We start from the raw sequence: 55,859 nt of genomic DNA on the forward strand, positions 1-55,859 counted from the left end.
TATCATATCGTTTTACCATCCTGGACACTCCTAAAGATTATTATATTTAGTATAAAAATCCCCATTTGGTATGTCCAATTATTAGACTAACATCATTATCCACTCATTACACCTACAAAATCCATGAGTAATCAAGCTAATTTTAGTTTATCGAAAGGTAAATATCGAGCAAAATTAGGTGGTACTTTTATTACAACAAATGGTGTTTATGCGCCAACAGTTTACAAAACTAGTGTTTTTGAGATAAAATGATAGTTTAAAAAGGATAAGGAGATTTTGTATGCAATGGTTACATGAAGTACCAGATATCATTCATGAAAAAAATGACGATTCTTTCGGGCTTGATTTTACGATGAGTGAACTCACTATATGTAATGAACCAAAAGAAACAATTGTAACTCATTTTTACTTAAGTATGTTTAAACATCAAAATGACGGGTTGTTAATGTTACCAATTTCTGATGAACATATGTTAGAACAGGTAAAAACGGAAATAGCCCCTTTTTTTGAGAAAGTGAATCTTTTTTCTAATAAAGGTAAGGTAAAAGAAATTCATTTACAATATCCAAAAAAATATATATGTAAGACTTCATCGGACGCCATTAATGAAATTTTCGAATCTAATAAGCAGGTTACATTCCCTTTGAAGCAGCCCAAAATTTACTTGCTTAACAAAGAGTTTTTTAGTTGTAAGAATGATAATGACTCACAATTGAATTATTTACTCGCTTTTTTAAAAAATATGTACGTTAATCAAGATCTAACATTCATGCCAAATGGGTGGGTACTATCTGAAGGTTTAAAAGACTTACAGATTTTAAACTTTCTAGTTTGCCATTCTAATCACGTTTATTTCCATGTAGATAATGAAAATAGGGGAGTAGCCGTGATACAGGTACAATTTTAATTAGAAAAGTAAATCGTTGTTCGAATGATTGGTTGTTTTTGCAACTAAAGGGAACTTACATATATCCCAAATTGAATAGACATCTCGTTAGATGAGATGTCTTTTTTGTTATCTATAAGGACTGTCTCCTATTTTTAATATTAGTATTAATCTAAAATTTATTTCGAAAAACATGGAACGACTTTTGGTTTTTTACCCATGTTTTTATGATTTTTGGTAGACTATAGTATAGGAGGTATTTATATTTTTGTACGTATTGTTGGAATGGTAATGCTCGCTTCCCGTTTTGTTTTTGAATCACCTTTTTGTATGACTCCTTGTTTTTTCGTATTACTATTGATTTATTTGACTATTTCTATGCTCTGATTCAGTAACGAACAAAGACTAAGGAGGATTAACGTGGCAATAAATATGGACTATCTTCATTCGAAGAAACGAAATGCTCAAAAGATTACAATGCTAACGTGTTATGATTATCCCACTGCTGTATTGCAAGATAAAGCAGGATTGGATGTAATTTTTGTTGGAGACTCTTTGGGAACAAACGAATTAGGGTATGAACGTGAAATTTCTGTTACACTTGACGAAATAGTACACCATTTGAAAGCAGTTCGACGTGGAGTTAAGGAAGCGTATTTGCTTGCAGATATGCCTTACAAGACATACGAAAACCTAGATATGGCATTGGCCACAGCTAAAGAATTAATTTTCAACGGAGCAGATGGTGTCAAGTTAGAGGGAATGGAAGAAGAGGTTGTTTCACATTTGCACAAAAATGGTATTGAGGTTTGTGGTCATCTCGGTTATAATCCTCAGCTACATGAAAAGGCAGCTGTACAGGGAAAAACATTTGATACCGCCAAAACTCTGTTGGGAAAAATGATTACAGAGAACCTTAATATTCCCACGATTGGAATTGGTGCAGGTAGATTTACGGATGGACAGGTGCTTATAGTTCAAGATATGTTGGGTATCAACCCATTCGACCTTCGTCACTCGAAGAACTTTGCTAATATTGGTCAGCAAATGCTTGAAGCATTTCAAATGTATGCAAATGAAGTCGAAAATGGTAAGTTCCCTCAAATATCAAATGTTCGTAACATGAAAGAAGAGGAACGAGAAAAATTAGTGAGTTGGAACTCAATAAATCAGGATGTATAGACACATTGAAATAGAAATTTTAATTTTTAACGTCTAAAACCTCTGAAAGCAGGGGAACAATTTATGTATAGGGACATCAAGTCAATACATTTTACAATCTTTATTTTCGTCTGGAAGCTAAGTTTAAAAAAAAAATTGAATATCCAAATTCTGCTCGTCTCTGAATTTTTAAATTGAGCTATTATGAGATTGATTCAATTAATTAAGTTTTTAAAAAATGATGTTTCAAAAAAATTAGAGAACCAAATCGTTCCTTGGCGAGAACACATAGAAATGATTAAATAAATCGCAAATAAAATTTTGACCTATTATAGGAAAGAATTAGACTCAAGTAATCGATTTCTAAAATGATTAAGTCTCTTTTCAGCGACTTCATATGTAACATTAAAGTTTTCTTTAATTAATGGAATGCTCTCTGAAATATTGGTTATTTCATATTTTTGTAGCATAAATGTAGGTACACAAAAATGTAATGCAAAGTTATGGGCTTTCCATTCTTGGTATTTCAGAAATTCAATAAGAAGATTATTCAGACTTAGTATTTGGTTTCCATGTTGCAATAAAATATGACAAAGTTCGTGCGCAAAATCTTCCCATTGTTGTTCAGGAGATAAACGAGAGTCGATAATAATCTCACCTTCATAAGCCCTGCTTGTAATAGGTTGAAAATGAACAGTGACTTTCAAGCGATCAGCTATAATTAACATGTCCAATTGTTGAGGATGATAGATTTTTATATGAGAATGAATCTCTTTGATAGCGTCTTCAAGTAGAGTCGTATTATAAATCATAATTATCCTCCTTTGAGAACGTCTGTTCTTTCGGATGGTGTAAAAAAAGCTCTAATAGCAGAGCTTATTTTTTTACCTTTGGGATTTTTAAAAGATGAGGTAAAATGATCAGAAAGTAAACTCCTTTTCCAATCTGTTTTACCAAAAGAATTAACGCTTGATCATTGATCTAACCCTTTGCATTTGGATTATTGTATAGAATAAAAATTTGTTGTATAGATTAAATGATAAAATGAGGGTAAGTGTAGATAATTATGGAATACATACCTTTAAAAATGTCATTTTGAATTTCTATTCATCATAAAAATAATAGCATATAATAAATTATGAATGGGCTGCTTGTATAGGGGATAATAACCGATAATCTATAGATGGTGTATTAGGTTGGTTTATTGATTTTTTATGGAAATTTAAAGTTTTAATAAAATAATCAATAGTAAAAAAGTTTTCTTTCCCAATAACATTAATTCGTAAAAACTATTGTCTTGCATTTGGATTTTCGTACTGCTATGATAAAAGGGAACATGTTAATATATGCGGCAATCATTTTGGCAGGATTTTATCTGATATGGCAGGAAAAAGCGGGACATGACAGAATATGGGTAATTTACCCAATATCGCATAAACCCTGATAAAACGTCACTTCAGAGCATGTAAAGTAACAAGAAGTAATTACAAAATTAAATAGTAACGATGATATTCCTTTGGGGCAGGGTGAAAATCCCGACCGGCGGTGATAAAGCAAATGCTTTTTAGTCCGTGACCCGGATCATTTGTGAGAATGTGAAGGTGGATTTGGTGAGAATCCAAAGCCGACAGTGACAGTCTGGATGGGAAAAGGAATTGGTGGAGTAGTGTCTTTTTTGTGCAGAAAAGGTTTATTTGTGTATGCTTAAGCCAATCTGTTTATTTAGCTGTACAAAAATGTATTATATACACTACTGGACCAAGCTTTTTTGATCAATACGCGCCCTAGGTATAATCACCTAGGGCGTTTTTGCATGGACACCGTGATAGAAAAAGGGGAGCAGCAATGAAAACAAAACAAGAGTGGATGGATTTAGCACTAAATTTAGCAGAAGCGACCGTTGGACAGACCAGTCCTAATCCATCAGTAGGGGCCGTAGTAGTCAAAAATGGCGAATTGCTTGGCGTTGGCACACATCTTAAGGCAGGGCAAGACCATGCAGAAGTACATGCGATTAATCAAGCTGGTACCCAAGCAAAGGGAGCTGATATCTATGTCACGCTTGAACCCTGTGCCCACTATGGCAAGACACCGCCTTGTGCAGAACTGATTATTCAGCAGCAACTCAACAAGGTGTATATCGCCTGTCTTGATCCCAATCCGAAGGTAGCAGGTAAAGGTGTAGCCATGTTAAGGGCTGCTGGTATAGATGTAGAGGTAGGGCTGCAAGAGACACGTGCCCTCAAAATCAATCAGCATTTCTTTCATTACCAGTACAAAAAGCGTCCATTTGTTACTTTAAAAGCTGCTACTACCTTAGATGGAAAAACAGCCACATCCACCGGTGACAGCAAATGGATTACATCCAAACAGGCAAGAGAGGATGTTCATAAACAGCGGCACCAGCATGATGCGATTTTAGTCGGCCGGCAAACCGTTGTTCAGGATAATCCAAGTTTGACGACAAGATTAGCAGATGGCGGAAAAAATCCAATCCGAATTATTTTGGACAGTCGTCTATCTCTAACAGGTGAGCTCGCTATTTTTGACCAACAGGCAGAGACATGGATGATTTGCAGTCAACAAGCCAATGCTGAAGCTTTTCGTCAGCAGCACCCGCACATAAAAGTCATCCAGCTGCCAACCGAGCAAATCGATATCGCTGATGTGCTGCAGATCCTGGCGGAGGAAGGGGTTCAGTCACTCTATGTCGAAGGCGGGGCGAGCGTCCATCATAGTTTTCTAACACAGAGATTGTTTGATGAATGGCATTGGTATATCGCTCCTAAATTGCTGGGAGGACAAGATGCTCAATCGGTTATCAGTGGTTCTTCGCCAGAATGGATGCAAGAGGCAGTTATGCTTACCTTTTCCCAAATCGAAACAATTGGCCCTGATGTGAAGATTATCGCAACACCAAAGGAGGAAAACTAATGTTTACTGGTATTGTCGAAGAAAAGGGACGACTACAGACGATCCATCAACAGCGTCAGTCCTTACAATTAACGATACAAGCAAAAAAAGTCACCGAAGATATGCACATCGGCGATAGTATTGCTGTAAATGGTGTCTGCCTGACGGTGACTGATTTTGCCGAGGACTGGTTTCAGGTGGATGTGATTCCCGAAACCTTTCGCGCTTCTTCTTTATCTAGATTGTCAAGGCAAGCTGAGGTCAATTTAGAGAGAGCTATGTCGGCTAATGGTCGCTTTGGCGGTCATTTTGTTTCCGGTCATGTCGATACAGTAGGGCAGATTCAACGCGTTTGGCAAGAAGGGATTGCAAAGTATTATCAAATCGCGCTTTCCGATACACATTATCTTGTCGAAAAAGGCTCGATCACGGTGGATGGCACGTCCTTAACGGTATTCGGGTTGACTGAAGACAGTGTGACGATTTCATTAATCCCTGAGACACAGGCAGCCACGATTTTGGGGGAGAAGCAGCAAGGTGATATCGTCAATATTGAGTTTGATATGATGGTGAAATATATTGAGCGTATGATGACACAGCAGCCTGCCGCGGGTTTAACCGAAGAAAAATTAAGACAGTATGGATTTTAAGGAGGTGCACAGATGAAACATTCTATTGAGACAGCTATCCAGGCCTTGCAAAAGGGAAATATCATTATTGTGGTGGACGATCAAGATCGTGAGAACGAAGGGGATTTTATCGCCTTAGCTGATTATACAACAGCCGAAACCATTAATTTTATGGCAAAAGAAGGACGCGGATTAATCTGTGTACCGATGGCTAAGCAATATGCCGACCGTTTTCAATTAAGGGAAATGGTTCAACGTAATACGGATGAATATGGCACCAATTTTACTGTAAGTATTGATCATATCGATACACATACCGGAATCAGCGCTCCAGAACGGGCGCTAACAGTAAAAAAACTGACAGATGAGACAGCACAAGCCGCAGACTTTAAGCGGCCTGGCCATATTTTTCCTTTGATCGCCAAAGAGGCAGGTGTATTGGAACGAGCAGGCCATACAGAAGCTGCAGTTGATCTTGCTCGTTTGGCAGGCGCTAAGCCGATAAGTGTGATTTGTGAAATTATGAAAGAAGACGGTACGATGGCTCGTCGGTCGGATTTAGAAAAAATAGCAAAACAGCACAATATGCCGATGATTACGATTCAAGAGCTAATTCAGTATCGCAAGCGTTATGATCAATTGATTGTAAAAGAGACAGACATTCAGCTGCCTACCGCTTATGGAGATTTCCGTTTAGCAGCTTATACCGAAAAATATACAGGGCAGGAACATATCGCCTTATATACAGGAGAGATTTCTGAGGATGAGCCAACCTTGGTGCGTGTCCATTCCGAATGCTTAACTGGTGATGTGTTTGGTTCTGAGCGTTGTGATTGTGGCCCGCAATTGGAAAAGGCACTTGAACAGATTCAGGCAGCTGGAAAAGGGGTACTTGTCTATATGCGTCAAGAGGGGCGTGGCATTGGCCTGATTAATAAAATGAAGGCATATAAGCTGCAGGAGCAAGGGTTTGACACAGTAGAGGCGAATCATCAGCTTGGTTTTCCAGCTGATTTGCGTGATTATGCAATCAGTGTGCAGATTTTGCGTGATCTAGGTGTCGGCAAATTACATTTACTAACCAATAACCCGCGCAAACTCTCCAGTATGGAAGCCTATGGTCTTGAATTGGTCGGCAGAAAGGCAATTGAAATCACCGCTAATAAAAATAATCAAAGATATCTAGCCACCAAGGTGGAAAAATTAGATCATTTATTACATGTAAAACATGGAGGAGGAATAGAAGATGGGACAAACATTTGAAGGGAATTTAGTCGGAACAGGTTTAAAGGTAGGTATAGTAGTAGGCAGGTTTAATGAATTTATTACCGGAAAACTGCTGAGCGGGGCAGAGGATGCCTTGCGTCGTCATGGCGTAGCAGAGGCAGATGTGGATGTAGCTTGGGTGCCAGGTGCTTTTGAGATTCCATTAGTGGCAAAAAAACTGGCCGAGGCTGGCAAGTATGATGCCGTTATTACCTTAGGTACAGTAATTCGTGGATCTACGCCACATTTTGATTATGTTAGTAATGAAGTTTCCAAAGGAGTGGCAGGTGTCTCCATGGAGGCGGGAATCCCGGTTATTTTTGGTGTGTTAACGACAGATACCATTGAGCAAGCTATTGAGCGAGCTGGAACGAAAGCAGGTAATAAAGGAGCCGAAGCAGCAACAGCCGCTATTGAAATGGCCAATCTTTTGAAAGATATAAAGTAAAATAGAGAAATAACCTTTAGTTTAAGCGTTTTTTAAGCAATTATAAACCTATTCAGCCTCAGCGGAGATTTTCTCATGTTGAGGCTGAGTTGTTTTACCCAAGTAATGTTTGGATATCTTTTTCTATGTCACTCGGATCAGTTTTAGGAGCATAACGTTTGATAACATTGCCTTCTTGATCTATCAGAAATTTAGTGAAGTTCCATTTAATTTGATCGGAAATCACTCCGGGAGCTTCTTTGGTTAAATATTTGAAAAGCGGATGAGTATGTTTGCCGCGTACATCGATCTTGGCAAACATCGGAAAGTTTACCCCATAATTTAAACGACAGTATTCTGCAGCTTGTTCACTGGAGTTTGGTTCTTGATTCATAAACTGATTACAAGGAAAACCAAGGATTTCTAACCCCTTGTCATGATACGTATCGTACAGTTTCTGCAATCCGTCAAATTGAGGGGTGAAGCCACATTTACTAGCTGTATTGACAATGAGGACGGCTTTGGATTTGAAATCAGCCAGCTGTTTTTCTTCTCCAGTGGCAGTTTGGATCCCAATATCATAAATAGACATAATCATCTCCTCCTTGACTTTAGCATAGCATAAATGGTTATAAAAAACACAAAGAGAAAAAAATCCCTTTGTGTTTAGCTTAAGCTTCTTGCGTTACACCGTCTTCTTCGGCAATGCGATCTAATCTTGCTTGGATCTCTTCCTCCGATAAGTTGTGTTCCGCTACATATAAATTACGAGGATGAACACGACATTCGTGTGAACAGCCGCGCATATATTTATGTTCATTTTCTTCAGAGCATAGGATTTGTCGGTTACATTCTGGATTCGCACAATTGGCATAACGTTCACAAGGCTCGCCATCGAAATAATCGCGACCAACAATGACATGCTCTTTGCGATTCACCGGTACAGAAATACGTTCGTCAAATACGTAAAGCTGTCCATCCCAAAGTTCTCCTTGTACCTCTGAATCTTTTCCGTAAGTTACAATCCCACCGTGTAATTGAGCGATATCATCAAAACCTTTCTTTTTCATCCAGCCAGAGAATTTCTCACAACGGATACCGCCTGTACAATACATCAATACACGCTTGCCTTCCAACTCTTCACGATGTTCTTCAATCCATTCTGGTAAATCACGGAATGTTTCAATATCTGGATTAATGGCACCACGGAAATGACCTAATTCATATTCATAATCATTCCGTGTATCCAAGATAATCGTGTCTTCTTTTTGCATTTCTTCATAGAAGGCCTTTGGATCTAGATATTCCGCATTTTCTTCACGAGGGTCCACATACTCATCACCAAGGCGTAAGGTTACCAGCTCTGGGCGATGACGACAGTGCATCTTCTTAAAAGCATGCTGATCCGCTTCATCCACCTTAAACATCATGTCCGCAAATCTCGGATCATTATGCATGGCTTCCATATATTTGTTGGTTTGTTCTACTGTCCCAGATACGGTACCATTAATACCTTCTTCCGCAACAAGGATACGGCCTTTTAATTCCAAGTCTTTACAAAACTTTAAGTGTTCCTGTGCAAAAGTTTCTGGTTCATCAATCGTTACAAATTTGTAATACAATAATACTTGATACTTTTCCATTCGGTTTTTACCACCTATCAATTCATATTTGCAAGATATAAATGTTTTTAGGTTGGTTGGTTACTTTATAATCTTGCAAGACATTATTTTATCACGGTTTAAAGACATTTTCCAGTCTTTCCTCATTCTTTAAAAATAGGATATGTCCACATTTTGTCCACATAATTTTTATAAGGAGGTTTGTTCCAAAACTTTTGTCATCAATTGACTAAATTTTTCTGCTGTTTTTTTCTTTTGGCCTCTTGTAGTATGAGCGTATATTTTCTGAAGGGTGTCTAAATTATCGTGACCTAATCTCTCGGCTATATCTCTTAGTTCAACTCCTGCTTCAATGTAAAGGGAAGCGTGCGTATGTCTCAGAGAGTGTGGAGACAATGTCTTTGTCAATTCCATTTTTTTAGTGATTTTTAGCATGTGCTGGTAAATATAATTAGGGTGAAGTGGATAACCAGGATACATATTGGTGTTAATAAACACAAAATTAAAATTCGTATAATTTTTTCCGTTTGCTAGAATGTATTCATTCTGCCATGCTTTTAGTTTCCTTAAAACATTAACCAGAAAATCATCAATATCAATGATGCGTTTAGATGATTTTGTTTTTGGTGGGATTATATCAAATTCATCAATCTTACCTTTTTTATTATAGTAGGTTTTAGTGATTGATATAGTCTTTTCGATAAAATTGATATCATCCCATTTCAACACACACAACTCACCACGCCTAAGTCCGGAATAAGCTAAGGTTGAAAAAATAGGGAAATCCTGTGGGAATTTTTGTTTTTTAGAAATATTTAAAAATATCACTAATTCTTCTTTTTCGAGAAAATTCCCTTCTTCAAAGATATCCTCTTCATCTAATATTTGCTTTTTCCTCAAAAATCTAAAGTCAATATTTTCAGTTGGATCTACGGTGATAAGATTATCATCTTTTGCTGATTTAAATATTATTCTAGCTGTAGAGTGAATAGACTTTATTGTATTTGGTGCATAACCTTTATCATGAAGACTATAAAGCATATTTGCGTATCTATCTTTGTCGATATCCTGTATTGGGTACAAGTTCAAATACATCCTTATATGCTTTAATGCTGTATTTCGTGAGTCTATAGTAGGTGGTTTAACAAGCCTTTTATATTTTCTCATCCAGTGTTTTTCATAATCTCTGAAAACAATCCTAGGATCTAGTTTGGAAAATCCATGAAAAGTATTGCTTTCTAGTTCTGCGGCAGCTTCCTTAGCATCTTTTTTTGTCTTGAATCCACTCTTTGTTTTTTGTTTTCTTTTTCCTGTTTGAGGATCAATACCTAATTCTATTGTATATTGCCAAGTCTTTCCTCGCTTTTTAAATGATGCGATTTTAATCACCCCATGTCTATGCCGATAAGTTTATCTGACTACTTCAGCACTTGCATATTGTTTTCTAATTCCTTTTGAAACAATTACCTGTTATTTGCATTTCATTTTGTATCTACTTGATAGATGCCTGAATTAACCTCTTCTTCTAGTTTTGCGGCAGCCATTTTTGCTTCTTTTTTTGTGTTAAAACCTGAGCTTGTTTTTCGCCACCTCATACATGTATCTGCATGAATCCCTAAATTTACAGTATAAGACCACTTCTTACCGATCTTCCTTATATAAGCCATAAATATCACCTCATCTCTATGATAAAAATTGATTGTGTATTTTTGCGGTAATTGTTATATACAATTCTTTATATAAAGCGCTAAGTCGTAATGTTAGTGATCATATATAGCTTGTCTACAGTAGATAAATTTTTCTTATTTATACATCCGTTCCTCCTCTTTGCTTTTCATACTTTCAATGATATTGGTGACTTCATCATCCTTTAAGCCACGCAATTTTAATCGTGTAATAAAATCTTTAAAATCAGGTTGTTCCCAAAAAGGTAGGTCATCATATAAATCAATGGATCTGGGAGATTCCCTTACAGTCTCAGAGGTACTATAATGCTTTTCAATCTCTCTTTGAAATAGGGCACCTGTTATTTGATTTTCATAATGAGCAAGCCTTGTTCTAGCAAAATCTTCAGTCACTTTGAATGTATTAGCAATAAAGGATATAGCCTCATCACGGCATTTAGGCAATTCTAATTTTTGAATCATAAAAGTTGGGACCGCATAATGTAATGCAAAATTCCTCGCTTTAAACTCTTGAAGTTCAACAAATGCTTTTGGCAGACCTTCTTGATCTCCATAATGCTGCAGCACATGGCTGAGTTCATGAAAAAATTGTTGTCGTTGTTCTAAGTAGGAGAGACGTGAATCAATAGTAATAACTTTAATGCCATAATAAATACCTGAGGCAGATGGTTTTCGCTGGTATCTTAACAAAATGTCATACTTAACAGCTATTTCTTCCACTTTAAGTAGTTTTAAAGGAGTATTGATGTTTAGTCTTAGTAGCTCCTGTTCAATGGTTTTTTCTAGAGGTGTTTTCAAATACATAGGGGGTCAGCTCCTTTTGGGAATGTATGTTCTGTTCTGGTGTAAAAAAATTATAGCCCAAAATAGGCTATAAGATTCCCGTATTTGGTTTTATAAAATTGGGAATTTCCAGTTATATATATTATAGAACATTAGTTCTTTTTTGCAAGAGGAAATCCAAATTTTAATGTAAAAGATGGAATGATTGAGTGAAATATCTAAATAATATATAATTTATTCAAAGTTTATTATTGCTTTTAAAATTCCCTTTTCTATAATGGAGGTAAGCTAATAATGGAAAATCCTAATCAACTTAATGAAACTATTTTTCAGCATATAGAACCCTCTGATGAAGACGTTGACAAACTCCTAAACGAATACCAGTCTTTTTCAAGAGATCAAAAGAAAGAGTTCATTAATCGGTTTTTCAATGAAAAAGTTTATTCTGTTGATATTATTGATAAACATGGAACTTTGCTTTTTTTCTTAAGGGAGAAGGAACTAAGATAGGGCAATTCTGGCGACATCGCCTATTTTGAATAGTGCTGTCACTTGTTTTACGTCCTGTTATTTCATTAGGTTTTTGTTAACTGTAAAAAATTTATGAAGCACCAAGACTTTTTCTGAATCTTTGTTTATCAGAGAAAGGAATTACCTCAATTTTATATTCAGATAATGCATCTAAATATTCCCTTGAAAGCTTTTTATTATTTTCATCATTAACTACAATTGCCATTTGTAAAGAACCGTCAAAACGTTCTTCTCTATATTGAATAGTATCTAACCAGCTAAGTAACGCATTTTCCATTGTACTTTTAGAAAATGAATTATAAAACCTAGATAACTTTTTCACTCTATTTTCAGTAGTAAACAAGGCATCAAAATTAAATGGAAGTTTAGATTGGCCTATAATTTGTAAGTTAGGGAAATAATCGTAGTCATCTTTATTTTCCTTTAAATAATTAAAAACATCTTCGGAAAAGATGGATTTCACATTAGGTTTATTTAAATACATTAAATCAGTTATCTTTGAAATAGATTGAATAACTTCATGGATGCTTTGACCTATATTTTTCATTGAAGATATTTTATATATTTCATTTGTGCTATTATCTAAACTTACAGATTCATATGATAGGATAGAATTCAACAAATTATTCCGTTTAGACTTTTTCGTAATATTTAACCCATGTGATTCGAGATTCCACACTACGTATGCATCGTCACTTATTCTAATCTTATCACCTTCCGGTTTAAGGATTAAGTTAATGTTGTCCCCAAAAGAATCTACAGAAGGAGTACTGAGTTCAATCACGTCTTTATGCAGGGTGAATTGATTATTTTGTTTAAACCAATTGAAGTATTCTTTTGAAATCTGCTCAACATTCATTATTAAATCCCTCCTTTTCCAGTGATATTAAAATAATTCCATTTGAACATCAGTAGAACTTATAGTTAGTTTATCGTTTTTCACAGTATTTGTATACTCCAAAAACGTATTTAGCATATTGTGGAATGATGGATGTAATACAAGTGTATCATAGGGTAAATTATAGGCTTTGTAATGAGTTTGTCCATCATTTTTTTGTTCATACTCTTCAGTTGAAAATATATTTACTCTGTTCCCATATATCCTTTCACCATCAGCATTTTTGTGAAAGGTGTTATCGTTACATATGTTTAATCTGATCAAGGTATGATAGGTCTTGCAATCCATTAAATGTATAGAATACTTACCTGGAATATTACGAGAAATAAGGTAATGGATATCTAGTTCATGATTGCCAAACCCTTTCAAGTTTATAGTCCCTTTAAATGACTGATTCAGATCTATCACATGTCTTTTAACAATATGTTTTAGTGCTTTAATCAGCTCTTGTGCTTTCTCATCTGATAATAATAACCCCACTTTATATTACCTCCTAACTCCCAACCTAAAAACTTAAATAACCTTTTAGATCATTCAAATTTTTTGCAAGAAGAATTTTTAAAATTTGTATAAAAGGTGTGTAAGTCTATTACTTGATCATGGTTAAATTGAGATTTCTTCTTTAAGACTTGACTTAGTTTGCTTATTTCTAATTTTTTCACTTTTTCTCCATTCCTCAGCCTCGGCTAATTTTGTGAATTCTACAACTTTATCATGTTTAGCCTTAACAATTTCACTGATTTCGTCTAAAGAAACTTTGAAAAACTCTTTTCGCATATTAACTAGATTCAATCGTCTGTTATCAAATTCTCTATGTAGGGCTGCTTCAAGAGCAGGTGCATCATCTGAGAAAATCATTGCATGTACATCGTATCGGAATGGAACAGAAGCGTCACCTAATTCTTTAACTCGATCATCTGGTTCTAACCGCCTTGTCATACCAATTTTATAAACATTTTCCCCGAATGATCCTATATTTGATATGATATAGACATATCCAGCTTTTGCATTTTGTTCTCTGTAATCTACCTGATCTTGTTCCTTTTTAAGTTCAGCCATTCGTGAATTGATTTCATTGATTTTTACTACAATGTCGGTCTTTAATTCCTCGCTAGCATTTTCTAGCTGTTCTTGGTACTTCAACAAGGCTTGCTTATGATGTTTTTCGTCTTTCTCTAATTTTTTTCGTTGCTTTTCAATTTCTTGTTGCACTCTTTTTTCTTCTCGAATCTGCTCTCTTAACTGCCGTTGTTCTTCTTTTTCTTCTTCCTTCTTTTGTGCATACTCAAAGGCTAAATAAAGTTCATCTAGTTTTAATGCTAGATATTCTTTCTTAATTTCAATTCGATTATTTTTATTGGTTTTGTTCAGCTGATCGAAAGATTTCTTAATTCGTTTCTCCATTGAGTTAATGTTATTGAATTTTACATTAGAAATGGCTGCGTCACATTCATTATTAAAAGATCTAAGAGTCAATTTAATATTATTATTGTTCATTACTTTTCCTTTTTGTTTACTACCATCAAGTTGCCACTCATCATAATGATTGGTAGCTATCTTATTTTTCACCATCTCCTTTTGGGTGGCTCTTATTTCGTTTAATTTTGCTTTGAATTGATCAGAATTTTCTAAGGCATACTTAGGGTCGTAGAATCCAAAAGATTGATATAATAACTCGTCATCTAAGGTGATAATTTCATCTGATTTAAGTTTAATGTCTTCTTCTAAAAGTTTAACTTTACTCTCTAGCCTTTGTATATTCTTATTTAATTTAGCAATATCTTTATCTGCTTGCAGTCGTTCACCCTCAATTTCCTTCTTAGAATCTCTGATTTCTTTAATGAGACGAATTTGTTTTTTATTAATCTCTTGTCTGGCTTCCCTCTTATACTTGTTAATGTCATCTTCTGATTTGCTTTTAATCTTCTCTATCTCTTTTTCAATTTCTTGTTTGCGTTGTTGTATATCAATAATTTGATCGAATCCTTGCTCTTGCCATTCTTTTTTTATTTTTTTATCAGCCTTGATTCTTAAAATTAGTAAAATGAGTCCAATAATAAAAGGAATAATTAATATAGAGAAAATAAACCATAGTGAAATAAACCATGTTGATAAGTACCATTTAATCTTCATAAAAATACCACCTTTGCAAAATTAATTCATGTCTTCAGTCCATTCGTAAGCTCCTATATGTAACCCACCAGAAATAAGTAAAAATAAAATACCTAATACAATTGCCCCGATAATCCCTCCAAACATCCCACCAAGAATCCCGCCAAGAATAGTTGCTAATATTGTTAAGAGCACTAACAATATTTTTTTGGTCTTTTTAAAAAATAAAAGTGCTGTCAGAATAATGAATGCAGCTACACCAATTATCCAATTGAAGGTAAACCCACCAATCATAAAAGAAATGACTATGAGTTCAAAAAATAACCAAGTAGAGGCATTTTCATTGAACCCAGCTTGTGTATTTCCTTTTCTTACAGATTTATAATCCATCTCTTTCATTCCCTTCCAAATAATTAATTATATAATCTTGAATCAAATTACCTATTCAAATAGTAAAAAAATTTGAGGTGAATAGCAACCTCAAAAAATCAATCCTTTTGCTGCTTTTTCTGCCACAAGAAGAATTCAACTTCTTTTTTCAGGCTATCTTTCAATTCTTTGATTTCTTCCTCACTTAATGAGTCTAGGTCGTAACCGAAGAAACCCTCTAATTCAGGTTCTTCTGTGGTACTTTGATTATTACCTTTCGGATCAACAGTTCTTCCTAATAAATAATCTGTTGACACTTCAAAGAAATCAGCTAGTAAACTAATTGTTTCTGGATCAGGTTTTCGATCACCGGATTCATAACGAGATAACTGTACATTAGAAATACCGACAGCATCAGCAACTCGTTTTTGGGAATAATTATTTTTTTCTCGCAGAGATTTAATACGTTGTCCTAATTTATTCATTCGAAGTCATCCTTAAATTAATATATTATAAGTATTTTATCATTTACCAATATGGTAATAAATATTATTGCCAAAAAGGTAATTTTATTGTTGACTTTACCTTTTTGGCAATATATAATTAAGTTACCGATATGGCAAAGGTGGTGAGAATATGCAGAATCAGATTGTAAAAAAAGTTGATCTTGATAAGATTGAAAATTTAAGGAAAAAAGCAAATTATTCATTAGGTGACATGTCCAAACTTTTAGGGTACGAAAGTGTAAATGGCTACTATTACTTAGAAAAAGGGAGAAGTAACTTTTCTGCTGAGACTTTAGCCAAAGTAGCAAGCATATTTGATTTAACAGTAGATGAACTTTTTTTTGAAATTGAAATTGCCAAAACGGCAAATTAAAACAAAGCAATCTAGGAGGTGTGCCGATGTTCTTTGATGATTGGCCAGATTGGCTGCTTTGGACATTCGCCATTGTTTGTTTCAGCATAGGGATATTTCTTCAATTTTATTGGAACTCTAGTTTCTTTAATTAGCAATTTTTAAACAAAGCAATCTAGGAGGTGGAACAGTGACTCATGATAAAGAATCTTTAATTTCACTTTTTCTGTCTAAAGAAAAAGTATTGGAAGGTGGGGGCACCATAAACGTAACAATTGAGTTAGAAAAGATGACCCCACAAAATCAAAACAACATAAGACAAGAAGCGATCAAAACTTTAAATAAAGTTGCGGATGAGATTTCACTTACCAGTTAACCAATTTATTAATGAATGTGCTATAGGTTCAGATAACCAAGAATGTTTACTTAAGGAATTAGAGAAACGTGATAATGTCCCTTTTTGAACAGGTATATTATTTTCGGTGATTGCTTTTAGCATATCAATCAGTTCATTTAATTCTTCTTTATCTTCATTTGCATTTTGATTGATCAATTCCTTTAGATAATCAAGAGTGTATGAATTTTCAATAGTTGCAGAATGTTGAGTTCCAATTATAGAACCTTCAGCTTTTTCTATGTTAAAAACAACATTCGCAGAATTACTTTTTGCTTGTTCAAACTCAGCTTTAGTTTGAACAAAAACGTTCTGATACTGGGCTTTTCCTTTTATGAAAACTGTATCAATATCAAAAACACAGAATTCATCTTGGCTATCAGTAATTTTTAGCCAATCTCCTACTTTGATTGGTTCATCTAAAAATATTTGGAAAACGGTTTTGTTATTCTTTTTGTTTTTCAATCCGTCAATTTTTTTAATGAATTTATTATCACGTATAATATCTAATTTTTGTCCGTGTCTTGTCATGAAACTAGCTAATGGATTTCTCATATCATCACCTCCTTCCTAGTCCCAGTTTACTAGAAAAGGATGGAAATAAAAAAACAAAGGAGTGAAACAAATGAATCAACTAACAAAAATGTTTGAAGGTCACCAATTAAGAATCATTGAGCAGAATAGTGAACCATGGTTTGTTGCCAAGGATGTTTGTTCCATCTTAGAAATTAAAAATAGTCGTGACGCAGTCTCAAGATTAGATAATGATGAAAAAGCTGGTGTCGTTTTAACCGACGGTAGCCAGAATAGGCGGTATCAAGCCGTTAATGAATTTGGTCTTTATAACTTGGTTCTTGGCAGCCGAAAGTCAGAAGCTAAGAAATTCAAACGATGGGTTACACATGAAGTTATCCCATCGATTAGAAAAACCGGTGCTTACCATCAACCAAAAATTTTAACCGCAAAAGAACAACTAAAAGCTTCTATGCAACTCTCGCTCGAACATGATGAAAAGTTAGAAAAGCACAATGAAAGACTAACTTACCTTGAAGATCATATGCGAATTGACGGGCTTCAAGAAAAGAAACTTAAAAGCAAGGCCAAAACAAAAGCTATGGAATCATTAGGTGGTAGTAAATCCAATGCTTATCAAAGTATTAGTCGTAAAGTGTTCAGTTCTATATGGAGAGATTTCAACGAACATTTTGAGCTACCAAGATACAGTGAACTTCCACGTAAGCAGTTTGAAGATGGGATGAAATTTCTTAACATGTGGCAACCATCCACTAGCTTAAGAATTGAAATTCAAGAAATTAACCGTCAACTGCAAGAAATTCTTTAAAAATAAGTCAATAGAAGGAGGTGATTTCATTGTTCGAAACGACTTTAAAGCCACAACCTGATTTCGAAGCAAAGATGTACGACATTATGTATCAAGTTGCAGAGAAAGCCCAACAGGATAGAGATCAGTTAAATGAATTGCCTTATTTACTAAGTAAGACTCAACTAGCTAAACATGTTTTTAATGTCAGTCCACAGACATTAGACACCCACATTATCAAACGTGGTGATTTCCCTAAACTGAGAGTTGGAGAACGTGTTCTTTATCCCAAAGATGAATCAATTAAATGGATTAATGAACATCTTGAGTTTGTAGATACTTTAGCCCCTGATAGACATATAGGCATTGTGTAATCTATAAAACTATTTTACTACCAGTTTATGTATTCAAAATATACAAATAAATACAAAAAGGTTAGGGATTTTATGAAAGCAGGAAGGCCTCTAAGGGGTGTAAGGAAGAGGAAGGAGTTGAGTCAAGAAAATGTGGCTCACGACCTATATATAAGCAAGCAATTAGTTTCTCATATGGAAAATGATCGCAGAACTTTGAGTGAGGAACTGGCAAAGAAAAGTGTCTCCTATTTTGGAGAAGCTAGATATGGATATGAAATCGCTCATGAAATAGCAGCTGATTTTATTCCTCCACTTGCTACAGCGAATAAAGGGATTGAGTGGCACAGACTGGCGCTTGAAGAAACCTTTAAGGTGCAAGCTTCGGAGGCTATAGAAATCCTCGATAAAATTAGCTTGGCTAAACATCCTAGTTTTATCGATGAGGAAGAAAAACGATCAATTGAATTAGCTGTCAAAGAACTGTTGGATGTTCAACTGATACTTTCTTCATTTCTATCCAAGTTAGAGCATGCCTATCCAATCTCAGTTAAAGATTGTATGAGAAAACGGCTGCCCAATTGGAAGGTTATGGGGTGGATTGAATGAAAGCAGTAGACATAGCACATGGATTAACGTTTGTCGCTGCAGTTTTATTTATATATTTCAGCTTATTAAATATTTAATGGAGGTATCGATGAAGATGACATTCGAAGAAATGCTTAATTGGACCAAACGCTTTAAGGAAATTATGGCTTGTAATGATATAGCAATCAAGAAGGCCAGATTAAAAGTTATGCAAGTGGATCTTGAGAATACCTACAACATCCCCATGACGAATGGATTGCAATTTCGCAAAGATCAACCACAACTAATGGCATTATATATCACCGTAGTCGAGGCAGTAGAGGAGGGGAATTATGTCGAAAAATTATCGTGATTACACAATAGGCGAGTTGTTGGATTTGGGTTTCAATGTCAATGTTTATGACCATAACATTCGTTCGAAAGATGGAGCGAAAAAGCACATTAAGATGTTCGAAGGGGTAAGTGAACCAGTATTCGAAAAGCTTGAGAATACAGATACTGATGTTGTAGAAGCGAAAGATGGACGAAAATTCGAAGTAGCTTATTTTGTCAAGAAGGAGGGATAGAATATGCCTTGGTTGTTTACCGCAAGTAAGTTGATAAAAGCAAAGGAACTCCGTGAGCATATAAGAGAAGCAAAGAAAACACCTGAACTATTGCTTGCTATGGAATTGGAAATCAAGAAGGAAATGGTAAGACATAAAAAGCAGCAAGCTAGGACGGCCATCCTGCTTACTGCACTTAATAAATAAGATTAAGCCAATTATAGCACACAGCTATAGTTGGCACAATGGAGGGTTTATTCATGAAAACAATTGAAATCAAAGAATTGTATTTGCGGAATTTTAAAGGGATCAAAGATCTAGTAATTAATTTTGCTGGCAATACGGATATATTCGGTGCAAACGGCATCGGAAAGACAACGGTTATTGATGGATTTATGTGGGTTCTTTTTGATAAAGACAGTCAGAACCAGAAGAAGTTTGATATTAAGCCCCAAGATGAAAAAGGTGAGTCCTTGCATGGGTTAGAACATGAGGTGAAAGTGACCTTGATTGTAGATGGTATGGAGAAGGAATTGCGAAAGGTCTATAAAGAAAAATGGACCAAAAAACGTGGGCAACACACAGCTGAGTTTACTGGCCATACAACCGATCACTTTATTGATTCTGTACCAGTAAGCAAAAAAGAATATGAGGCAGATGTAGCAGACATTATCGATGAAGATATTTTTAAATTATTGACTATCCCAACATATTTTAACGAACAACTGCACTGGAAAGATCGTCGAGAAACCTTGCTTGAGATAGCTGGTGATGTAGATGATCAAGATGTCATTCAATCCAATAGGAAATTGGAAAAATTAGCTGAATTATTAAATGGAAAATCAATAGATGATGTGCGCAGAATCATTGCTGAAAAGCGAAAAGAAATCAATGCAGAATTAGAGCGTATTCCTGTACGTATCGATGAAGCCACAAAAAACATGCCAGATGTAAGTGGATTGAGTGAGTCAGAAGTCAATAGTCAGCTTGATGAAATAAATAGCCAAATCGAAACTACAAACGAACAAATAAGCGATATTAAAAATGGGAGTGTTAGCAGCCATTTAAAAGCAAAAATAAGTGATATTGATTTAAAACTCTCCCAAGTTAAAAATCAACACGAGCAGGATAATCAGCAGGTAATTTATCGCTTGCAAGCTAAGCTGCAGGAAGAACAGGCTAATGCACAAATCATCAAGTCAAAAATGGACAATTTAAACGATCGCCAAACATCAAATAAGGTACGTGAGAAGGAACTTAATGCAAATATTTTAAGATTGAGAAATGAATGGAATGAACTTAATGCTGAGGTGTTTGAGCATAATGCAGAGTGTGTTTGCCCTGCCTGTGGTCAAAATTTGCCAGAAGATCAGGTTAATGAGGCAAGAGAAAAAGCTAAGCAGCAATTTAATATTAAAAAATCAGAAATGTTAGAGCTCGTCAAAAATAAAGGGGTTAGCGCAAAAGAAAAACTTGTTGCTGTATATCAGGAAAATGAATCAATCCAAATGAAAATACAAAGCTTGATTGAACAGGAAAAGAAAATAGCTGACTCGCTTACTAAGGTAGAAGAGGATTTGAAAGAGGCAAAGGAGAGTGCAACACCTTTAGAAGATAACAATCAATATCAAGAGTTAATGACACAAAAAAAGGACCTGAAACAAGCTATCGAGGACGCACAAGAAAACGTGTCAGAAGCTATTGATAAAGTGTTAAAAGACAAAAGTCTACTCCAAGCAAAACAAATCGAATTACAAGAAACGCTTGCTGATTTCAAGCAAGTTGAATATGCATTAAATCGTATAAAAGAACTTGAGGAACAACAAGTAGAATTAGCTGCAGAGTTCGAACGGCAAGAAGAGAAACTATATCTATCTGAGGAATTCATTCGCACGAAAGTAAACATGTTGGAGGATAAGATCAGTAGCAAATTCCAATATGCCAGATTCAAATTGTTCAACAAAAACATCAACGGCGGTTTAGAGGAAACTTGCGAAACCATGTATAAAGGTGTGGCCTATAACAGCAATTTAAACAATGCTGCTAAGGTCAATGTAGGTTTGGATATCATCAATACACTATCAAGTCATTATGGGGTGCGTGTACCAATTTTCTTTGATAATGCGGAGTCGGTAACTGATTTGATAGATAGTGAGTCTCAGATTATTAGATTAGTAGTTTCAAAATCAGACAAGGATTTACGTGTAGAAACTAATGAAAAGGTTGGTGTGGCGCAATGATTTTAAGCGGGGTTTTTGACAATCAGAATGGGTACGCTGAAGTTGAAAAGGATTTGAAAGAACGATTTAGCGTGGAATATCTAAGTGAATTAGGGCAATTAAAAGTTTTTGATGATTTTGAAGTTAAACCTGGTTACGCCCATTGTATGTACCACGGGAAATTAAAGGAAGGCGTGGTACTTACTGAATTAGAAATCGCAATGATTTGCGATAGCGGCTATTCCTTTTTTGGAGGACACAGCAATCTTTATGGTGATGGTCGTTTCGAAGTAAAGATTTGGACAGATTAATTTTATAGGAGAGTGAAATTTCATGTCAAATAACATTCAACAGTCAAATCAACTGGCTAAGAAGGAAAAAACACAATCAGAACGCTTTATGGAAAAGGTAGTCAAAGAATTCGGTAGTGGGGTTGGCAAACCAGCCCTTACCGATTTTCAAAAGAGGTTAGCGCAAAACTACTTTATATCACTGGATGCCGTTTTAAAAACTTCGGAAGAACGACGTATGAAAAAATCCGAAAAATATCGCGATCCCTTACCGGTTTCTTGGAACAACATTAACATGAATAAGTTGGCTACAGATGTTGTGACCATGGCAAGAATCGGGTATGATCCTGCCCAGCCGAATCATATCAATATGATTCCTTTTAAGAATAATCGTACTAATCAATATGATATTGGATTTGTGGAGGGATACAGAGGACTGGAATTAAAGGCTCAAAAGTATGGTTTACATGTACCAGATAGTGTAATTGTTGAACTAGTTTATTCAAATGACCATTTTAAGCCCTTGAAAAAAAACAGTCATAATCCTACAGAAGGCTATGAATTCAGTGTGGAAAATCCATTTGACAGAGGTGAATTACAAGGTGGTTTTTACTATCACGTTTTCAAAGATAACCCAGATAAAAACAAGTTAGTAGTTATGTCTATCCAAGAAATTGAAAAGAGAAAACCAAGCCATGCCAGTGTTGAATTTTGGGGTGGTGAAAAACCTAAATGGCAGAACGGTCAAAAGGTAGGCACTGAAAAGGTAGAGGGTTGGTATGACAAGATGTGTTGGAAAACAATCTTTCGTGCAGCCCACCACGATATCACGATTGATAGTACAAAAATTGATGAAGATTATTTGAATATGAAAAGGATGGAAGATGAATTTGACGATGTGCAAGTTCAACAGAACATCAACGAAAATGCAAATAAAGATTACATCGATGTAGAGTTTACTGAATCACCAGAAGAAACTCCAGAACCCAATCGAGAACCAGCAGTTGTAGAAAATCCAACACAGGTATCTAATGATGATGAATTAGAACAAGCAGCCAAGGATTTAGACGATCAAATAGAAGAGTCAGGACCACCATTCTAATGATTGAAATAAAGACATTGGCTTCAAGTTCAAAGGGGAACTGTTACCACATTACGGATGGTACCACTTCCCTGCTGCTGGAAGCTGGAATAAAGTTCAGAGACGTGCGGATTATGTTGAATTTCCAAACAAGTGATATAGCAGGCTGCTTAATTAGTCATGAACACAAAGATCACTGTATGGCTGTGCAGGATGTACTAAGGACAGGAATCGATACGTATATGAGTGCTGGTACTGCAGAAACAATAGGCATTACTCATCATCGAATAAAGCCTATTAAAGCATTAGAATCTTTTGAAGTCGGAACGTGGAAAATCATGCCCTTTAATGTAGAACATGATGTTGCAGAGCCATTAGGCTTCTTATTAGCAAATAGAGCAGGCGAGAAGCTTTTATTCGCCACTGATACCTATTACATTCGCTACAGGTTTAGAGGGCTAACACATCTACTTATAGAGTGTAATTACAGCAAAGCAATACTAGATCAAAACATCATCGACGGTGTGGTGCCGAAGGTCATGAGGAAAAGGCTTATTCAGTCGCATATGAGCCTTGAAAACTTAATAGATTTTCTAACCGCAAATGACCTTTCAAAGATACAAGAGATCCACTTGCTGCACCTTTCAGATACAAATAGTGATGAAGCGTTATTTAAACGTACAGTGCAGAAATTAACTGGGAAACTTGTATTTATAGCATGACAGGCTTAACTGAACGGAGGTGAATGGGTTGGCAAGTCCTCAAACGGAGAAAGGTTACATCAGAATTGCAAATGAGCTATGGAATGAAATTTTAAGGAGGGACTTCAGCAAAAGGCAACAGAACTTAATTTTATTTATTTGGCGTTTATCATATGGTACCGGTCAGAAAGATTGTGTGATTGATAAGTTTAAACACCTTGAATTAGCAGGCCTGTATAAGTCAGATGTGAAGAAAGAACTTAAATTTTTACGAGATTGTTCGGTTTTAAATTGGGAAGAAGAAACAATGATTTTTAGCATAAATAAAGATTACAAATTGTGGCAAATAACACCGAATAAAAATTGGGATTCTGACCGATTTAATGACCTTATTCACCTCAATTTAAGTCGAAAAAAAGTTAGTAAAACACTAACAAATGATGATAAAAAAGTTAGTAATTCACTAACTCCTAAAAATGTGAAAGTTAGTAAAACACTAACTAATAGGGTGAAACAGGTTAGTAAAATACTAACTTTGAAGTTAGTAAAATACCAACTCGCACCCGACTCAAAGTCAATAGTCATAACTAATCCAGCGTCTCTAAAGACATTATTAAAGACATTAAAGATTAAAGACATAAAAGAATGTAGTAGTATCGCGCGCGATGCGGATTTTAAGGAAGTAGTTCATTATTATGAATCAAATTTAATGTCAAAAGGTCTGACCATTAATGAGGCTGTTCGAGATCACATTGTTCAATATTTTGATGAATTTGGAAAAGAATTGTTTCTGGCAGCTATGAAAATAGCAGCTTCACAAGAAAAAACTGGTATTCGATTTGTCGGGGGGATTTTAAATAACTGGCGCAAAGCAGGTGTTAAAACACTTGATGACGCTAGGCTATTCGAAAAGCAATTTAAAAATAGCAGATACCAGAACCAGCGTAATTATAATACCGGTACTAGCAAAAAAGATATCGTTCCTGACTGGTACAAGAAGCATAAAGAAGAGGGGCAGGCACAGCAGGCTAATCAAGAGCCAAGTGCTGAAGAAAAAGAGCGTCTTGCCCGAGAAGCTGATGAACTACTGGCTGAATATTTAAAAGACCGTGAAGAACGATTGAATAACTAGGAGGAGGTAAAAGAATGATTAACAGAGTTGTACTTGTTGGCAGGTTAACGAAGGATCCAGAGTTGCGTTATACACCTAATGGTGTTGCAGTATGTAATTTCACCCTAGCGGTCAACCGGCCGTTTAAAGATCAAAACGGAGAATCACAAGCGGATTTTATCCAGGTACAAACGTGGAGGAAGATTGCTGAGAATACAGCCAATTATCTGGGGAAAGGCTCACTTGCCGGCATTGATGGGCGTATTCAAACCCGAAATTACGAAGGTGACGACGGAAAGAGGGTGTACATTACAGAGGTCGTGGCAGACAGCGTGCAGTTTTTAGACACAAGAAACGGACAAAATCAGCCACAGTCGAATGATTCGGGTGCTTCTAATATGAATACACCTCAAACAAATAATAACGAAAATTCTGGCGGATATGAGCCTAATCAGTATAGTGGTCCAATAGACATTTCTGATGACGACCTTCCGTTCTAGGAGGATGAATATGGTTCACAAAGAACACTCTGAACAAGCAGTAAGAGATCGAAGACAGTTTCTTCTCCGTGAGTTGCGAAAGCTTGGTATTTCTAAATCTTTTGACGGTAGAAAGGTGGAAGAATGCAGCCTATTTGCTCTCGAATGGATTCATATTGCGGAGAAATATAAAAAATTAAATAGCTGATATTTTTGGAAAATCTACAAAACTTAGGAGGGTTACTTTGGAAAATGAACTCTGGAGCGATGAAGCTACTTGTGGCAGATGTAACCGAAAATTGAAAGACGCATTAAGCATTGAACGTGGCTATGGTCCTCGTTGCTGGGAGAAGGTTCGAGAAGAACAGGATCAGGAAGGGGAATCTTAATGACGGTGTATACAGGCAAGCGAGGAATGGAGCTTGAAAATCTCATAAACTACACGAATCAAGTTTACAAGAATAAAGGTACTGCTTTGATAGATAAGGTGCCCACACCAGTAAAAGTATTGCGGAAGCGTGGCAACCGCATTACAGAAGGCTTTTACGAGAATAAGAGTACGGTAGATTATCAAGGCGTTTATAAAGGTCAGGCAATATGTTTTGAAGCTAAAAGCACTACAGCGTTAAGATTACCACTCAAAAATATTCATAAGCACCAAATTGATTACTTACATGAAGCACAGAAGTTGGGTGCAATATGTTTCTTTATCGTTGAATTTACAGCACAACGGGAAGTTTATCTAGCACCATTTGATTTTATCCATTTAGCAGTTATCAACGCAGATAAGGGCGGTCGCAAGTCAATACCCTATGATGACTTTAATTACTATGCAGCCGGAATGTTGCAATCTCAAAACGGAGTACCACTAGATTATTTATCTGCTGTCGATAAGTTGATAGATAGCAATAAGAACGCAGGTTAAAAGGAGGAAGTATCGATGATAGAAATTAAATTGAAAAATGCTGAAAGACACGTCCATATGAAATTTACGGAAGATAATGTAAGGGTTGGAGAAGGATTATTACAGAGTGTATTAAATTTTATTGGACATCCAGAAAAAATTCAGGTGAACGATAGCTTAAAAATTGTGAAAGAGAACCATAGTATTGTTACCAAACCTATAAATTATGTTACTGATCAAGCCAAAAACGGAACGGGGCAGGATGAAAACAGAACGGTACAAGGAAAAAGTAGACCCAGAAGATTACCTTTGGTAAATAGCGATAGATCAAACTTTTCTTTAGGTGATTTAATTCAGAATCAACGCAAAGAAAGAGAAAGCGTGCAAACTGAATGCAAATGTCCTGAGTGTGGACATGAAGGATTAAAGTATGTTCCTTTTGGATATCGCTACACATTTTGTGATATTTGTAACACCAAATTATTTATAAAACCAGCTGCTGTAGAATGGGGAGAAAAGGACGAGACTGGAAATGTTTATGTAGCTGATGAAGTCTATGAGGTTGGATAAGGAGGCTCACATGCGACAAAAAGTATATGCATTACTAATTACAGCATTGCTGATTGCTGCTACAGGTACTCTATACATGGCTGTCACAACGCAAAAAATGATTGATGAGTATAACCAGCTAGAACAAGATTATCAAGACCTCCAAGTCGATCACCTAGAGATTAAGCTGCAACATGACAGTCTCATAGATCAAATATGGATGGATAGCCAAGAACAGATGATGGAAGGTGAGGAAGAATGAATGTACCACGAATCCTTCACTATCCAGGTAGCAAGTGGTCATTAGCAAAGTGGATCATTAGTTTTTTTCCGGAACACGAGACATACCTGGAACCTTTCTTTGGATCCGGAGCCGTATTATTTTCCAAGGAACACAGCAAATTAGAAACAATCAATGACATAGATGGTGAGATTATCAATCTATTTAATGTTATCCGTGATAGGCCTGATGAGTTGGCTAGACAGATTGCTCTGACGCCACACAGCCGAGAGGAATACTATAGCAGCTACCATGAAGCAACCGACGATATGGAACGCGCAAGAAGGTTGCTAGTGAGGCTGTGGCAAGGACGTGGAGGAAAAACAGCCCACAGGACAGGTTGGCGCAGCATGATTGAGCGAAATGGACCATTGCCAGGTAATGAGTGGTTAAAAATCCCCGAAAAGATCATGTGGATTACAGATAGGCTGCTAGGCGTACAAATTGAATGTCAGCCAGCTGTAGAACTTATTGAGCGATACAACCGACCGAATGTTTTAATTTATGCGGATCCACCGTACCTATTAAATACAAGAACCACCACTAGCTATAAGCATGAAATGACAGATGCGGATCATGAAGTGCTCCTCGATCGATTAAATGTCCATCAAGGTCCAGTCATTCTATCAGGCTATGAGAATGATCTGTACAATGATTTATTAACCGATTGGCGGAAGGAAGTTGTTAAGGCCAAGGCAGAAGGTGGAGCAAGTAGAAAAGAAGTATTGTGGATTAATCCGATAGCTGCCGAGAAAGTACAGCAGATTAATATATTCGATTTATAAATGGAGGTATTTTGATGAATTATCTTGATAGAGCAGAAAAAGTAATCAGGGATGAATGGTTTAAAGATCATGTTGCCGAAGTAAGAGGAGAAAAAGGGTTGCAAGCTATTTATTGGAGTAGGCCAGAAACTAGTATGTATAGCGTTAAATATGTCCTGTCAGGATCCAATATATTTATTTCTGGAGATACAGGAGAAGCAGCTTATTCTTTAACTTGTCCAGCAACCCTAGAAGAGATTAAAGATTTTGACTTGGGTTATTTTACAGGAAAACTAGTTGCATTTTGTGATGAACGGTGGGATTTTGATTCTGATAAAGCGAGGAAAGAATTGAATGAGTATTGGGAAGAACATCAATTAGGTGATCATTATCAAGACTCGCATGAAATCTATAACAGTGTTCTCTCTGCTATCGATGAAAGTATAAACATTAAAGAATACAGGACTTTAATAATGACTGTATACCAAACTACATCCATGCATTCTGACACATTAGAATACATGTGGGATTTTGGTGAAAGAGTGCCATATCGTTTAATAGGATACTGGGTCGGATTAAAAATGGTTATTGAACAGTTATTGGATGGCGATCAAGATGAAACAGCTTGATTTATTTAGAGAAATCATAGTGGACAATTTAGGGGAGCGTTAAATATGAAAGGAGTATGTATTGATACAACTAACAGCAACGTACTCCAAGAGGGCATGACTTACTATGTGTTCCCACACGGACCATATGCATTCTATGTTTCAAAATTTGAAAATGTTGCTTCCCACACAGGAGCGTTTAGTCGCGATAGATTCGAAGTCATTGAGCAAGAAGAAACATCCAATGAAAGCATTCAGATGAACCTGTTTGATTTTTGAAATAAAAAAAGCCGGAATCTCTTCCAGCCACCCAAAATAATTATAACACATTGGAGTGGTTCCGGTGAAAGATAATAATATGACTGCAGAAATTGATCTAATGGAAAACGCATTTTATATAGTAAAAGATGGGTTGTTAACAAAAGTCACAGCTAAACAATACGGGCAAGATGTAGTTGTTTGGAAGAATGGTAAGGTGCTGGACGTTGATAGGAGCGAGCGTATTCGATTAGAGGGGCAGGAGGTTATTTAAGAATTAATAAAGGCTTGGGCACCCCAAGCCTTAAGAGAAATACAGAACTGTTGTTCCTCTCAAAAAATATCATATCATATTGAGAGGAGAAAAGAAATGACGATTTTAGAAAACACGCTCTACAACATGGACTGCATAGAAGGGATGAAATTAATTGATAGCAAATCTATCGATATGATTCTATGTGATCTTCCGTATGGTACCACTAACTGCAGGTGGGATGAGATAATACCATTCGATCAGTTGTGGGAGCAATACAAGCGGATAATCAAGGATAATGGCGCTATAGTGCTCACCGCAAGCCAGCCGTTCACCACTAAGCTGATAGCAAGCAATATGAAGTGGTTCCGTTACGAATGGGTCTGGAAGAAAGGTAAGCATACGACGGGATTTCAAAATTCGAAGAGAATGCCATTGAAAAATCATGAGAACATTTGTGTATTTTATAAGAAGCTCCCTACATATCATCCACAAGGCCTGATACCCTTGTTGAAGGTAAGAAAAGGACAAAGGAAAAAAGTGAGCGGGATATTTAAAGAGGGGGATAAAAGCCTCATGAAAGAGTATAAGACTACTCACACGAATTATCCGAAATCGATTTTGGATTTTCCAAGAGACAGTAAGACTTTTCATCCAACTCAAAAGCCAGTAAAGCTGTTTGAATACCTAATCAAAACTTATACTAATCCCAATGATGTAGTGCTAGATCATTGCATGGGATCCTGTACTACTGCTATTGCTGCAGATAATACTAAACGAAAATGGATAGGTTTTGAGTTGGATAAGGAGTACTGTTCAAAAGGAATTGAACGAATCAATCATAACCGAGAACTATTGAAATTACAAAAATCTATAATTATAAAACCATAAGCTGTCCTTACGGAAGAACCGACGGACATCAGATAACGCAATTCAGCGTTGTTTGATGTCCTTTTTTATTGTCTGCAACCAAATTACTAAAAAACAGAGCATTTGGCAACCAAGGAGGATGACGATGAACAAGCCATAAAAAAGCCAGTTGAAGGAACGGCAGAAAAATAAGCCTATCAATAAGGCTAAGAAGGATTTATCAGACCGAGAATTACATGAATTGATGGGGATTCATCGCCCCACATATGCAAGGAAAAAGGGTGGGGCATTTATACAAAAGTAAAGGGGGAATCATAATGTCAAACTGGGCTGATCAATTAATTCGTGAATATGAAATAGGGAGAAAAGGTTTAACAACAATGAAAAGAGAGTTAGATCCTAATGATTTAGCTGATATGAATGATCAGAGTAAAATCAACAGCATGATTGGAACTATGACCGAAGCGATTGATTGGATGACAATTGGCAAGGAACCAGGTAAGAAACGTGGAATTGACAAGAGAGCTGCTTATCAACGACGTGCAATGGCAGATATGGATTTGTTTCCTTCATTAGATATTGTACCGAAAGAGCGGGAATTAACTGAGGATGAAAAACAGATTATATTTAATTTAATTGCTGAGCTATCACCACGGGAAAGACAATGTTTTATCATGAATAAAGCATATATGATGTCGTATGCTGAGATATCAGAGGAATTAAAAATAGGACGTAGCACAGTGCAAAAATATGTGGAACGAGCAAGAAGTAAAATTTCTTGTCGTACAGATGTCGTACAGAGTTTTTAAATAGTGAAGGCACTTATTAAATTAGAATTTTATTGTAAAGGACAATGAACATACTCTATACATTTCTCATAATTGCACAAAATGCGAAAATAAAAATTGCAAGGAAGATAAAAGGTATATTAAATTTAAAAAAATATAGCAGATTAAAACCTTCTTTGGTAATATTATGAAGGGGGTGATTGTTATAAAAGAAAAACTATTAACAGGCCTGTCACTAATAGTAGCAGTATGTTTTACGGCTTTTATATGGGGATTAACAATACAATCTGTAGGTATTGATAGCGTTAATAAAGCAACTATTATTGGTGGCATTTTGAGTATGTTTGGAGGAATGGTTGGGGCGTTTTCAGCTTATTTTATATCTAGATTTCAGTTAACCAAACAAATGGATCTTCAAGATCAAAAAGATCGTAGTAGAGTGCTCCTAGAAACTGAGCTAAGAAAGGCAGAAGAAATACTAGGTATTTTAAATAAAACTAAAATGAGTTACTTTCACCTGAGTGGGATATGGTCCTCTGTACTAGCAGATCATGTGAGGCATATAAGATCTCATTATGAAGAAAAAATTGACTATGATGATTTTGTGAATACAGATTTGTTAAATGCTTTAGACCAAAGTAGAGACGAATTTATTATGACCTATATGGAGGTTTATAAGTACAGTCCTTACTATGCTGAACTAATTAGTCGTTTTAAGAACGAACATAATATGTATTTCAAAAAACTCACTGTAGATATCAATGCTGTAGTTATGCTATTTAAGGGGGTAGATTCTGAATTTGAAACTTATCGCCCTTTATTGTTTTACGCAGAAATAAAATCTAATGAAATAGATTCAAACTTTAGCAAAATACAGGATATTATTGACATGCAAATTGCCGATACTGAAAAAGAAATAAGTGAATTAATACAGAATTTTAAGAAACATAAATAGACAAGTAATTTTATAAGGATGAAACAAGCACCTGTTTTAGGTGTTTTTTTCTAATGTCCAAAACAAACTTAAATATCATGGAGGTGGCGGTGATGTAAAGTGGCAAGGCCAAGAAACCCGAAACGCGATGAGGCATTTAAAATATGGAAAGATAGCAATGGAACCAAAAAACTAAAAGACATTGCTGCTGATCTTGAGGTATCTGATTCCCAGATTCGAAAGTGGAAGAACCAGGACAATTGGAATTCATTTTTGAATGGTAACGTTACTAAATCGAAAGGTAACGTTACTAAACGAAATAGAGGCGCACCTAAGGGTAGTAAGAATGCTCTAGGTAATAAAGGTGGCGCTGCACCTAAAGGAAACCAGAACGCCACTACTCATGGATTCTTCTCTAAATTCCTTCCAGCAGACACGATAGAAATAATGGATTTTATGAATGATCGTGAACCAGTTGATTTAATATATGACCAGATACGGATTCAATATGCTGCTATCATAAGAGCGCAAAGTATCATGTTTGTTGAGTCCAAGGAAGAAATGATTAGAGAACTCAAAAAACGCAAGTATGAAGTCAAAAACACAGGTGACAGACAAAATAAAAACTATAAGAAGTACCCTATTGAAGAGGAGTTCGAATTCCAATTTGCTTGGGATCGTCATGCTACATTCTTAAATGCTCAATCAAGGGCAATGTCTGAATTCCGATCATTGATTAAACAATTTAATGAACTGGCCTATGAGGACGATGAGCGCAGACTGAAACTGGAACAAATGCAATTGGCTGTTGATAAGGCTAAAGCGGATCTAGAAGATGGCATTGACGGGGAGGAATCATCCTTTGAAATCGTGGTGAAAAGGAAAGGTGATTCATCATGAGTACTGCACCTGCATTAAGAATTGAAAAAGAAGTCAATGATCACTTTGAGGATTTTCTTTTTGATTGGAACCAAAAGTTTCAACTGCTTGTTGGTGGTTATGGTTCCAGTAAAAGTTATCATGCAGCATTAAAGATCATCTTCAAGTTGTTACAAGAGAAGCGTACAGCATTAGTTGTTCGAGAAGTGTATGAAACCCATAAGGACAGTACTTTTGCATTATTCAGTGAGATTATAGAGGAAATGGGCTTGCTTGATGACTCTGGAAGGCGAAAGATAGCTAAGGGGAAGATAAGGCCTAAAGAAAGCCCCTATGAGTTACGCTTTTTCAACGGATCTAAAGTAATATTCAAAGGAATGGATAAGCCGGCCAAGCTAAAATCCATTCACAATGTATCACTTATTTGGCTGGAAGAGTGTTCTGAAATCAAGTACGAAGGCTTTAAAGAGTTGTTGGGACGATTACGACACCCAACATTAAAACTGCATATGATTCTATCTACTAACCCTGTTGGAGAAGACAACTGGGTTTTTCGTCATTTCTTCGTAGATAGACAAAACAAAGTCTACACCTTAGAGGATAAAGAACTTTATAAGAACCGAATCATGGTAATAGGTGATACATACTATCACCATTCGATGGCTGATGATAACTTATTCCTCCCTGATAGCTATATTGAGCAGCTAGAAGAAATGAAGCAATATGATCCTGATCTATATAGGATCGCGAGAAAAGGTCGCTTTGGTGTAAATGGTCAGCGTGTACTTCCTCAATTCCAAGTAAAAGATCATCGGGAAGTCATCAAAACTATTAACCTTATAAAGAAACCATTATTTCGTATAGGCATGGACTTCGGTTTTGTCGATTCGTACAATGCTGTTCTTCGATTGGCAGTAGATACAGAGAAACATTATCTATATATCTATTGGGAATATTACAAACGCGATATGACGGATGACTACACTGCTGTTGATCTGGATGACCTTCGCAAAAGTGGAGACCTCATTATTGCTGATTCATCTGAAGCAAAAACCATTCAATACTTTAGACAGCAAGGCTTCAATATGAAAGGTGCGTATAAGTATCCAGGTTCGAGACTGCAGAATACCAAGAAGGTCAAGAGATTTAAGAAAATCATTTGCTCCTCCAATTGTGAAAACACCATAAATGAATTAGAAGATCTTGTGTATGCCAAAGACAAGAATGGCAACATCATTGAGGATAAGTTTGGAATTGACCCTCACACATTCTCGGCTATTTGGTACGGATTAGACGGCTATGAAGTAGCTGACCTAAAAGAGGAAGCACAGAAACAGGCTAGACCATCAAGACAAAGATCAAAAGGAAGGAGGCGATAAGGTGTCAGAACAGACTGTGAAAGCAAGAGTATTAAAAGCTAATGTATCTTCAAATACTAAACAAATATATGAAGATGATTTCAAGAATCACTATGGTGATATCATAGAGCCTCCTTACAATTTGAAAGAATTGAAACTAGTAGGCGAGTACTCATCTATACTCCAGCAGTGTGTGGACGCTTATAAAACCAACATCATAGAGTTTGGCATCGGTCCTGATTACAACATCGACATTAATTCAGATGATGTATCAGAAGAGGATAAGAAAAAAGCTGGTGAAGAATGGACTCGTTTAGATGAGTTTATGAGATATCTGAATCTGGATGATTCACCAGAGAAAACTATCGGGGATATGATTGATGACCGTGAGAAGACAGGCAATGGGTACTTAGAAATCATTCGAGATGGTATTGGCAATCCAGTTGGTATTGAGTATGTAGACGCTCAGTATATGAGAGTTTGTAAAAAAACAGTACCTGAAGAAGTGGAATACACCATTTTTGAGAATGGCCAAGAAAAGAAAGTAAAGCGGAGGAAGAGATTCCGCAGATACGTTCAGATGATCGATGGTAAGAAGGTTTACTTCAAAGAATATGGCGATCCTAGAGTGATGAATTCGAAGGATGGGAAGTTTGATGACAATACTCCGGATAACTTGGTAGCTACTGAGATATACCATATGAAAATCGGCAGTGGTACTTATGGCAAGCCACGATGGGTTGGCAATCTTATCAGTTTATACGGTGCAAGAAAAGCTGAGGAATTGAACTTAACCTACTTTACTAATGGTCGACATATTCCTGCTGCTATAACAATCAGTAATGGTCAGTTGGATAAAGATTCATACGCCAATTTACAAGAATATATGAACGATCTAACAGGTACCGAAAATGCTCACAAATTTTTACTGTTGGAAGCTGAGGGGATTACTCAAGAAGACGGGATTGGCAATGAAAAGATCACTCCAGCGAAGGTAGAAATCAAATCATTGGCAGAAATTCTGCAGAAAGACGCATTGTTTCTTGAATATGACGAAAAAACAAGACAAAAGATTCGATCGTCATTTAGGCTGCCACCTTTATATACAGGTGAATCACAAGATTTCAGCAGAGCGACTGCAGATACAGCAAGAAGAGTAACGGAAGAACAAGTATTTAACCCAGAGCGGAGGGCGTTAGCAAGAACGTTAAACAGCCTATTCTTAGAGTCTTTGGGTTTTAAATTTGTCAAAATCACCGTAAAAAGTGCTGATTTAAGAGATCCAATTGAAATAGCAAGAGCCTTATACCCATTAATTACTGCTGGTGGTGTAACACCTAACGATGTCAGGCCTTTGTTATCTAAAATACTAGGTCAGAAAGTGGATATGTTTGATGAGGAATACAACATTCCACTTCAAGTATTGCTAAGGCGAAAAGAAGCTGCCGCAACCAATCCTATGGCTGATTTATTAGGCATTGAAAAATCTCATAATAAAGCGCCAAGAGGAGAAGAACTTATCAATCTATTAAAAGATATGCGAGACGTACTGGAAGGATTGCAGGAGCAATGATTAGCTTTGACAAGTTAGTTGAAAGCTTGAATAAGTTTATTGCCAAGGCAGAGGAAGCAGAAGGAAGCATTATCGATGAGATGGAGGACTTCCCTGGTCTCGAACTGTTACCAAAACTAATGGATGACTTTGAAACAGCGATTGCTAGGCTGCTTAGGGTGCAGAGGAAGCGATTTGTTGATGAGTTTAATGTCTTTATAGCTAAAGATAATAAAGACACGCTAGGGGCTTTCCTTGTGTATATGAAAGACAACCTTTTTGCGGAGGATGAGTTTGCAGAAGAGTTTGGAGAAGAAGCAGCTAGATTCCTAGAGTTGACCACTGAAGAACTATCAAAACGCATGATGGAATCAATTGATAGAGATGTTAGTTTTAATGTCTTATCCAAGCGTACTACTGATTGGATCAGCAACTGGTCAAGTGATCTTGGAAACATCATGAAATTGAATACTCATGAAGCGCTAGAAAAGGAATTGATAAATGCCATCGATAACGGTGAATCCATTGCTCAAGCAGAGTTGCGTATAAAAGATTTACCGCAATTCGATAGGAAGCGAGCCAAAACAACCGCGCAAACTGAGATTTTAACAGCTTCCAGCCAAGCGCATTATGAATCGTTTATGCAGAGTCCTGCTGTAACCGGTAAGAAATGGAAGCACTCCGGATCCAAGAACAACAATCCAAGAGTAAGTCATATGGCAATGGACGGGGTGGAGATACCTGTTGATGATAGATTCTATGTTGATGGAGAATTCGGTCTTTATCCAAGGGATCCTGATTTTTCGGCAAAGAATCGTGTTAACTGTAAATGTGTATTAGGTCCAGCTGTTGATGAAGATATACTAGGTTTGTCTAAAGAAGAGAAAGAACTGATAAGGCAAGAGGCACTGGATGAAATGAATTCAACTTCAGGTTCAGGTCTTGCCGCTGGTGGAAATAGAGATGATAATGAGAGTGAACCACTATCATTTGTCGAGAAAATTGAACCAGAAGACATACCAGAGGCTGTTCAGTTTTATGAGGATAATATTAGATATGAGCAAGTGGAGAATGCATTTATCATTCAATCTGATGGTGAGGTATACCATAAGAAAGGTGTTGCTGCGAATGTCAACTTTACTGATGATGAGTTAAAGCAAATGAAAGATGCCGTTGTTACACATAACCATCCTATCGAGGAAACACAATGGTCCTTCAGCAAAGAAGATTTTCAACTATTTGTTGAAACTGGTATGAGAGAACTAAGGGCAACAGATGAACAATTTACTTATTCTTTATCTGGGAAATCAAATACACCAGTTTCAAAATTAGTAGAAATATATCGTGAATCGGAATCTGAAGCTCTTGAACTAATTTTAGAGTCTGGTTATGATTTTGAAGAAATTGATTTTTATCGTCAACATGAAATAATGAAGATTGTAACTGACAAATTAGGGATAGATTACAGGAGGTGGAAGGTTGACTAAGTCTTTTGAAGAAGCTTGCAGTGAGTTAAAAGAAGAGACAATGGAAAGGCTTCGAGCGCTTGATGAGGAGAAACCACTTAAAAATACTCTTGATGGACCACAAACATTAAAACGACGAGAAATTCATCGTGAATTCGCTCGCAAACTGGTGGAATTAAGGAAAGAATACGGGAAGGAGTGAAACCTTTGGATTCTAGGACAAGAAAAGCACTTATGGAATGTAATACATTAGAAGAATTTAAGGCAATAGGAGGGAAGGTACCTTTATCCGAGTTTGACAGAGCGTTAGGAGATAGATTCACATATTTAATGGGTAAGGATGGATATAATGAGTTCAATGATCCCCGTCCCAAAGAAAAAATGCCTTTGGAAGGAGGTGAAAATTAATGCCGCGTGAATTGATCAATGCAAATATTACCCATGTATCCTATGTAGATAAAGGTGCCAATCAGAAGCAGTTCTTCTTCACCAAATCAGATGAGCAGCCGGACTTTCAAAAAGAGGTCAAGATATTCATCAGCAAAGATGATGAAGAGCAACAACTTGTGTATGGTATCGTGTATGAGCCGGATGTTGAAGACTCTCATGGCGATTTCATGAAAGCCGATGAAATTGAAAAAGCAGCGCATGGTTTTATGAAGGACGCTCGAAACATAGATAAGCAGCATAATTTCGAATCTGGGATGGGTGAAGTGGTAGAGTCGTACATTGCTCCTGCAGATTTTGAAATTGGTGAACAGTTCATCACAAAAGGATCATGGGTGCTAGTTACTAAGGCAAGTGATGAAATTTGGGAATCCATAAAGAAGGGCGATATCACCGGTTACAGTATGGCCGGTAAAGCAGAGACCTTTGAAAAACAAAATAGCAATAAGAGTGAAAAGCCTGTTTCTAAGTCTGAGGACGAGGAATACAAAGGCTTTTTTAATTTGCTCAAAAACTTCTTTGTTAAAGGAGAAGTCCGTGACCGTTACGAGGATAATCAAAAACGTCGTAATGTTTGGGCTGCATGGGATGGGTTGGAAAGTGTTTATTATGAGGCTATCTGGGACAATCGTACTGTTGATGTTGCTGATTTTGACAAATTGGAGTCTGCAGCAAGTGATTTTCTTGAATTAGTCCAAGATATCAGAGAGAGCGGTGACATCCAAAAATCATTGGAAGGCAAGCCGGAAACTATCGGAAAGGGTGAGAAAGAGATGAAAAAAGAAGACATTGAAAAGTTGCTAGATGACAAATTAAGCCCAATCACTAAACGATTGGATGAGATTGAGAAAGAGGATCAGCCAGAAGAACCAGCACCAGATGAGGATAAAGATGGTGTATTGAAGGAGTTTGCATCCATCTTGGATGAGAAGCTGAATCCTATCAATGACCGTTTGGAAACTGTAGAAAAGGCTAGGGGTGTTTCTAAGCAAGCTGATCCGGATGAAGAATCCGAGCAAGCAGAAGTTAAAAAACACTATTTACAAGGTCTCCTGTAAAAGCAGGATACAAAAAGGAGGAAAACGAACATGCCAACTAATCAACAAATTATGAAAACCACCACAACCGGTGACATTACTTCCGGATTACTTAATCCGGAACAAGCACAGAAATTCATTCAACAGACTTTTGAAGCAACTGCTCTTGGGGGTCTGATTCGAAAAGAAGTGAAAAGGGCTAAGACAGGTGAAATCGATAAGATTGGTATCGATTCTCGTATTCTAAGAAAGAAAACAGAGAATACGGATGATGGCTATCGCGCAAAGCCTAAGTTCGATCGAATTGAATATGCTACAACAGCTGTTCGTTTACCATGGGAGATCACTGAAGAGTCCTTCCGCGAGAATATAGAGGGTCAAAGCTTCGAGGATATTGTAACTAATCTAATGACAACCCAACTAGGTATTGATTTAGAAGATTTATATATCAATGGAGATGAAGCTACTCCTGAAAGTGATGCGGATTATGACTTCTTGAAGATCAATAATGGTTGGTTGCAGCAGTTAGAAACAGGTTCTCATATTGTAGATCGTGCGCCTATTAATAATGGCGATCTATCATTAGATGTCTTTTACAAAGCATTGGAAGACATGCCAAATAAATATAACAACGGTACCCTAAAGTGGTTAGTCGCCCCATCACTTAAACAAAGATGGGAGCAGTATTTACTTAACCAAAGCATTAGTAATGGTGGCGGTCTTTCTGAGTCTGTCATGCGTGCCCCGGCTGGTATCGAATTTGTACCAGTTCCACGTATGCCAGCAGGAGAAATCATTTTGACTAACCCTAAGAACTTAACTGTTGTTAATACGTATGATGTGAAAATCCGAAAAACAACAGAGGGTAAATCTGCTATCATGCAAGACAAACGCTTCTATGTAGTACATTTAGATTTTGATCCAATCATCGAAGAAAAGGATGCCGTTGTTAAAGTGAAAGGATTGTTCCAACAAGCCGATAATGGCGGTGGTACTGGTGACTAAACTGAAGCTTAAGAATGCATTATCCTATAGAGGTATTGTATCTGCAACAGCAAAGAATCCTTTTGTAACTGTAAAGGATGAGAAACTTGCTAAAGCAGCAGTTGAAACTGGATATTTCGAGATCGTGGAGCAGGAACAACAGCATGATCAAGAGGCACCAAATGATAACAACCAAAATAAGGCTTACACAAAGTCTTACTTAAAGAAATTGAATAAGGACCAGCAAGAAAAAATCATTGCTGAACTTAGTGGTGATCCATCCGATACTGGCAATGAGGAAGAACGTATTGCACTCATTTTAGAGTTGCAAAACGATACCATGTTGCAATTACAAGGAGACTGATTGGCATGGCCATCACACCAGAGGATTTAAGGAATTATACAACATTTGAGTCTGTTAAAAAACGCCCTGATGCCCAATTAGAAATGGATATCCTTGAAGCCGAAATCTACATTAATAACAAAATCGAAAAGCCACTTGATGAATATGATGAGCTACCTCCTGAGTTAAAATTAGCTTGGTTGAAGGTAGCTCAATTTTATGCGCTTATTAATGGTGATGAGTCTATGGCTAAAGGCTATAAGTCTGAGAGAATAGGGGATTATTCGTATACCTTGTCTGATGGCAGCAGCCTAACCATGCCTGATATTTCATCCTTGCTAGAAGATTTTCTTCCAGATGGGGGAAACAATGGCTTTTTTATGAGGATTAGGCCGTTATGAGTTATGAAAGCTTATTAACTGATACGTGTAACATCTATCATTTGAAGTCTAGGGCGTCAGGTGGTGAATGGGGCATTCCATCTGATGATAGGCAACAGGATCATTATTATGCTGATGATCCTGATGTGTCTGATCAGGCATGTTACTTTGTCGAAAAGTCTCAAAGTATTACTCAGGGTGATCCTAACAACGAGATTTTTCAAACTTATCATGTTCACTTTCCTATTGAGGCGGATATTCGTCTTAATGACAAGGTTGTTTGGGATGGGATTATTTTGAAGGCACAGAAGCCTCGAAAGATAAAGGATCATCACATTGAAGTTAACCTTGCGAGGAGGAAAAACCTGTGAAAGGTGAAATGAACTTTGACCTAGAAATCGAGGGATTGGATGAGTTTATAAGTGCATTGAAAAAAATTGAAAAAGGTGGATTTGCTGAACAAATAGGTCTTTGGCTTGAAGCTGTAGGAATTGATTTTTTAGACATTGTACAGGATGAAATTATCCGAACTAAAACAGTAGATACAAGGTGGCTGCTTAACTCATTCCAACGAAGTGGAGCAGCTAATATTTGGTCTATTAACAAGAATGGGTTAACTCTTGAAGTAGGAACAAATTTAAACTATGCTTCTTTTGTTAACGATGGACATTTCACAATAGATCCTTCTAAAGGTTTGGATCGGCGTTGGGTGCCAGGTCATTGGGTAGGAGATCGTTTTGTTTATATGCCTGGTTCAAAAACTGGAATGCTCCTTAAATTCACTTGGATTGATGGTACAGGCTACTGGGATAATGCACTTGCAATACTTGAAAAAACCTTTGAGAAAAGTCTTGACCGGCTACTTCAAAAGTGGCTTGATTCTAATTTTTAAGGTGGTGGTCAATTGAATCAAGAAATCGGATCCATCATGGCATATCTGTATAAGTTGTTCCCGGTGCAGGTATACGATTTAAAGCTGCCGGAAGATTTCAAGGTACCATCAATGTATTTTCCTGTTCCAACATCCTTTAGCAGCAATGACACAAATCAAACGTATCTTAAAAGTTACACTTTAAACATCAAGGTGTTCCATCACGATACAAAACAAGCGTATTACAAGGCTGAGGAACTTGCTGACGCGATTACAAGTAATCGAGAAGCAATACCTATGGTGGAAGTAGGAGGCGCGGTCACCGGCGACTATGTTCGATTTAACAGGGTTGAAACTAGAGATGGAGATAATGGTGTGGCTATGCTTATCCTTAATTGGGATAGTCGTTACTATTATCACCGAGATGAGGTACCAGCAATTGAATATGTTGATATTACAAGTGGGGTGAAATAATTGAGCAATGAAAAAGCGAATAAAAAGGTTGCGGAATCTGGCAAAACAACTGTTTCCACAGCTAAGACCATTAAAAAGGAAACAGAGTTTCCCTTGTATGAGTTAAGAGAGCACAGTCGAGAACTTTTTGGTGTGAAACCAGAAGTCTTTGACGGTGCTTTTTTGAATTATAAAAATGGGCAAGCGACTAAGAAACAAGCTGAAAACCTTGTTAAGTCCTTTCTCAATAAGGAGGTAAAGTAGTATGAATGGCGGAACATTTACACCTGGCGTTGAAAAAATTCGTCCAGGTATTTATTTTAATTTCCAAGTGAGAGCCAATGATAGGATCAATACAGGAGATCGTGGTAGAGCAGCACTTCCCCTTGTATTGGGGTGGGGAAAACCAAAAGAAATGATTGAAATTAATGGCGAAAATGACGCAAGGAATCGGTTGGGAGTAGATATATCTGATCCTACCATGTCCTTACTTAGAGAGGCCAAGAAAAAAAGTGCTACAGTACTTGTTTATCGAATCAATGAAGGAGAGAAGGCTACTGCAAATTTGGGAGAAACTCAAACTGTGACAGCTGCTTATGGTGGTATAAAAGGAAACGATATTCATATCGTGGTCAGTTCAAATGTTCTTGATGACACAAAGAAAGATGTAAAAACATTCTTTGGGCTTCGAGAAGTAGATAAGCAGATAGTTTCCACATTTGAAGAATTGCAACCCAACGATTTTGTTGAATTCGAGGGTTCTGGTGAATTAGAAGACACAGCTGGTGTTAATCTTTCTGGTGGTTCAAATGGAACTACTACAAGTGAGGATTATATTGATTTCATCGGAGCAGCAGAGTCAGAGTATTTTGATACTATTGGCTTACCTGTAGATGATGAAGCATTGAAAACTACTTTTGTTTCTTTTATTCGACGTTTACGTGATGAACAAGGAATAAAGGTACAAGGTGTTTTACCTGAATATCAAGGCAACTATGAAGGGATCATCAATGTAACCAATGCTGTAGTATTAATTGACCGCGAATTGACCATTCCGGAAACTGTAGCATGGGTTACTGGGGCTAGTGCTGGTGCCACATTACAGCAATCTCTTACTTCCATGCAATACGAGGGTGCAATTGATGTCAAGCCAAGATTTGATAATGATGACATTGAACGACGTCTTCAAAGAGGAGAGTTCTTGTTTACCTATGACGCTCGTGATAAGAGCGTTGCTGTTGAGCAGGATATCAACTCTATTACTGGGACTAGCAAGTTGAGGAAAAATAAAATTGTCCGTATTTTAGATGCGATTAACAATGATGTTACACGCAGCTTAAAAGAATCGATTAAGAATCGCAAGAACACAGGTCAAGATATTCCGGCAAATGCTGATGGTATTCAAATTGTTCAGACGGCTATTTCGGTGTACTTGAATGAACTTCAAGAAAATAGCATTATTCAAAATTTTGATTCGAGCGAAGATATTGCTATTGAATTGACCAATGCAGGCGATGGCATAGAGGCAAATGTTGGAGTGCAGCCAGTTGACAGCGCTGAAAAATTTTATTTCAACGTAACCGTAGAGTAAGAAATCAATTAAAGGGATCCTTAGGGGTCTCTTTTTTAATTCAAAAAGGAGTGAGTATACATGGTATTGCGTTCTAGAGATGTGATAAGCGGAAAAGAAGGACGTTTATTCCTCGATGGTGAAGAGATGGCTCATATCAAATCATTCGAGGCCACTGTTGAAAAGAATAAAGAAGAAGTACCGATTATGGGGCGTCGTATGATGGGTCATAAAACAAATGGTGCTTCCGGATCCGGAACGATGACTTTCCATAAGGTGACTTCACAGTTTGTAAAAATCATGATCAACTATGTGAAAACAGGGATTGATCCATATTTCACCGTACAGTCTGTACTTGATGATAAAACATCTGGAAGGGGCACGGAGAGGGTTACTCTCTATGAGGTAAACTTTGATAGTGCTAAGGTAGCCGGATTAGACGTTGAGTCAGCTGCACTAGAGGAAGAAGTTCCATTTACCTTTGAAGATGTTGATTTACCTGAAGAATTACTATCTACATTCAACTAATAATTACCAAAGAGCGACTAACCTCGCTCTTTTCCCAATTTATTGAAAATAGAGGAGAGATTTAAATGATTGAAAACCATGATAACACATTTGAAAATCAAGAAGAAAGTACAACTGTAGTGAACGATATTTCCTTTTTTATGCCTGGTAAGGCTGAAGAATCAGAAGAAATAAAGGCGCCTATTTCTAAACGCTATAAAGATAAGCAAGGAAAGATTATTCCATTCGTATTTAAACCAATTACTACTGAACGTGTTGATGAATTAGAGAAACAAAGCATGAAGATGGTGAAACAAAAAGGACGACATATTGGTCAAGAGTTGGATCATGCACGTTTTATGGCTAGAATTGCAGTGGAATCTACAGTGTTTCCTGATTTCAAATCTAAGGAACTTCGTCAGGCCTATAAAACAGAGGATCCGATTGAAGTAGCCAAAAAAGTATTAAATGTTGCTGGAGAATTTAACGGATGGTTATCCAAGGCATCAGAAGTAAACGGTTTTGATGAAACACCTGACGATCTGGAAGAACTAGCAAAAAACTTATAAAAGAAGGGAATAAAGACGCGGTTTATCTGCATTATGCATTTCACGAACTGCATTATTCTCCTTCTCAATTGCTCGAACTGTATGAAGCACCTAGGTTCTTCAAAGCGTTCCTATATGGTTCTATAGAATTTTTATTAGAAGAACGAGCCAAAGAATCAAAGAAAAATAATACATAGAAAGGAGGCAAATCATTGGCAAAACTAACCGCAAGATTCGACATGGTGGATAGAATTTCTAAAAAAATGCGTGCTATGCGTGGTGAATTTGAGTTTATCCAAAAGCGTAAGAGAGCCTTGGAAAAACCAATGGTCTTTGAAGTAAGAGATCGAGCAACTAAGCAGATGAAAAGTATACGAAAAACTGCTGAGAAGCTTACATCTCAGCGGACAATTACACTATCTGCTGTAGATAAAATCACTAAGCCTACAGAAAATATCAAGAAATATCTAGAGCGAAGGTTTCCGAAGTCTCATACTCTATTAATGCAAGTGAAAGATAATGTTACCAGAGATATGAGGAATATCAATAATTTCATTAAACGTCGCATGCCTAGAGCACATGAAATTATGGTGCAGGCTCGTGATCGATCGAGGACAGTTCTTGATAGAATTCGAAATTACCTAGGCAAAAATATACTAGGCGTGCACATGCTTGAAGTGGTAGTCCGTGATAAAGCTATGCCCACACTACACAAGATTGCGAATTACACCAAACGCCAGCTTGCAAAAGGATATAATTTCTCTGTTAAAGCCATTGATATTGCAACCAAGACGGTTGGTCGTATCGCTTCTTATGCAGATCGAACTTTGCCTCGAATACGGAGTTTCACCATTCAGGCCTTTGATAGTGCGTCTAGGGTGATCGGATCTGTTAAACGTGCTTTATTTTCTATACCAACTATGATCACAGTGACTTTAGCTGCAGTTGGAATTGGTAGTTTAGGGAAAGCAACTGTGGGAAGGGCTATAGATTATGAAAACTATGGTGTAGCAATGAGACACTGGTTAGGTGGAGATGAAAAAGAAGCAGAAAAACTAGTTAGTTGGATGAGGGATTTTGCAGATAAAACTCCATTTTCTAGTCCGGATTTATTTCCTGCATTGTCTAGGGGTATTGGTATATCAGATGGTGATGTCCAACTTGCTAAAGATTATTTAACTTTGGCTAGTGATATGGCTTCTTTATCTGGAGGGAAAAAAACTGTATCGGATGCCATGGAAGCTATAGGTAATGCGAAAATGGGCGAATTTACTATGCTTCAAGGTTATAATGTCCCAATGAGTAAGGAGAAATTTGATTTATTAGGCGGCATGTCTGGATTATATGATTACCTTTATGAAGGAGGAGAAGATGGTTTTATAGGATTTAAAGGTGGAGCTGAAGATTTTTCCGAATCATCCTATGGTTTAATAAGTACTATTAGAGGTTATATATCAGGTCTGTTTGCAGAAGCAGGAGATGGAATATTAGAATCACTGAAGCCAAGACTTAAAACAATAAAGGATTGGTTAGATAACAACGGGGAAACATGGGGTAAATGGAAGGATACTATACAAAAGGCTGGTGAACAAGGTGCTGAATGGATACTAACCAAGCTAGAAAATTCCTTTTCATATATTCGCGACAATTACCTTGAAAATGATGATTTTAAAAAGCTTGATTTTGAAGGAAAAGTCAAATTTATCATGGATGATCTGGGTCAATGGTGGGACGACAAAGCACAACCGTGGCTTGTAGATGTTGCGAAAGATGTTGGTAGGGCGGTTTATGATGGTGTTGTATGGGGAATAAAAGAGGGTTTTAAGAGTGTTGGTAATATGTGGAGTGATTTTTTTGAAGAACCCTCTGTAGATAATTTTATTGGTGCTGGTATGGGTACCTTAATTGCAGGGTCAATTGCTTCTTTTGCCCTTGGTCCATTAATTGCTGGTGTTAAAGGGATAATAGGGACAATAAAAGGTGTTTATGGAGCAGGTAAAAAAATTGGAGGATGGTTCGGAAAAGGGAAAGCACCTGGTCCAACAACCGTTCCAGTTGGCTCAGTCCCCAAAACTTCTACACCTAAAACATCAACTCCTAAACAACCAAATGGCAAGCCTGTTTATACGCAGCCTTGGTTTAATAAGGGTGATAAAGCTACTACCAATATGCCTAATGAGTTTAAAAAGGCAAATAAAGGCTTGTCTAGATTTAGCAAGTACCTTGGTAAATTAAAGCTTCCTGTTCTAGGTACTGCGCTTGGAGCTGTGTCCTTATTTAGCGCTGATAAGGGAGAAATGCCAGGTATTTTAGGTGGAATGGGTGGAGGAATAGCCGGCTCATCTATAGGAGCTGGAATAGGTACAGCTATTTTCCCTGGTATTGGAACAATCATTGGCGGATTAATAGGCGGTGTAGCTGGATCATTCGGTGGTGAAGCACTGACCAACTGGTTTGTTGATAACTTTGAATCCATTAAACTCAAAGCAGGAGAATACGCCTTAAAAATTGGGAGTGCCTTTATAGGCTTTAAAGAAACTGTATCTGAGACTCTATTTAATGGTCAATGGTGGTCTGAGAAATGGAACAGTGTTAAAGAAAGAACAGAAGGCACTATGTTTGATGGCAGCTGGTGGTCAGAAAAATGGGATAAAACAAAAGGTTGGGCGGCTGAAAAATGGAGCAATGTCACTGATTTATGGGATAAAGCAAAAGAAAATATAGCCAGTACATTGTTCAGTGGGGACTGGTGGCTAGAAAAATGGAATAGTATCAAAGACTTTGCCACATCTACTTTTTTAAGTGCGTCATGGTGGGCTGAACAATCTGGTTATGTATATGGTTACCTTGAAAGCACCATTTTCAGTGGAGACTGGTGGACTCAAAAATGGGAAGGCATTAAGGAACTAACTGCAGGTACCATATTTGATGGTGCTTGGTGGTTGGAAAAGTGGGAAAGTGTCAAAGGTTGGGCAAGAGAAAAATGGGAGTCAGCAGTCGAAATATGGGACTCAGTAGTAGAAAAAATCAGTAATACGATCTTTAGTTCAGAATGGTGGCTTGGCCATTGGGAGTCAGTGAAAGGATGGGCGCAAGCCAAGTGGGATTCTGCAGTTGAGGTCTGGGAGTCCATAAAAACTAAGTTTGCTGAAACAGTGTTTAGCAGTGAATGGTGGCTCGGTCATTGGGACAATGTCAAAGGTTGGGCACAACAAAAATGGAATTCAGCCCAAGAAGTATGGGACTCAATAGCTACTAAAATTAATGAGACAGTATTTAATAGCGACTGGTGGCTAGGGCACTGGGAATCTGTTAAGGGCTGGGCGCAGAGTAAATGGGACTCAGCTCAGGAAATTTGGGATTCTATTTCTACCAGAATCAATGACACTGTTTTTAACGGTGACTGGTGGAAAGGCCATTGGGATTCGGTTACAGGCTGGGCACAAGATAAGTGGGATGGAGCAGTTGAAATATGGGAATCTGTCAAAACAGCAATTGGTGATACTTTATTTAGTAAAGACTGGTGGACTAGCAAGTGGGAAGATGTAGTTGGTTGGGCACAAGGTATTTTAGGTGGAATCGGCGATTGGGTTGGCGAGCTTATCGGTGATGTAAAAGAAAGCTTCTCTACAGGGCGAGAAAAAGGTCGAGAAGCTGCCGGCAACTCTAGTTCAAGTTCAAATGTAATTGCTGGCTATGGTGTAGGTTCTGCTTATGCTTATGCCAATGGAGGAATGATCAACCGTCCTCATCTTGGATTAGTTGGTGAAGCAGGACCAGAAATGATTATCCCTCTATCTGAAAATCGCAGAAATCGAGCAATGGATTTATACAATCAAACCGGTCAAATGTTAGGTGTTCGACCTTATGCGAATGGCGGTCAAGTTGGTGGATCTGTCAAAATACCGAAACCTCAACCAATCTCTGCTGCAGTAAACGTTGGCTCTCTAGCAGTGCAGAGTGTTGACAAAGAAGCCAAATTGTACGGTCAAGCCTTCACAGGTGCGGTTGCCAAAGGTATTAATAGCAATGTGATATCTATGAGCAACTGGAAGAAAAACAACATTGAAAATCCTATGCAAGGCGTTGTCCAAGAAGCTGTCGGTTTCGGTTCTAGTACCGTTACCTCTTTTTCACGTGGTCAAAATGCTACACCTACCAATACCACTGGTTATTTAGACAAACAGGTTAAACACCCATTTAGAGTAATTGAAGGAGGCGCCTCAGCCCACGGATCCGGTACTATATCTAAGTTCAGAACTGGTCAGAATGCGACGTCAACAAATACTAATGCTCATTTAGATAATCAAGTTAAAGCACCATTCACAGTAATTCAAGGATCTGCTCCGCAATGGGGTGCCAAAACAGTAACTGGTTTCCGTTCGGGGCAAAATGCTACACAGACTGGTACAAGACCATACCTTATATCTAATGTTCATACTCCATTTGAGGAGACCAAAGCCAAGGGATCCGGATGGGGTTCTGGTGCTATATCCCAATTTGTTGCTGGTATGCGGTCAGAAGCTTCTAAAGTCCAAGAGGCTGCTAAATATTTAGCTGAACAAGTAGAAAAGACATTCAAAGCAGAGTTGGGTATTAATTCTCCGTCCCGTGTCATGGAGAAAGATGGTATGTGGACTGCTCTTGGAATTATCAAAGGTTTGGGATCAGTTGATATCAAGGGGTTTGCTGAGAAGCAAGCAGGATCTCTTGCAGCTGCGTTTTCAGGAATGGGTGCTATTGGTGGAAATATCAGTGAATGGATTCGAGCTGCGATGATGATTACGGGTGTGCCGTCATCTTGGTTGGGACCGTTATCTGTTATTGCTCAAAAAGAATCTGGCGGTAATCCGTTAGCACAAAACAACTGGGATATCAATGCTAAACGCGGGATTCCGAGTAAAGGATTAATGCAGACAATAGGTCCGACGTTCAATGCTTATAAAGGCAAAGGTATGAATGATATCTTTAATCCGATTCACAACGCTGTGGCAGCTATCAACTATATTAAATCTCGCTATGGCAATGTGTTTAATGTACCAGGTATTAAATCTATGGCTGCAGGTGGTGCTTACCGTGGTTACTGGACAGGAACTAATGGTCCACTTCGAAGCGCCCAAACAGCGTGGGTTGGTGAACGTGGTCCAGAACTTCTTCATTTACCAAGAGGTTCTGAAGTTCTTTCTAACCGTGAAAGCAAGAGGGTCTCATCTGATCATGTTTCGGCTGCAACAGGTGTCTCAAAACGAAGTTCATCTGGTGGAGGAAAAGGTACTGTTGTTGTTAACTTCAATGGTGACAATTATTTCTACAATGATGAGGATGAAGCTGGATTTGTTGGCAAGGTTAAGAGCGCTGTTGAACAGATTGTGGAAGATGAATACAACGAGGGAGGGGAGATGGTAGTCGATGACTAAAAGTGTTTATGAAATATGGTTATCAACAGCCGATAACAAGGAAAGACTGCGACTGCCAGTCCTTCCTTCATCGGTTGGTTTATCTATAGGGAACAAAAATGAATCAATTGATATATCTAACTTAGGTGAGGTCACTGTTATTCAGGAGCCCTCACCTAAGACTGTTCAATTTTCTTCATTTTTTCCTGCAAAAAGTACTCCATTAGTGGAATATAGCAGTTTTCCTAAACCATGGGACGCTATTCAAAGAATTGAAAAATGGCAGAAGTCTAAGAAGCCATTAAGGCTAGTGGTGACAAAAACGAAAATCAACATACCGGTTTCGATTGATAGCTTTAATTACCAAGAAGAAGGCGGAGCAGTTGGTGATATCTCCTATGATTTATCACTGAAAGAATTTAAGTTTGTCTCTGTACGCAAAATCAAAGTAAAGGTACCGAAAAAGCCCAAACGGCCAAATCCTAAACCAAAACCGAGGACTCATACAGTTAAATCTGGTGATACTCTATGGGACTTAGCAAGGAAATATTACGGAAACAGCTTGGAATGGCGAAAAATATGGAATGCCAATAAGGCTATGATGGTGAAGCGAGACAAAAGGAATTTGAAGCAACCAGGCCACTGGATCTATCCCGGCCAACGCTTAGTTATCAAATAGATAGTGAGGTGATTCAAACGATCGAATTATTTCTTGTCAAAACCGGTGAAATGGTCGAAATCCCTACTGAATCTATCACATGGAGTGGACAGCGATACAAGGCAGCTAGAAAGATCAATGCCAATATCCTTTATACAGACAAGGGCGGATTGCAATTCACGAAAATGGAGGAAGGTAATACTGTCCTTTTTAAATGGAAAGGAAAAGAATTGTTCCGTGGTACCGTGTTCAGTAAGAGCAAGACAAAGGGTGGACTACTAAGCCTTGTCGCCTATGACATGCTGCAGTATCTTCTTGTTAATAAAGATGTCTATGTGTTCAATAAGCGACGTGCTGATCAAATCATTACTCGTATCTGCCGTGATTTTCAAATTCCTTATACGTCAATTACCAATACTGGTACTGTATTAAATGAGATTCACGTAAATGAAACGACATTATACGATATGGTCCTAAGTGCAATAATAAACACAGAGAAGCAAAGTGGTGTAAGGTACAACCTATACTCCGAAAAAGGAAAACTACGGCTTGATGAACAAAAGGTATCCAGTGATCAATGGGTTCTTGAAACAGGTGTCAATTTAATTGATTACAATTACTCCACATCGATCGAAGAGACGGCAACGCAAGTCAAATTGGTTAGTGGTGACGAGAACAATCCAATATCTGTTACTGTAACTGATAGTTCTGGCCAGAAACAATTTGGCGTGCTGCAGTACTTCGAAAAAGTAACAGACAATTTAAATCGTGCACAGCTAAATAGCAGAGCCAACAGTCTTCTTAATAAAAAGAAGGGCATCCAAAAGGAATTAGATGTGACGGCATTGGGGATTCCCGAAATAATCAGTGGGAAACCGATCTATGTCATAGAAAATGAAATAGGTGTTAAGGGTACCCGATATGTGGATGAGGATACTCATACTTTTAAAGGGGATCATCATGAAATGCAATTGAAATTGATTAGTCGAAATACAAGGGCGGTGTTGTGATGGCTAGTTTAGGTCAAATGTTTAAGAGAATGGCAACAGATGCAGTAAGCGCTGGGAATCCATTGCAATTAGTAGAAGGTGTGATTCAATCCACTTCCCCTATTACCTTAAAGTTAAAGCAAAATGATAAGCTGATTATTCCAAGTGATTTTATCCTTGTGGCACAACACTTAATGAGTCATACAAGAACAGCCACAATCTCAGCTAGCAGCGTTGGTGAAACAATGACTGAGGCTGGAGATCCGGAACATACGCATAACATTCAATCGATCACATTGAATAATGCTCAAATTCAATTTGCAAGTGCACTACAAACAGGTGATAAAGTAATGGTTGCTGTCATTCAAGGCGGGCAATCATTTTTTATTATCGATAAATTTTAGATGGTGAGGTGAGATAATGCTATCACCAGAAATTGAGATAGAAGATTTTGATAATGACGAATTGGAAGAAGAGACATCCAGAACGTATCGTATTGACTTTGAGAAGGGTGTTGTCACGAACGAGATAATAACCGGCATTGAAGCGATACGCCAGTTTATCTATATGGCTTTAAACACACCAAGATTCGCTCATTCTATTTACTCTGATGAGACTGGTTCTGAACTGGTAGAGTTGTTATCCGATAAAGAGGTGTCACCGGATTTTATTGAAATGGAGATTCCAAGATTAGTTGAAGAGGCTCTTATATATGATGAACGCATTGATAGTGTCTCTGATTTTGAATTAAATCGAGTGGACGATGAGCTGCATATTAAGTTCACGGTAACCTCCATTGAAGGAGAATTGGGTATAGAGGAGGTGCTTTAATTTGGAGGAAGAACAAAGCTATGAGGCTATATTGGAACGTATGCTTGAAAGAGTACCTGCAGACATCGATAAACGTGAGAACAGTGTGATATGGAATGCACTTGCTCCTGCAGCTGCTGAGTTAGCCATGAGTTATATCTGGATGAACCAGATACCAACATTAGCATTTGCAGATACTTCAGAAGGTGAATACTTGGAACGTCGCACAGCTGAGTTCGGTACCAACCGAAAAAGAGCAACTGCAGCTGTAAGGCGTGGCTTATTTTATGGAGAAAATGAAACAGCATTCGACATCCCTATTGGGAGTCGTTTTTTTATAGATGATCTCCATTACATGGCCACTGAAAGGCTGTCAGCTGGTCAATATTCCTTGACGTGTGAGGAGTTGGGTACCCAAGGAAACAATCCGAATGGTGCGCTTTTATCTCTAAATACAATACCTGGACTAGAACAAGCCATCATGACAGATATTATTGCAGCTGGTGAAGAGGAAGAATCGGATGAATCTCTTAGATCACGACATTATCAAATGGTTAATGAACCTGCATTCGGTGGGAATATATCCGATTACCGCCATAAAATCAATGCTATTACTGGTGTTGGTGGAACTAAAGTATTTCCGACTTGGAATGGTGGAGGTTCTGTTAAATGTGTGTTTATTGGCGCGAATTTTCTGAAGCCAGATAACGCCCTAGTGTCATCTATCCAAGATGAAATAGATCCGGAAGTAAATCAAGGGCAAGGTCTTGGAGTAGCTCCAATTGGCCATGTCGTGACAATTGAAGGGGTAGAAGAAACGCCTATCGAGATTGAAACGTCACTGACATTAGAAAGTGGTGTGTCGATTCGAAGTGTCGAAGACAACATCAAGGAAATTTGTGAGAATTACATGCATGATCTGCGACAAATGTGGGAAAATGAGCCGAATTTAGTAGTCAGGACAAGTCAAATCGAAGCCCGAATACTAAATGTATCAGGAGTGCTGGATGTTGCTGACACGCTTTTAAATGGGCAAGGAGCTAACGTTGAGATTGGCTCTGTAAATATCCCAATGCTTGAAGGAGTGGTCTTGAATGAATCGACTTCTTGAAAGACTACCTGATTTACTTCATAATCTCCGTGAAATTAAAGATTTAACAGAAACAGAAGTTGAAGAGTTCGACCGATTAGCCCAGAGTATCGATCAAACACTTGATGATCAATTCATCGAAACTGCAACACTCAAGGCTATTGAACGTCGAGAGCATATGCTTAATATCATTGCTGATCCATCAACTGAGACATTAGAAAACAGGCGAATCAGAATACTCAATCGATACCAGACGAAGCCACCATTTACTGTTCGTTATTTGCAGCAGCAGCTAGATATGCTGTTGGGTGTGGCCAGATCCAATGTAACTGTGAATCCAGAGGCTTATATCTTAACTGTAACCACCAGTATAGATGACGCTTTTCTATTTCGAGAGATGGAGTACACAATCAATACTGTTAAGCCTGCCAATATGCTTTATCAGCAAGAAACATCCATAATGGAGCGCATAGTGATAAGAGAATCAGCCAAAAAACAGGTACTGACTCGTAATACAAAGCTAGGTACGACATGGAAGCTTGGACGAACACCATGGGCTGATAGAGGGGAAGAGGTGGTCATTTTTGATTAGAGAATCATTTATAAATGACGTGGCAGCATACATTGAGCAGCGAATATCGGCTGTAAGGTTAAATAACTCCCATATTATCAATCAATTTGTTGTGAAAGAAGTGCAGGGTTGTTGTGTAGCTATGGAAATAATGGTGCCACATGGCATTGTCAGTACTATAAATGTTATTGATTTATTAGATGAAAACCTTGAAGTAATAAGTACAAATGATGTGGTTGTTCCAATCACTGCAGACACGGTCATCCTACAATCATTTGAAGTAAGGGAGGGATAATGTTGACTTTCGATAAGAAAACATGGAATTTTGATGACACCCCTACTGAAGAAGATGCGAATCGTTGGGAAGAAGGAATTAACGAGGCTCTTAAATCCATAGTACCAAAACATGTAACAGGTGATTGGAATGATATAACTGAAGACGGCATTTACCATGGGGAAGCTACCATGTTAAATGCTCCTATTTATGTATATGGTCCTGACTCTTATAAATCTAGTGCTGCGAAGGTCTTTGTTAATACTAATCTTAGTATTCAAGGTACTGTCTGTGTCCAACTAGCTGTGGTAACAACGTTAACCGGAAGAGTTCATGAAATGCTACAAGTACGATATTTGTTATTAGATGGTACGTGGAGTGCCTGGGAGGGTTTTTTAGGTCGCAATGAGTTTGTTCATTTTATAAATAGACAGGATAATCCGCACGGTGTTACAAAAGAGCAAATTGCGGGGCTGAACCATAAAATTGTAGAAATAGGTGAAAATACAACAGTTAATGAATCTACAAATCCAAATAATCAAGGTGCTATAGTTATAGGAAGGAACGCTCATGTCACTATGAATTCTATATCTATAGGTCGTAACTCAACCACAAATAATTACAATTCAGTAGCTATTGGATATGATTCAGAAGGAAATGGAACTTATTCAACGTCATTGGGTTATTACTCAGTCGCATCAGGTTCAGGTACAGCATTAGGAAGAAGCGCCAAAGCAATAGGTTCAACTTCTGTTGCTTTAGGAGGTTATTCAATAGCTGACGGGACTGGTTCAGTTGCAATAGGTAGAGGTTCACATGTAATAAATTCAGGTGAAGGAGTTTTGGGTGTATCAAATACTGGTGCAACACCAGGAGTATGGACAGTCCCTGGCTCCTTTTCGGTTGGTGGTAGCAAAAACTTTGAAATACCACACCCTAAACCTGAAAAATCAGCTACGCATAGAATTAGGCATGGGGCAGTTGAATCCCCAACTGCAGGCGATACACTATATCGTTACACCGTCAAGGCAACAGATGACAATGACGTTCAATACATCGACCTACCAGATTATTTTATTTATTTGAATAAAGATGTGCAGATATTCGTCACTCCACAAGGGCATTTTAGTAATGGATATGGCGTACTTAACAGAGAAACAGAGCAACTAGAAATACATTGTCAATCACCAGGAGAATACAATGTAATTGTCATTGGCACAAGAAACGACTATCACCAATCTATCCAAGAATGGGATATACGAGGTGTTGAGCGTGAGATTGGCGAATCATGGGCTGGTGAGACTTATGCTTTTTCTGTAGATGAAATTGTGGAAGTGGAAGAAATTAAGGAGGCGGAATAGATGGAAGTCATTATCAAATCAAGCAATATACAGTTCAAAAACCCACAGATTGGGCAGCCTACTCGAGCAGTAGCTGACCATTACAATGGCCGTAGAATCACCGCACTAGTTGATGGAGAGGAGCAATTATATCGCTTTAAAAAGGATGAATTAGCTTTTGAGGTGGACGAAGATGACATGATTGAGGCGATTGAGCAGCGAGAGAGGGAATCACAGGAGACAGAACAAGAGGAAGAACCAGAAGCCGAATAGGCTTATTTTTTTATGACTTAAAACAGGGAGGAATGACGTTACTAGGTAGACAGGCAATTAATAATATAAAATAAGGGAGTGAGGTAATTTGGAAAATATCACTAAATCAGTAGTCGGACTGTTAGGGGCGACTATCTCATTTTTATTTGGAGGTTGGTCGCTTTTGTTGCAGGTATTAGTATTTTTTATTGTATTAGATTATGTGCTGGGTGTGTTGGTTGCAGGAACGTATGGCAAACTTAGCAGCAAGGTAGGCTTTAGAGGAATAGCGAAAAAAGTGTTGATCCTAGCGCTTGTAGCTGTAGCATATTCGATTGATAAAATCATGGGAGATGGCACATTTATCAGAGACGCGGTCATCTTTTTTTATCTTGCAAATGAGTTGTTGAGCATACTGGAAACGGTAGGTAAGACGAATTTACCGATTCCGGATATTTTGAAAAAAGCGGTAGAAACATTAAGTAATAAATCTAAGGGTGACGATTGATTTCGTTGCTCTTTTATTATTGTGGGTAGCTAGTCCAGTCGGGCAAGCTACTTTTTTATAAAATAATTAGGAGGTTTTAATATGGCTAAAATCGGGTTAGACATCGGTCATGGGAAAAATACGTACCCACCATCTAAAGGTGTGAC

At 37.5% G+C, this 55,859-nt stretch carries 73 protein-coding genes, 1 pseudogene and 1 riboswitch; of the genes and pseudogenes, 62 read left to right on the forward strand and 12 right to left on the reverse strand.

Annotated features, from left to right (window positions below):
- Positions 1-280 precede the first annotated feature (280 nt).
- The gene (locus JOD18_RS19485) at positions 281-907 is read left to right on the forward strand and encodes a hypothetical protein (protein WP_204670794.1); all 627 of its coding nucleotides are present in this window, start codon (positions 281-283) and stop codon (positions 905-907) included.
- Between the two features lie 399 nt (positions 908-1,306).
- Complete coding sequence (locus JOD18_RS19490; RefSeq protein WP_204670795.1) at positions 1,307-2,068, forward strand: 3-methyl-2-oxobutanoate hydroxymethyltransferase; 762 nt, start codon at positions 1,307-1,309, stop codon at positions 2,066-2,068.
- A gap of 308 nt (positions 2,069-2,376) precedes the next feature.
- Here the strand turns inward: JOD18_RS19490 and JOD18_RS19495 are convergent, their stop codons facing one another.
- Complete coding sequence (locus tag JOD18_RS19495; protein ID WP_204670796.1) at positions 2,377-2,859, reverse strand: ImmA/IrrE family metallo-endopeptidase; 483 nt, start codon at positions 2,857-2,859, stop codon at positions 2,377-2,379.
- A gap of 696 nt (positions 2,860-3,555) precedes the next feature.
- Positions 3,556-3,705, forward strand: a riboswitch (FMN riboswitch).
- A gap of 187 nt (positions 3,706-3,892) precedes the next feature.
- On the opposite strand from JOD18_RS19495, the gene ribD reads away from it, so the two are divergent.
- From ribD to ribH, 4 genes are read left to right on the forward strand one after another with little or no spacing between them, the layout of a single operon-like run.
- Positions 3,893-4,981: a bifunctional diaminohydroxyphosphoribosylaminopyrimidine deaminase/5-amino-6-(5-phosphoribosylamino)uracil reductase RibD gene (gene ribD / locus JOD18_RS19500; protein WP_204670797.1), complete on the forward strand. Its 1,089-nt coding sequence runs from the start codon at positions 3,893-3,895 to the stop codon at positions 4,979-4,981.
- Positions 4,981-5,610 (forward strand): riboflavin synthase, encoded by a 630-nt coding sequence (ribE, locus tag JOD18_RS19505; protein WP_204670798.1) that lies wholly within the window; start codon positions 4,981-4,983, stop codon positions 5,608-5,610. Before ribD ends, ribE begins: the two co-directional genes overlap by 1 nt.
- Before the next feature lie 12 nt (positions 5,611-5,622).
- Positions 5,623-6,852, forward strand: coding sequence for a bifunctional 3,4-dihydroxy-2-butanone-4-phosphate synthase/GTP cyclohydrolase II (locus tag JOD18_RS19510; protein ID WP_204670799.1), 1,230 nt, complete (start codon positions 5,623-5,625; stop codon positions 6,850-6,852).
- Entirely contained in the window at positions 6,836-7,303 is a 468-nt protein-coding gene (gene ribH / locus JOD18_RS19515) for a 6,7-dimethyl-8-ribityllumazine synthase (RefSeq protein WP_204670800.1), read from the forward strand. The genes JOD18_RS19510 and ribH overlap by 17 nt, the downstream gene beginning before the upstream one ends.
- Positions 7,304-7,397: 94 nt before the next feature.
- Here the strand turns inward: ribH and JOD18_RS19520 are convergent, their stop codons facing one another.
- The 5 genes from JOD18_RS19520 to JOD18_RS19540 form a co-directional block, all read right to left on the reverse strand.
- Positions 7,398-7,874, reverse strand: a complete 477-nt coding sequence (locus tag JOD18_RS19520) for a glutathione peroxidase (protein WP_204670801.1) — start codon at positions 7,872-7,874, stop codon at positions 7,398-7,400.
- Between the two features lie 79 nt (positions 7,875-7,953).
- A complete protein-coding gene (gene trhO / locus JOD18_RS19525; RefSeq protein ID WP_204670802.1) occupies positions 7,954-8,925 on the reverse strand; it encodes an oxygen-dependent tRNA uridine(34) hydroxylase TrhO in 972 nt (323 codons plus the stop codon).
- A 168-nt stretch (positions 8,926-9,093) separates the two neighbouring features.
- Positions 9,094-10,293 carry a tyrosine-type recombinase/integrase gene (locus tag JOD18_RS24870; RefSeq protein WP_204670803.1) on the reverse strand — a complete coding sequence of 400 codons (1,200 nt, stop codon included), beginning with the start codon at positions 10,291-10,293 and terminating at the stop codon, positions 9,094-9,096.
- Positions 10,294-10,385: 92 nt separating this feature from the next.
- Entirely contained in the window at positions 10,386-10,571 is a 186-nt protein-coding gene (locus JOD18_RS19535) for an Arm DNA-binding domain-containing protein (RefSeq protein ID WP_204670804.1), read from the reverse strand.
- 135 nt (positions 10,572-10,706) lie between these two features.
- Complete coding sequence (locus tag JOD18_RS19540) at positions 10,707-11,393, reverse strand: ImmA/IrrE family metallo-endopeptidase (protein WP_204670805.1); 687 nt, start codon at positions 11,391-11,393, stop codon at positions 10,707-10,709.
- A 273-nt stretch (positions 11,394-11,666) separates the two neighbouring features.
- Between JOD18_RS19540 and JOD18_RS19545 the strand changes: the two genes are divergently transcribed.
- Positions 11,667-11,882: a hypothetical protein gene (locus tag JOD18_RS19545; RefSeq protein ID WP_204670806.1), complete on the forward strand. Its 216-nt coding sequence runs from the start codon at positions 11,667-11,669 to the stop codon at positions 11,880-11,882.
- Positions 11,883-11,973: 91 nt separating this feature from the next.
- On the opposite strand, the gene JOD18_RS19550 is transcribed toward JOD18_RS19545, so the two are convergent.
- From JOD18_RS19550 to JOD18_RS19570, 5 genes are all read right to left on the reverse strand, one after another.
- The gene (locus tag JOD18_RS19550) at positions 11,974-12,762 is read right to left on the reverse strand and encodes a DUF1828 domain-containing protein (protein ID WP_204670807.1); all 789 of its coding nucleotides are present in this window, start codon (positions 12,760-12,762) and stop codon (positions 11,974-11,976) included.
- Positions 12,763-12,789: 27 nt separating this feature from the next.
- Positions 12,790-13,281: a DUF6978 family protein gene (locus JOD18_RS19555; RefSeq protein WP_204670808.1), complete on the reverse strand. Its 492-nt coding sequence runs from the start codon at positions 13,279-13,281 to the stop codon at positions 12,790-12,792.
- Between the two features lie 123 nt (positions 13,282-13,404).
- On the reverse strand, positions 13,405-14,934 hold the full coding sequence (locus tag JOD18_RS19560; RefSeq protein WP_204670809.1) for an SNIPE associated domain-containing protein: 1,530 nt from the start codon (positions 14,932-14,934) through the stop codon (positions 13,405-13,407).
- A gap of 21 nt (positions 14,935-14,955) precedes the next feature.
- Positions 14,956-15,303, reverse strand: coding sequence for a hypothetical protein (locus JOD18_RS19565; RefSeq protein WP_204670810.1), 348 nt, complete (start codon positions 15,301-15,303; stop codon positions 14,956-14,958).
- Between the two features lie 98 nt (positions 15,304-15,401).
- Positions 15,402-15,767 (reverse strand): helix-turn-helix domain-containing protein, encoded by a 366-nt coding sequence (locus JOD18_RS19570; RefSeq protein WP_204670811.1) that lies wholly within the window; start codon positions 15,765-15,767, stop codon positions 15,402-15,404.
- 151 nt (positions 15,768-15,918) lie between these two features.
- Between JOD18_RS19570 and JOD18_RS19575 the strand changes: the two genes are divergently transcribed.
- Together JOD18_RS19575 and JOD18_RS19580 are read left to right on the forward strand one after the other, a co-directional pair.
- On the forward strand, positions 15,919-16,161 hold the full coding sequence (locus tag JOD18_RS19575) for a helix-turn-helix domain-containing protein (RefSeq protein ID WP_204670812.1): 243 nt from the start codon (positions 15,919-15,921) through the stop codon (positions 16,159-16,161).
- 169 nt (positions 16,162-16,330) lie between these two features.
- A complete protein-coding gene (locus JOD18_RS19580; RefSeq protein ID WP_204670813.1) occupies positions 16,331-16,516 on the forward strand; it encodes a hypothetical protein in 186 nt (61 codons plus the stop codon).
- Here the strand turns inward: JOD18_RS19580 and JOD18_RS19585 are convergent.
- Entirely contained in the window at positions 16,502-17,089 is a 588-nt protein-coding gene (locus tag JOD18_RS19585; protein WP_204670814.1) for a hypothetical protein, read from the reverse strand. The genes JOD18_RS19580 and JOD18_RS19585 overlap by 15 nt on opposite strands.
- Positions 17,090-17,159: 70 nt before the next feature.
- On the opposite strand from JOD18_RS19585, the gene JOD18_RS19590 reads away from it, so the two are divergent.
- The 53 genes and pseudogenes from JOD18_RS19590 (at position 17,160) to JOD18_RS19845 (ending at position 55,713) form a co-directional block, all read left to right on the forward strand.
- Positions 17,160-17,876 carry an ORF6C domain-containing protein gene (locus JOD18_RS19590; RefSeq protein WP_204670815.1) on the forward strand — a complete coding sequence of 239 codons (717 nt, stop codon included), beginning with the start codon at positions 17,160-17,162 and terminating at the stop codon, positions 17,874-17,876.
- A gap of 29 nt (positions 17,877-17,905) precedes the next feature.
- Complete coding sequence (locus JOD18_RS19595) at positions 17,906-18,229, forward strand: helix-turn-helix transcriptional regulator (protein ID WP_204670816.1); 324 nt, start codon at positions 17,906-17,908, stop codon at positions 18,227-18,229.
- A 72-nt stretch (positions 18,230-18,301) separates the two neighbouring features.
- Positions 18,302-18,817, forward strand: a complete 516-nt coding sequence (locus tag JOD18_RS19600) for a helix-turn-helix transcriptional regulator (RefSeq protein ID WP_275583061.1) — start codon at positions 18,302-18,304, stop codon at positions 18,815-18,817.
- Positions 18,818-18,905: 88 nt separating this feature from the next.
- Positions 18,906-19,148 (forward strand): hypothetical protein, encoded by a 243-nt coding sequence (locus tag JOD18_RS19605; protein WP_204670818.1) that lies wholly within the window; start codon positions 18,906-18,908, stop codon positions 19,146-19,148.
- Complete coding sequence (locus JOD18_RS19610) at positions 19,129-19,362, forward strand: hypothetical protein (RefSeq protein WP_204670819.1); 234 nt, start codon at positions 19,129-19,131, stop codon at positions 19,360-19,362. The genes JOD18_RS19605 and JOD18_RS19610 overlap by 20 nt, the downstream gene beginning before the upstream one ends.
- A gap of 3 nt (positions 19,363-19,365) precedes the next feature.
- Positions 19,366-19,548, forward strand: coding sequence for a hypothetical protein (locus JOD18_RS19615; RefSeq protein WP_204670820.1), 183 nt, complete (start codon positions 19,366-19,368; stop codon positions 19,546-19,548).
- A 53-nt stretch (positions 19,549-19,601) separates the two neighbouring features.
- Complete coding sequence (locus JOD18_RS19620) at positions 19,602-21,581, forward strand: AAA family ATPase (protein ID WP_204670821.1); 1,980 nt, start codon at positions 19,602-19,604, stop codon at positions 21,579-21,581.
- Positions 21,578-21,871: a hypothetical protein gene (locus JOD18_RS19625; protein WP_204670822.1), complete on the forward strand. Its 294-nt coding sequence runs from the start codon at positions 21,578-21,580 to the stop codon at positions 21,869-21,871. The genes JOD18_RS19620 and JOD18_RS19625 overlap by 4 nt, the downstream gene beginning before the upstream one ends.
- Before the next feature lie 22 nt (positions 21,872-21,893).
- Positions 21,894-22,952, forward strand: a complete 1,059-nt coding sequence (locus tag JOD18_RS19630) for a recombinase family protein (protein WP_204670823.1) — start codon at positions 21,894-21,896, stop codon at positions 22,950-22,952.
- The gene (locus tag JOD18_RS19635) at positions 22,952-23,653 is read left to right on the forward strand and encodes an MBL fold metallo-hydrolase (protein WP_204670824.1); all 702 of its coding nucleotides are present in this window, start codon (positions 22,952-22,954) and stop codon (positions 23,651-23,653) included. The genes JOD18_RS19630 and JOD18_RS19635 overlap by 1 nt, the downstream gene beginning before the upstream one ends.
- Before the next feature lie 28 nt (positions 23,654-23,681).
- Entirely contained in the window at positions 23,682-24,764 is a 1,083-nt protein-coding gene (locus JOD18_RS19640; RefSeq protein ID WP_204670825.1) for a replication protein, read from the forward strand.
- 14 nt (positions 24,765-24,778) lie between these two features.
- Positions 24,779-25,243 carry a single-stranded DNA-binding protein gene (ssb, locus tag JOD18_RS19645; RefSeq protein WP_204670826.1) on the forward strand — a complete coding sequence of 155 codons (465 nt, stop codon included), beginning with the start codon at positions 24,779-24,781 and terminating at the stop codon, positions 25,241-25,243.
- Positions 25,244-25,253: 10 nt separating this feature from the next.
- Positions 25,254-25,430: a hypothetical protein gene (locus JOD18_RS19650; RefSeq protein ID WP_204670827.1), complete on the forward strand. Its 177-nt coding sequence runs from the start codon at positions 25,254-25,256 to the stop codon at positions 25,428-25,430.
- Between the two features lie 37 nt (positions 25,431-25,467).
- Complete coding sequence (locus JOD18_RS19655) at positions 25,468-25,611, forward strand: DUF6011 domain-containing protein (protein ID WP_204670828.1); 144 nt, start codon at positions 25,468-25,470, stop codon at positions 25,609-25,611.
- Positions 25,611-26,147 carry a Holliday junction resolvase RecU gene (recU, locus tag JOD18_RS19660; RefSeq protein WP_239588246.1) on the forward strand — a complete coding sequence of 179 codons (537 nt, stop codon included), beginning with the start codon at positions 25,611-25,613 and terminating at the stop codon, positions 26,145-26,147. The genes JOD18_RS19655 and recU overlap by 1 nt, the downstream gene beginning before the upstream one ends.
- A gap of 15 nt (positions 26,148-26,162) precedes the next feature.
- Positions 26,163-26,696, forward strand: a complete 534-nt coding sequence (locus JOD18_RS19665) for a hypothetical protein (RefSeq protein ID WP_204670829.1) — start codon at positions 26,163-26,165, stop codon at positions 26,694-26,696.
- 10 nt (positions 26,697-26,706) lie between these two features.
- Positions 26,707-26,937: a cell division protein FtsL gene (locus tag JOD18_RS19670; RefSeq protein ID WP_204670830.1), complete on the forward strand. Its 231-nt coding sequence runs from the start codon at positions 26,707-26,709 to the stop codon at positions 26,935-26,937.
- Positions 26,934-27,740: a DNA adenine methylase gene (locus tag JOD18_RS19675; protein ID WP_204670831.1), complete on the forward strand. Its 807-nt coding sequence runs from the start codon at positions 26,934-26,936 to the stop codon at positions 27,738-27,740. Before JOD18_RS19670 ends, JOD18_RS19675 begins: the two co-directional genes overlap by 4 nt.
- Positions 27,741-27,754: 14 nt before the next feature.
- The gene (locus JOD18_RS19680) at positions 27,755-28,348 is read left to right on the forward strand and encodes a hypothetical protein (RefSeq protein WP_204670832.1); all 594 of its coding nucleotides are present in this window, start codon (positions 27,755-27,757) and stop codon (positions 28,346-28,348) included.
- A 45-nt stretch (positions 28,349-28,393) separates the two neighbouring features.
- Positions 28,394-28,606 (forward strand): hypothetical protein, encoded by a 213-nt coding sequence (locus JOD18_RS19685; RefSeq protein WP_204670833.1) that lies wholly within the window; start codon positions 28,394-28,396, stop codon positions 28,604-28,606.
- 64 nt (positions 28,607-28,670) lie between these two features.
- Complete coding sequence (locus JOD18_RS19690) at positions 28,671-28,859, forward strand: DUF3954 domain-containing protein (protein ID WP_338029578.1); 189 nt, start codon at positions 28,671-28,673, stop codon at positions 28,857-28,859.
- 96 nt (positions 28,860-28,955) lie between these two features.
- Complete coding sequence (locus JOD18_RS19695; protein WP_204670834.1) at positions 28,956-29,729, forward strand: DNA-methyltransferase; 774 nt, start codon at positions 28,956-28,958, stop codon at positions 29,727-29,729.
- Positions 29,730-30,025: 296 nt separating this feature from the next.
- The gene (locus JOD18_RS19700) at positions 30,026-30,517 is read left to right on the forward strand and encodes a sigma-70 family RNA polymerase sigma factor (protein WP_204670835.1); all 492 of its coding nucleotides are present in this window, start codon (positions 30,026-30,028) and stop codon (positions 30,515-30,517) included.
- Positions 30,518-30,692: 175 nt separating this feature from the next.
- Entirely contained in the window at positions 30,693-31,451 is a 759-nt protein-coding gene (locus tag JOD18_RS19705) for a hypothetical protein (RefSeq protein ID WP_204670836.1), read from the forward strand.
- Between the two features lie 99 nt (positions 31,452-31,550).
- On the forward strand, positions 31,551-32,330 hold the full coding sequence (terS, locus tag JOD18_RS19710) for a phage terminase small subunit (RefSeq protein ID WP_204670837.1): 780 nt from the start codon (positions 31,551-31,553) through the stop codon (positions 32,328-32,330).
- Between the two features lie 20 nt (positions 32,331-32,350).
- Positions 32,351-33,688 (forward strand): PBSX family phage terminase large subunit, encoded by a 1,338-nt coding sequence (locus JOD18_RS19715; RefSeq protein WP_338029579.1) that lies wholly within the window; start codon positions 32,351-32,353, stop codon positions 33,686-33,688.
- A 1-nt stretch (position 33,689) separates the two neighbouring features.
- Positions 33,690-35,240, forward strand: coding sequence for a phage portal protein (locus JOD18_RS19720; RefSeq protein ID WP_204670839.1), 1,551 nt, complete (start codon positions 33,690-33,692; stop codon positions 35,238-35,240).
- Positions 35,237-36,142: pseudogene (locus JOD18_RS24430) on the forward strand (phage minor head protein); the annotation flags it as partial. The gene JOD18_RS19720 and the pseudogene JOD18_RS24430, both read left to right, overlap by 4 nt.
- Before the next feature lie 556 nt (positions 36,143-36,698).
- Complete coding sequence (locus JOD18_RS19730) at positions 36,699-36,887, forward strand: hypothetical protein (protein WP_204670841.1); 189 nt, start codon at positions 36,699-36,701, stop codon at positions 36,885-36,887.
- A 5-nt stretch (positions 36,888-36,892) separates the two neighbouring features.
- A complete protein-coding gene (locus JOD18_RS19735; RefSeq protein WP_204670842.1) occupies positions 36,893-37,093 on the forward strand; it encodes a hypothetical protein in 201 nt (66 codons plus the stop codon).
- Positions 37,093-38,190, forward strand: coding sequence for an XkdF-like putative serine protease domain-containing protein (locus tag JOD18_RS19740; protein ID WP_204670843.1), 1,098 nt, complete (start codon positions 37,093-37,095; stop codon positions 38,188-38,190). Before JOD18_RS19735 ends, JOD18_RS19740 begins: the two co-directional genes overlap by 1 nt.
- 30 nt (positions 38,191-38,220) lie before the next feature.
- The gene (locus tag JOD18_RS19745; RefSeq protein WP_204670844.1) at positions 38,221-39,174 is read left to right on the forward strand and encodes a P2 family phage major capsid protein; all 954 of its coding nucleotides are present in this window, start codon (positions 38,221-38,223) and stop codon (positions 39,172-39,174) included.
- Positions 39,167-39,517 (forward strand): hypothetical protein, encoded by a 351-nt coding sequence (locus JOD18_RS19750; protein ID WP_204670845.1) that lies wholly within the window; start codon positions 39,167-39,169, stop codon positions 39,515-39,517. The genes JOD18_RS19745 and JOD18_RS19750 overlap by 8 nt, the downstream gene beginning before the upstream one ends.
- A 5-nt stretch (positions 39,518-39,522) precedes the next feature.
- On the forward strand, positions 39,523-39,897 hold the full coding sequence (yqbG, locus tag JOD18_RS19755) for a protein YqbG (protein WP_204670846.1): 375 nt from the start codon (positions 39,523-39,525) through the stop codon (positions 39,895-39,897).
- Positions 39,894-40,247, forward strand: a complete 354-nt coding sequence (locus JOD18_RS19760) for a DUF3599 family protein (protein ID WP_204670847.1) — start codon at positions 39,894-39,896, stop codon at positions 40,245-40,247. Before yqbG ends, JOD18_RS19760 begins: the two co-directional genes overlap by 4 nt.
- A gap of 8 nt (positions 40,248-40,255) precedes the next feature.
- Positions 40,256-40,768 (forward strand): HK97 gp10 family phage protein, encoded by a 513-nt coding sequence (locus JOD18_RS19765; RefSeq protein WP_204670863.1) that lies wholly within the window; start codon positions 40,256-40,258, stop codon positions 40,766-40,768.
- Positions 40,769-40,780: 12 nt separating this feature from the next.
- A complete protein-coding gene (locus JOD18_RS19770) occupies positions 40,781-41,221 on the forward strand; it encodes a phage tail terminator family protein (RefSeq protein ID WP_204670848.1) in 441 nt (146 codons plus the stop codon).
- Entirely contained in the window at positions 41,222-41,464 is a 243-nt protein-coding gene (locus JOD18_RS24435) for a YqzN/YkzM domain-containing protein (RefSeq protein WP_204670866.1), read from the forward strand.
- 1 nt (position 41,465) lies between these two features.
- Positions 41,466-42,791 carry a phage tail sheath family protein gene (locus JOD18_RS19780; protein ID WP_204670849.1) on the forward strand — a complete coding sequence of 442 codons (1,326 nt, stop codon included), beginning with the start codon at positions 41,466-41,468 and terminating at the stop codon, positions 42,789-42,791.
- Positions 42,792-42,851: 60 nt separating this feature from the next.
- A complete protein-coding gene (locus JOD18_RS19785) occupies positions 42,852-43,298 on the forward strand; it encodes a phage tail tube protein (protein ID WP_204670850.1) in 447 nt (148 codons plus the stop codon).
- 65 nt (positions 43,299-43,363) lie between these two features.
- Positions 43,364-43,846 carry a phage tail assembly chaperone gene (locus JOD18_RS19790; protein WP_204670851.1) on the forward strand — a complete coding sequence of 161 codons (483 nt, stop codon included), beginning with the start codon at positions 43,364-43,366 and terminating at the stop codon, positions 43,844-43,846.
- Positions 43,843-44,022 (forward strand): hypothetical protein, encoded by a 180-nt coding sequence (locus JOD18_RS24875; RefSeq protein ID WP_338029581.1) that lies wholly within the window; start codon positions 43,843-43,845, stop codon positions 44,020-44,022. The genes JOD18_RS19790 and JOD18_RS24875 overlap by 4 nt, the downstream gene beginning before the upstream one ends.
- A 15-nt stretch (positions 44,023-44,037) precedes the next feature.
- Positions 44,038-49,242, forward strand: coding sequence for a transglycosylase SLT domain-containing protein (locus tag JOD18_RS19795; protein WP_204670852.1), 5,205 nt, complete (start codon positions 44,038-44,040; stop codon positions 49,240-49,242).
- On the forward strand, positions 49,235-49,900 hold the full coding sequence (locus JOD18_RS19800; RefSeq protein ID WP_204670853.1) for a LysM peptidoglycan-binding domain-containing protein: 666 nt from the start codon (positions 49,235-49,237) through the stop codon (positions 49,898-49,900). Before JOD18_RS19795 ends, JOD18_RS19800 begins: the two co-directional genes overlap by 8 nt.
- Positions 49,901-49,950: 50 nt before the next feature.
- Positions 49,951-50,889 (forward strand): XkdQ/YqbQ family protein, encoded by a 939-nt coding sequence (locus JOD18_RS19805; RefSeq protein WP_204670864.1) that lies wholly within the window; start codon positions 49,951-49,953, stop codon positions 50,887-50,889.
- Positions 50,889-51,272 carry a DUF2577 domain-containing protein gene (locus JOD18_RS19810; protein ID WP_204670854.1) on the forward strand — a complete coding sequence of 128 codons (384 nt, stop codon included), beginning with the start codon at positions 50,889-50,891 and terminating at the stop codon, positions 51,270-51,272. Before JOD18_RS19805 ends, JOD18_RS19810 begins: the two co-directional genes overlap by 1 nt.
- Positions 51,273-51,285: 13 nt before the next feature.
- Positions 51,286-51,699, forward strand: a complete 414-nt coding sequence (locus JOD18_RS19815; RefSeq protein WP_204670865.1) for a contractile injection system sheath initiator — start codon at positions 51,286-51,288, stop codon at positions 51,697-51,699.
- Position 51,700: 1 nt separating this feature from the next.
- Positions 51,701-52,789 carry a baseplate J/gp47 family protein gene (locus JOD18_RS19820; protein ID WP_204670855.1) on the forward strand — a complete coding sequence of 363 codons (1,089 nt, stop codon included), beginning with the start codon at positions 51,701-51,703 and terminating at the stop codon, positions 52,787-52,789.
- A complete protein-coding gene (locus JOD18_RS19825; protein WP_204670856.1) occupies positions 52,773-53,360 on the forward strand; it encodes a putative phage tail protein in 588 nt (195 codons plus the stop codon). Before JOD18_RS19820 ends, JOD18_RS19825 begins: the two co-directional genes overlap by 17 nt.
- Positions 53,353-53,634, forward strand: a complete 282-nt coding sequence (locus JOD18_RS19830; protein ID WP_204670857.1) for a hypothetical protein — start codon at positions 53,353-53,355, stop codon at positions 53,632-53,634. Before JOD18_RS19825 ends, JOD18_RS19830 begins: the two co-directional genes overlap by 8 nt.
- A 2-nt stretch (positions 53,635-53,636) precedes the next feature.
- Positions 53,637-54,974, forward strand: a complete 1,338-nt coding sequence (locus JOD18_RS19835; protein WP_204670858.1) for a hypothetical protein — start codon at positions 53,637-53,639, stop codon at positions 54,972-54,974.
- Entirely contained in the window at positions 54,975-55,226 is a 252-nt protein-coding gene (locus JOD18_RS19840; RefSeq protein WP_204670859.1) for a hypothetical protein, read from the forward strand.
- Between the two features lie 88 nt (positions 55,227-55,314).
- The gene (locus JOD18_RS19845) at positions 55,315-55,713 is read left to right on the forward strand and encodes a phage holin family protein (RefSeq protein ID WP_204670860.1); all 399 of its coding nucleotides are present in this window, start codon (positions 55,315-55,317) and stop codon (positions 55,711-55,713) included.
- Positions 55,714-55,859: the final 146 nt, after the last annotated feature.

The sequence above is a fragment of the Gracilibacillus alcaliphilus genome (genome assembly GCF_016909015.1).
Taxonomy (GTDB): Bacteria; Bacillota; Bacilli; order Bacillales; family Amphibacillaceae; genus Gracilibacillus; species Gracilibacillus alcaliphilus.

Bases quoted from the DNA above. Each gene is read 5' to 3' on its own strand.
- JOD18_RS19485 (WP_204670794.1), top strand. From the start codon at position 281: ATGCAATGGTTACATGAAGTACCAGATATCATTCATGAAAAAAATGAC.
- JOD18_RS19495 (WP_204670796.1), bottom strand. From the start codon at position 2,859: ATGATTTATAATACGACTCTACTTGAAGACGCTATCAAAGAGATTCAT.
- ribD (WP_204670797.1), top strand. From the start codon at position 3,893: ATGAAAACAAAACAAGAGTGGATGGATTTAGCACTAAATTTAGCAGAA.
- ribE (WP_204670798.1), top strand. From the start codon at position 4,981: ATGTTTACTGGTATTGTCGAAGAAAAGGGACGACTACAGACGATCCAT.
- JOD18_RS19510 (WP_204670799.1), top strand. From the start codon at position 5,623: ATGAAACATTCTATTGAGACAGCTATCCAGGCCTTGCAAAAGGGAAAT.
- ribH (WP_204670800.1), top strand. From the start codon at position 6,836: ATGGGACAAACATTTGAAGGGAATTTAGTCGGAACAGGTTTAAAGGTA.
- JOD18_RS19520 (WP_204670801.1), bottom strand. From the start codon at position 7,874: ATGTCTATTTATGATATTGGGATCCAAACTGCCACTGGAGAAGAAAAA.
- trhO (WP_204670802.1), bottom strand. From the start codon at position 8,925: ATGGAAAAGTATCAAGTATTATTGTATTACAAATTTGTAACGATTGAT.
- JOD18_RS19535 (WP_204670804.1), bottom strand. From the start codon at position 10,571: ATGGCTTATATAAGGAAGATCGGTAAGAAGTGGTCTTATACTGTAAAT.
- JOD18_RS19540 (WP_204670805.1), bottom strand. From the start codon at position 11,393: ATGTATTTGAAAACACCTCTAGAAAAAACCATTGAACAGGAGCTACTA.
- JOD18_RS19545 (WP_204670806.1), top strand. From the start codon at position 11,667: ATGGAAAATCCTAATCAACTTAATGAAACTATTTTTCAGCATATAGAA.
- JOD18_RS19550 (WP_204670807.1), bottom strand. From the start codon at position 12,762: ATGAATGTTGAGCAGATTTCAAAAGAATACTTCAATTGGTTTAAACAA.
- JOD18_RS19560 (WP_204670809.1), bottom strand. From the start codon at position 14,934: ATGAAGATTAAATGGTACTTATCAACATGGTTTATTTCACTATGGTTT.
- JOD18_RS19565 (WP_204670810.1), bottom strand. From the start codon at position 15,303: ATGGATTATAAATCTGTAAGAAAAGGAAATACACAAGCTGGGTTCAAT.
- JOD18_RS19570 (WP_204670811.1), bottom strand. From the start codon at position 15,767: ATGAATAAATTAGGACAACGTATTAAATCTCTGCGAGAAAAAAATAAT.
- JOD18_RS19575 (WP_204670812.1), top strand. From the start codon at position 15,919: ATGCAGAATCAGATTGTAAAAAAAGTTGATCTTGATAAGATTGAAAAT.
- JOD18_RS19585 (WP_204670814.1), bottom strand. From the start codon at position 17,089: ATGAGAAATCCATTAGCTAGTTTCATGACAAGACACGGACAAAAATTA.
- JOD18_RS19590 (WP_204670815.1), top strand. From the start codon at position 17,160: ATGAATCAACTAACAAAAATGTTTGAAGGTCACCAATTAAGAATCATT.
- JOD18_RS19600 (WP_275583061.1), top strand. From the start codon at position 18,302: ATGAAAGCAGGAAGGCCTCTAAGGGGTGTAAGGAAGAGGAAGGAGTTG.
- JOD18_RS19605 (WP_204670818.1), top strand. From the start codon at position 18,906: ATGAAGATGACATTCGAAGAAATGCTTAATTGGACCAAACGCTTTAAG.
- JOD18_RS19610 (WP_204670819.1), top strand. From the start codon at position 19,129: ATGTCGAAAAATTATCGTGATTACACAATAGGCGAGTTGTTGGATTTG.
- JOD18_RS19615 (WP_204670820.1), top strand. From the start codon at position 19,366: ATGCCTTGGTTGTTTACCGCAAGTAAGTTGATAAAAGCAAAGGAACTC.
- JOD18_RS19620 (WP_204670821.1), top strand. From the start codon at position 19,602: ATGAAAACAATTGAAATCAAAGAATTGTATTTGCGGAATTTTAAAGGG.
- JOD18_RS19625 (WP_204670822.1), top strand. From the start codon at position 21,578: ATGATTTTAAGCGGGGTTTTTGACAATCAGAATGGGTACGCTGAAGTT.
- JOD18_RS19630 (WP_204670823.1), top strand. From the start codon at position 21,894: ATGTCAAATAACATTCAACAGTCAAATCAACTGGCTAAGAAGGAAAAA.
- JOD18_RS19635 (WP_204670824.1), top strand. From the start codon at position 22,952: ATGATTGAAATAAAGACATTGGCTTCAAGTTCAAAGGGGAACTGTTAC.
- ssb (WP_204670826.1), top strand. From the start codon at position 24,779: ATGATTAACAGAGTTGTACTTGTTGGCAGGTTAACGAAGGATCCAGAG.
- JOD18_RS19650 (WP_204670827.1), top strand. From the start codon at position 25,254: ATGGTTCACAAAGAACACTCTGAACAAGCAGTAAGAGATCGAAGACAG.
- recU (WP_239588246.1), top strand. From the start codon at position 25,611: ATGACGGTGTATACAGGCAAGCGAGGAATGGAGCTTGAAAATCTCATA.
- JOD18_RS19665 (WP_204670829.1), top strand. From the start codon at position 26,163: ATGATAGAAATTAAATTGAAAAATGCTGAAAGACACGTCCATATGAAA.
- JOD18_RS19670 (WP_204670830.1), top strand. From the start codon at position 26,707: ATGCGACAAAAAGTATATGCATTACTAATTACAGCATTGCTGATTGCT.
- JOD18_RS19675 (WP_204670831.1), top strand. From the start codon at position 26,934: ATGAATGTACCACGAATCCTTCACTATCCAGGTAGCAAGTGGTCATTA.
- JOD18_RS19680 (WP_204670832.1), top strand. From the start codon at position 27,755: ATGAATTATCTTGATAGAGCAGAAAAAGTAATCAGGGATGAATGGTTT.
- JOD18_RS19685 (WP_204670833.1), top strand. From the start codon at position 28,394: ATGAAAGGAGTATGTATTGATACAACTAACAGCAACGTACTCCAAGAG.
- JOD18_RS19695 (WP_204670834.1), top strand. From the start codon at position 28,956: ATGACGATTTTAGAAAACACGCTCTACAACATGGACTGCATAGAAGGG.
- JOD18_RS19700 (WP_204670835.1), top strand. From the start codon at position 30,026: ATGTCAAACTGGGCTGATCAATTAATTCGTGAATATGAAATAGGGAGA.
- JOD18_RS19740 (WP_204670843.1), top strand. From the start codon at position 37,093: ATGCCGCGTGAATTGATCAATGCAAATATTACCCATGTATCCTATGTA.
- JOD18_RS19745 (WP_204670844.1), top strand. From the start codon at position 38,221: ATGCCAACTAATCAACAAATTATGAAAACCACCACAACCGGTGACATT.
- yqbG (WP_204670846.1), top strand. From the start codon at position 39,523: ATGGCCATCACACCAGAGGATTTAAGGAATTATACAACATTTGAGTCT.
- JOD18_RS19760 (WP_204670847.1), top strand. From the start codon at position 39,894: ATGAGTTATGAAAGCTTATTAACTGATACGTGTAACATCTATCATTTG.
- JOD18_RS19765 (WP_204670863.1), top strand. From the start codon at position 40,256: ATGAACTTTGACCTAGAAATCGAGGGATTGGATGAGTTTATAAGTGCA.
- JOD18_RS19780 (WP_204670849.1), top strand. From the start codon at position 41,466: ATGAATGGCGGAACATTTACACCTGGCGTTGAAAAAATTCGTCCAGGT.
- JOD18_RS19785 (WP_204670850.1), top strand. From the start codon at position 42,852: ATGGTATTGCGTTCTAGAGATGTGATAAGCGGAAAAGAAGGACGTTTA.
- JOD18_RS19790 (WP_204670851.1), top strand. From the start codon at position 43,364: ATGATTGAAAACCATGATAACACATTTGAAAATCAAGAAGAAAGTACA.
- JOD18_RS19800 (WP_204670853.1), top strand. From the start codon at position 49,235: ATGACTAAAAGTGTTTATGAAATATGGTTATCAACAGCCGATAACAAG.
- JOD18_RS19805 (WP_204670864.1), top strand. From the start codon at position 49,951: ATGGTCGAAATCCCTACTGAATCTATCACATGGAGTGGACAGCGATAC.
- JOD18_RS19810 (WP_204670854.1), top strand. From the start codon at position 50,889: ATGGCTAGTTTAGGTCAAATGTTTAAGAGAATGGCAACAGATGCAGTA.
- JOD18_RS19825 (WP_204670856.1), top strand. From the start codon at position 52,773: ATGAATCGACTTCTTGAAAGACTACCTGATTTACTTCATAATCTCCGT.
- JOD18_RS19840 (WP_204670859.1), top strand. From the start codon at position 54,975: ATGGAAGTCATTATCAAATCAAGCAATATACAGTTCAAAAACCCACAG.